The sequence below is a fragment of the Pseudomonas sp. E315 genome (assembly GCF_055406205.1).
Genome location: NZ_JBUZPJ010000005.1, coordinates 281,409 through 338,001, shown reverse-complemented (window position 1 = coordinate 338,001; position 56,593 = coordinate 281,409). Strand labels below are relative to the sequence as shown.

Below are 56,593 nucleotides of genomic sequence, written 5' to 3'. Positions count from 1 at the left end.
ATGTAGTCACCGAATACCCGTTCGCTAAAAGGCTCCAGAAAGCGGCGTTGCAGGCCATCACCCAGCGCCGGTCGTCCCAGACTTAGCGCGGTATAAATCGTCAGGCGGCGTTCAGGCAGCAGCTTGATCCGCTGATATAGCGCATTCACGAACCGATTGGCTTTACCCAGCCCTAGCGGTAAACCGAGGTGAATATGTGTGGGTAAGCGCGCCAGCACATCATCAACTGCGCACTCAATCGAACAGGACTGCACCATCTGACCCTCCAAAACCATCCGTGTATAGAGATGTGACAGAGAGTGACCGGTGTTGGTTGCAATGGCTAGGCGCGGCCTAAATCGCAGGCACAAAAAAGCCGCCCATCAGCGGCTTTTTTGGGGAAGATCGGTTTATTTCAAACCGGACATCTTCTCGATGGCGCCTTTAAGCTCGTCATCGGTACAGGTCATGCAAGTGCCTTTTGGCGGCATGGCATTGATACCGGTGATGGCCTTGGCCAGGATGCCATCAAGGCCGCCTTGGTGATCGGCGCGTTCTTTCCAGGCTGCGGTGTCACCGATTTTCGGTGCGCCCAACAGGCCAGTGCCGTGGCACGCACTGCAGTGCTTGGCAATGATGTCGTCTGCGGTCATTCCACCGCCGCCGCCTGCAGAGGCTGCAACGTCCATTCCTACGCACTCTTGGCCTTGAATACAGACTTTGCCGACAGGCTCAAGACGTTTTGCGATGTCATCATTAGTCGCCGCCTGAGCGTTGACTGCCCAAAGGGCCAATACGGCTGCTGGTACGGCCAGCATTTTCATAATTAGGTTCACGCGTACACCCTCAATGGTGGCTAGTCACGCCCACAACCACGGTTTCGCGGGCGGGCGAAAGTATAACGGTTACCCCGCCACTCTGAAACAACCCTAAAGTCAAAGGGGTCATCGATGTGGCGAAAAATAGCTTCGGGCATCGCTGCGACATGCGCAGGGCGCCTCTTTTCTTAGAAATTTGCCGGAGTAGCTGCGCTGATTAGTCGCGCTGCGACCTCGAACGGGTTACGAAAACGATGGGGTTTTGAGCTTTCAAAATAATAGCTGTCCCCGGCTTCGAGCACGAAGGTCTCAAGACCTACGGTCAATTCCAGGCGGCCTTCAACCAAAATTCCGGTTTCTTCGCCTTCATGGGTCAGCATTTCGTCCCCGGTGTCGGCACCCGGTGGGTAAATCTCATTGAGGAACGCGATGGCCCGGCTAGGGTGCGCTTTGCCAACCAGCTTCATGGTCACGGCACCATCGGAAATGTCGATTAGCTCATTGGCTTTGTAGACGATCTGTGTCGGTTTTTCCTGAAGGATCTCTTCGGAAAAAAATTCGACCATAGACATCGGAATGCCACTTAACACTTTTCGCAATGAGCTGATCGAAGGGCTTACGCTGTTTTTTTCGATCATCGAAATGGTGCTATTGGTGACGCCCGCACGCTTGGCGAGTTCACGCTGTGACAGGCCTTTCAGTTTGCGGATGGATTGCAGTCGTTCACCGACGTCCAATGCGGGAGCCTCCTAGGGATCAGATTCAGGTCGAATTGCCGCCATCATGGCGATAGCGTTCAGTATTTACAACACTTCGACTTCAATCCGCAGTACCCATTTGGCCCCGCGCATTGCCCGCTACCCACTAGCTCCCGGAATAGAGGCGTGGCACGCGTTTGAGGTTACAAAAAATCTGGTAAGGAATGGTTTCAGCTTTTGCCGCAACTTCACTGGCGAGGATGTTTTTGCCCCACAACTCGACAGTAGAACCCAAGCCCGCTTGCGGCACGTCGGTGAGGTCGATGCACAGCATGTCCATCGACACGCGGCCCAATAACTGGCTACGTTGACCGGCCACCAACACGGGTGTGCCCGTGGGCGCCTGACGGGGGTAGCCGTCGGCATAACCCATCGCGACCACGCCAATACGCATGGGTTTTGGGGTAATGAATTTGGCGCCATAACCGACCGGCTCACCAGCAGGCAATTCGCGGACGCAAATCACTTTGGACTCAAGCGTCATCACCGGCTGCAAGCGTGAGGCCAGTGTCTGGGCTTCTTCAAACGGGGTGGTTCCGTAGAGCATCAGGCCAGGGCGAACCCAATCGCTGGGCATGGTTGGCCAGCCCAGAACCGACGGCGAATTGCGCAAGCTGACTTCGGCAGACATATCCACGCGAGCCGCTTCAAACACAGCGAACTGTTCTTCACTACGGGTGCAACCCAGCTCATCGGCGCGGGCGAAGTGGCTCATCAGTACGATTTTTGACACGTTGGCGCTGGCTTGCAGGCGCTGATAAGCGGCTTTGTAGTCGCTCGGGTGCAAGCCGACGCGGTGCATGCCGCTGTCGAGTTTTAGCCACACGTGGATCGGTCTAGCCAGTTTGGCGTGTTCGATTGCGTCGAGCTGCCACAGCGAATGCACCACGCACCAAAAGTCGTGTTCGACGATCAGCGGCAGTTCATCGGCTTCAAAAAAACCTTCAAGCAGCAGAATGGGTGCGCCAATACCGGCCGCGCGTAACTCCAATGCTTCTTCAATACAGGCAACGGCAAAGCCATCGGCTTGGGCCTCAAGGGCTTGGGCGCAACGTACCGCGCCATGACCGTAAGCATCGGCCTTGATCACGGCGAGGGCTTTGGCCCCCGTCACTTCGCGGGCCAGTTGGTAGTTATGACGCAGGGCTTGAAGATCGATCAGGGCACGGGCTGGGCGCATGGCGGCGGGCTTCTAACGGCTGTTTAATAAAAAACCGGCGCTAACCTGCGGTATTAACCACGTGCAGCGCCGTAAGAGGGAGTGTTTCAGGAGCAGAAATTTTACGGCAGTGCCGCGACAACCGACAGCTCGACCAGGATTTCTGGCTCGCACAGCTTGGCTTCAACGGTGGCGCGGGCTGGGGCGACACCTTTTGGCAGCCACGCATCCCACACGCTGTTCATGCCCGCAAAGTCAGCATCAATGTCTTTGAGGTAGATGGTCACCGACAGGATTCGGCTTTTGTCCGTACCCGCCAGATCCAGCAAATGCTCAATGTTGGCCAGCGTTTCACGGGTTTGCTGCTCAACCCCAGCGTTCATGTCGTCGCCGACTTGCCCGGACAGGTAAACAGTGCCGTTATGGGCAACGATTTGGCTCATGCGTTCATTGGTGAGCTGGCGCTGGATTGCCATGTTTTGCAGTCTCCTGGTGGTTGCCGTAACGGGAAATATCAAGGCCTTCGGCGCTGATTTGTGGGTTCTTTTTAGCCATCACGTCAGCGAGGAAGCGACCGGAGCCGCAGGCCATGGTCCAGCCAAGCGTGCCATGACCGGTGTTTAGGAACAGATTTTTGAAGGGCGTAGCACCAACAATAGGCGTGCCGTCCGGCGTCGTTGGGCGCAAGCCCGTCCAGAAGCTGGCTTGGCTCAAATCACCGCCCTGAGGATAAAGGTCGTTGACGATCATCTCTAGGGTTTCGCGCCGACGCGGGTTCAGCGACAGGTCAAAACCGGCTATTTCAGCCATGCCGCCGACGCGGATACGGTTGTCGAAGCGGGTGATCGCGACCTTGTAGGTCTCATCCAGAATGGTCGAGGTAGGCGCCATGTTCGGGTTGGTGATCGGGATGGTCAGCGAGTAACCCTTCAGCGGGTAAACCGGGGCCTTGATGCCCAGCGGCTTAAGCATTTGCGGAGAGTAGCTGCCCAATGCCAGCACGTAGCGATCAGCGGTTTCGAGCTTGCCATCGATCATCACGCCATTGATGCGATCACCGGCGAAGTCCAATTGCTGAATGTCTTGGCCGAAGCGGAACTCAACGCCCAGGTTTTTGGCCATTTCAGCCAAGCGGGTGGTGAACATCTGGCAGTCACCCGTTTGGTCGTTCGGTAAGCGCAACGCACCAGCCAGAATGTCAGTGACGTTGGCCAGCGCAGGCTCAACGCGGGCAATGCCAGCGCGATCCAGCAGCTCAAATGGCACGCCAGACTCTTTCAGCACGGCGATGTCTTTGGCGGCGCCATCCAGCTGGGCTTGGGTGCGGAACAGTTGCGTAGTGCCGAGGTTGCGAGCCTCGTAGGCAATACCTGTTTCGGCGCGCAGTTCGTCGAGGCAGTCACGGCTGTACTCAGACAGACGCACCATGCGCTCTTTGTTCACGGCATAGCGGCTGGCGGTGCAGTTGCGCAGCATCTGCGCCATCCACAGGTATTGGTCGATATTGGTGGTGGCTTTGATGGCCAAAGGCGCGTGGCGCTCAAGCAACCATTTGATGGCCTTGAGTGGCACGCCCGGCGCAGCCCACGGGGAGGCGTAGCCTGGGGACACTTGGCCCGCGTTGGCAAAACTGGTTTCCATTGCAACGGCTGGCTGACGGTCTACAACGACCACTTCGAAACCGGCTCGGGCCAGATAATAGGCGCTGGCAGTACCAATAACGCCGCCACCCAATACCATAACTCGCATATTTATATCCCTCATCGCGGCCAGCCGCAGACGTTTATTGTTCAAAGCGAAGATGGGCGCAGTATATGAACCATTGGCTAGTGGTATTCACTGTATAAGCGGCTATATTTGGCGACAATTCTCGGCAAAAACGCTTTTCACGGAGGAGAATCTCCTATGCGTACGAATCACCAAACAAAGCGTGAATTGGACAAGATTGATCGCAACATTTTGCGCATCTTGCAGGCGGATGGCCGCATCTCGTTTACCGAGTTGGGCGATAAGGTTGGGCTGTCGACCACGCCCTGCACCGAGCGCGTACGCCGTCTGGAACGTGAAGGGATCATCATGGGCTACAACGCCCGGCTAAACCCGCAACACTTGCAGGGCAGCTTATTGGTTTTTGTCGAGATCAGCCTGGACTATAAGTCGGGGGACACCTTTGATGAGTTCCGCCGTGCCGTGCTCAAACTGCCCCATGTGCTGGAGTGCCATTTGGTGTCGGGGGATTTTGACTACTTGGTGAAAGCGCGGATTTCCGAGATGGCGTCTTACCGCAAATTGCTGGGCGATATCTTGCTCAAACTGCCCCACGTGCGCGAATCCAAAAGCTACATCGTGATGGAAGAAGTGAAAGAAAGCCTGTGCCTGCCGATTGCCGATTGAACTCTTCATTGATGCCCAAGCGTCCTTAGGCAGCTCACGCAGCAGATGTGTGACGTTTTAAACCAACACCTGCCGCGTACTGGCGATGTATTCGTGCACCAGCTTTTCGGCGCTGGGGTGGATCATGTCCACAGGGCGGCGGCCATTGGGGCATGGCAAGGTCGGCGTGGTGCCGAACAAGCGGCAGATCAGCGGGCGTTCTTCGTACACCGTGCAGCCGTTTGGCCCTAGGTGTACACAGTTCAGTTCGTCCATTGCGGCTTCTTGCTCGGCAGCTGTTTTGCGCGGCAGGCGGGCCATTTCTTCAGAGGAGGTGGTCACAGGCCCACAGCAGTCATGGCAACCCGGTACGCAGTCAAACGATGGGATTTGCTGCCGAAGAAAGCGGATTTTGTGACTGTTGCAGCTCATCTAAGGCTTACCAGATTTGAAAAGGCCAAAGAGTCTGCCTGAAAAGCCTCGCTCTAGACAGCGCCGCCCGGCTGTTCTTGCCCCGTGGGAATGGCGCGGCTTATGCTCCGTCAAATTTTCCAAACACACATCATCAGGATTACGCACATGAACGCCTCTGTTCAGCGCAGCCAGCACACTGCTTCTTATTACGCCGCCAGCAGCCTGCCGCAGCCCGACCATCCGGTGTTGCAAGGTGAGTGGGTGGCCGATGTGTGCGTGGTGGGCGGAGGCTTTTCTGGGCTCAACACTGCGCTGGAGTTAGCTGAGCGCGGGATGAGCGTGGTGTTGCTTGAAGCACACAAGATCGGCTGGGGCGCCAGTGGTCGTAATGGCGGGCAACTGATCCGTGGTGTGGGTCATGGGCTTGAGCAGTTCGAAGGCATCATTGGCAAAGACGGCGTGCGCCAAATGAAGCTGATGGGGCTCGAAGCGGTTGAAATCGTTCGCCAGCGTGTAGAGCATTTCAACATCGACTGCGACCTGACTTGGGGCTACTGCGACTTGGCGAACAAGCCCCGCGACCTTGAAGGCTTTGCTGAAGAAGCCGACGAGCTGCGCGGGTTAGGTTATCGCCATGAAACCCGCCTGCTGCAAGCCAATGAAGTGCGCAGTGTGGTGGGTTCGGATCGTTATGTGGGTGGTTTTGTTGACATGGGCTCGGGCCATTTACACCCGCTTAACCTGGCGCTGGGCGAAGCAGCGGCTGCGGCGCAACTGGGCGTGAAGCTGTTTGAGCACTCGGCCGTGACTCGCATTGATTACGGCCCTGAGGTGCGGGTTCATACGGCTCAGGGCTCGGTACGCGCCAAAAGCCTGGTGCTGGGTTGCAACGCTTATCTCAAAGACCTAAACCCGCAACTCAGTGGCAAAGTGCTGCCTGCGGGCAGTTACATCATTGCCACTGAGCCGTTAAGCGCAGCTCAGGCTCACGCATTGCTGCCACAAAACATGGCGGTGTGTGATCAGCGTGTGGCGCTGGACTACTACCGGCTTTCAGCGGATCGACGTTTGTTGTTTGGCGGTGCCTGCCATTATTCGGGGCGTGACCCGCAGGATATTGCGGCTTACATGCGCCCCAAAATGCTGGACGTATTCCCGCACCTTAAAGACGTAAAAATTGATTATCAGTGGGGCGGGATGATTGGCATCGGCGCCAATCGCTTGCCACAAATCGGTCGCCTGCCTGACCAGCCCAACGTGTATTACGCCCAGGCCTACTCAGGGCACGGGGTCAACGCCACGCACTTGGCCGGCAAGTTGTTGGCCGAAGCCATCAGTGGCCAGCACAGCGATGGGTTTGACCTGTTCGCCAAAGTGCCGCACATCACCTTCCCGGGCGGCAAATACCTGCGCTCGCCATTGCTGGCGCTGGGGATGCTGTGGCATCGGCTTAAAGAGCTGCGTTGACCGCGGAGCTGGCGTGTTATGGGTGTTTCTCATGAGCGCCAAAACGGTTTGCAGCCTTCACGTTGAGCCATTTCGTGGCTTAAGCCCACGTCCCGTAGTTGCTGCGCATCCAAATTGAGCAAGGTGCGGCGAGTGCGGGCACGGTGCCAGAAAAGGCGCCAGCGGCTAAGGCCCGCCGGAGTGCTCTCGACCCGCACGGCCTCGTGCTCGGCCAGCAATTGCGGGCTGTGCAGCGTCAGGCGTACATCGCTCAAACCATTCATGGTGCGGCTCCTTTTGACTCGATTGCTATGAGTCAGCATGATGGCCTTGCACTTAAAACCATGACAGATTCAGCAAAGTGTTTTTACTTCCATACAGATGGGGCTTTTTAGCCGCTGAATCACAGGTTTTTGCCTCATCTGTGCTGGTCTCCCCTTCGAGAATTGCGCCATGACCCTTTATGTCAACCTCGCCGATTTGTTGGGCTCACGTATTGAGCAGGGGTTTTATCGCCCCGGCGACCGCTTGCCCTCGGTACGAGCACTCAGCGCAGAACATGGTGTGAGCCTGAGCACGGTGCAGTTGGCGTATCGCTTGCTGGAGGACAACGGCTTGGCGTCGCCTCGGCCAAAGTCCGGCTACTTTGTGCCGCTGGAGCGTGAGTTACCCGCGTTACCGGGCATGGGCAAACCGGCCCAGCGGCCCGTAGAAATTTCGCAGTGGGAACAAGTGCTGGAGCTGGTGCGCTCGGTTCCGCAAAAGGATGTGATTCAGTTGGGGCGTGGCATGCCAGACGTCACCACGCCCACCATCAAGCCGCTGTTGCGCAGCTTGGCGCAAATCAGTCGGCGACAAGATTTGCCCGGCCTGTATTACGACAATGTGTATGGAGTGCTTAGCCTGCGTGAGCAGTTGGCGCGCTTGCTGCTCGACTCGGGGTGTCAGCTTGGCCCGGATGAACTGGTGATTACCACCGGCTGCCATGAAGCGCTGTCGTGCAGCATTCGAGCGGTGTGTGAGCCGGGCGACATCGTGGCGGTTGATTCGCCGAGTTTTCATGGCGCCATGCAAACCCTTAAAGGGCTGGGCATGAAGGCGCTAGAGATCCCCACTGACCCGCTTACCGGAATCAGCCTCGAGGCACTGGAGTTAGCGCTAGAGCAATGGCCGATCAAGGCGATTCAGCTAACGCCCAGTTGCAACAATCCGCTGGGCTACATCATGCCCGAAGCCCGTAAACGGGCACTCGTTTCCCTTGCGCAGCGCTTTGATGTGGCGATTATTGAAGACGATGTGTATGGCGAGCTGGCCTACACTTATCCTCGTCCGCGCACCATTAAGTCGTTTGACGACGATGGCCGGGTGTTGTTGTGCAGTTCATTTTCTAAAACATTGGCCCCCGGCTTGCGCATTGGCTGGGTTGCGCCGGGCCGGTATCTGGAGCGGGTGCTGCACATGAAATACATCAGCACCGGCTCGACGGCGCCGCAGCCGCAACTGGCGATTGCCGACTTTCTAAAAAATGGTCACTTCGAACCCCATTTGCGCAAGATGCGCACGCAATATCAGCGTAATCGCGACGTGATGCTGGGGTGGGTGAGCCGCTACTTTCCTGCGGGCACTCGCGCCAGTCGGCCGCAAGGCAGCTTTATGTTGTGGCTTGAGCTGCCCGAAGGCTTTGATAGCCTGCGGCTCAATCGCGAGCTATTACAACAAGGGGTGCAGATTGCAGTCGGCAGCATCTTTTCGGCGTCGGGCAAATACCGAAATTGCCTGCGCATGAACTACGCGGCCAAGCCCACGAGTGAAATCGAAGAGGCTGTACGCAAGGTGGGCGCGACGGCCAGCAAGCTGTTGGCACAACACGTTTGATCATTCCTTTGACCGCTGACCCGAGGCGCCACGCGTTGAAATCACTCTGTGCCCTGTTGTTGACGGTGTTGTTGGGAGGCTGTGCCACTTTGGACGTACCCCGTGAACCGAGCCAGGCCATGCCTGCGGCCGAATCAGCCTTTGGTCGCTCGATTCAGGCTCAGGCCGCGCCCTATCAAGGGCGCTCGGGGTTTCGCTTATTGCCCAACAGCGGTGAGGCATTCAGGGCGCGGGCGGAGTTGATTCGCAACGCACAAAGCAGCCTCGATTTGCAGTACTACATCGTTCACGACGGCTTGAGCACGCGCATGCTGATGGACGAGCTGCTCAAGGCGGCGGATCGCGGTGTGCGCGTGCGGATTTTGCTCGACGATACTGCCAGCGATGGGCTGGACGATCTGTTGGCCACCCTCGTCGCCCACCCCAATATTCAGATTCGTTTATTCAACCCGTTGCAACTGGGGCGCAGCACGGGCGTGACCCGAGCGATGGGGCGTTTGTTTAACCTGTCGCGCCAACACCGGCGCATGCACAACAAGCTGTGGCTGGCGGACAACAGCGTGGCGATTGTGGGTGGGCGTAATTTGGGGGATGAGTATTTTGATGCCCAGCCCGACCTGAATTTCACTGACATCGACCTGCTGAGCGTCGGGCCGGTGGCAGAGCAGCTGGGACACAGTTTCGATCAATACTGGAACAGCGCTTTGAGCCAGCCGATTGGCGATTTTGTGTCTACACGCTTGTCCGAGCGGGAGCTGGCCAAGGCGCGCAAGACGTTAGAGGACTCACTCAAGCTGGCGCAGCGGCGTAATAACGCGCTGTACCAGCAACTAGCCTCCTACGAGACTAACCCGCAGTTGGATGTGTGGCGTCAGGAGCTGATCTGGGCGTGGAATCAGGCCTTGTGGGACGCGCCGAGCAAGGTGTTGGCCAAAGATGAGCCCGACCCGCATTTGCTGCTGACGACCCAACTGGCGCAGGATCTATCCAGCGTCAGCAAAGAATTGATTCTGATCTCGGCCTACTTTGTGCCGGGCGAAACGGGTTTGGTGTATTTGACGGGCCGTTCTGACGCCGGGGTAGATGTACGTTTATTGACCAATTCTTTGGAAGCGACCGATGTGCCTGCTGTTCACGGCGGGTATGCGCCCTACCGTAAAGCGCTGCTGGAGCACGGGGTGAAACTCTATGAGTTGCGCCGTCAGCCGGGCACAGGCAGTGGCAGCGGGCCGCATTTGTTCAAGCACGGGATGAGCACTGACTCAAGCTTGCACAGCAAGGCCATGATCTTCGACCAGCAGAAGTCGTTTATTGGTTCGTTCAATTTTGACCCCCGTTCAGGGCTGTGGAACACCGAGGTCGGGGTGTTGGTCGACAGCCCGCAATTGGCCGCTGAAGCCCGAAAATTGGCGCTACAAGGCATGGCTCCCACGTTGAGTTATCAGCCGAAACTGCAACAGGGCAAGATCGTTTGGCAGACCGAAGACAATGGGCAGTTGCACACCTTGACGCGCGAGCCGGGTAATTGGTGGCGTCGGCTGAATGCGTGGTTCAGCAAAAACGTTGGGCTGGAAAAGATGTTGTAAGTCAGTTGCCACACCGCAGCCTTGGGCGGCGTACAAGATTCAGGTTGTTGCTTGCTCGGCCCCAAACGCGCCTTGGCGTGACACCAAAATCACCAATCCCAAGGCCCCGGCGGCCATGAACAGCGGCAACGCATGGCCGCTGATCCACTGGCTGCCCGCGCCTGCAGCCAAAGGCCCGATCAGGCAGCCAATGCCCCACAACTGTGCGACGTGAGCATTGGCTCGCACCAGCGCGTCATCACGGTAACGTTCGCCAATCAGAATCAACGACAGGGTGAACAGCCCGCCTGCGCTGGCCCCGAAAATGACCCACAGCGGCCAGATCAATAGCGTGTCCAGCAGCAGTGGCACGGCCAGACTCGACAGCATCAGTGCCACCGCACAACCGGTGAACAGCGAGCGGCGTGACAGCCGGTCGGCTAACGCGCCAATCGGCAGTTGCAACAAGGCGTCGCCCACCACCACCGTGCTGACCATAGCCAGCGCAATGTCTGCGGTAAAGCCTTGGCGTAAGCAGTAGATGGGCAGCAGGGTCAGAATCATCGCCTCAAAAGCTGCAAACAGCGCAACTGCCCACGCGATAGCGGGCAGGCCTTTGCAGAACCCCAGCAGGTCTTTGAATGTCACGCTGCAAGCTTCGGTCGTGGGTGCGCCATCGCGGCCCATGAGCAGCAGCGGTGCAAGGGTCAGCAAACCTACGCCGATCCAAAAGCCGTAGTCGCCTTCTGAGCCCACTAAGCCTAATAGCAGTGGCCCGGACAATTGGCTCAGCGCATAAGCGCAGCCGTATAGCGCAACTAAACGCCCGCGCCATTGCTCGACTACCAGTTGGTTGATCCAGCTTTCACCGAGAATAAAAATCACGGTGAGCACCACCCCGATCAGCAGCCGCAGCGCAAGCCATACGGGGTAGCTGGGCAAAATTGCCAGCAAGCCGATAGACAGCGCGCCCGCCCAGAGGCACAGGCGCATCAGGCCAGGCGTGCCAAAACGTGCCGCGAGTTTGCTGGCGATACTGGCGCCGACCAACACGCCAATGGCTGGCATTGCGGCCATTACACCAATCGCGAACCCGCCATAGCCCCAGCTTTCGAGGCGAAACGACACCAACGGCATGCTCACGCCCAGCGCCAGCCCCACGCTGAGAACGGAAGCCAGCACGGCGAAATAAGTCGCCCAACGCATGTTCATGCTCCTGTGGATAACTCGTCTATGGAGGGCATAAAGCGCATAGCAGTTGACCCGTAGAACGAGGCTGCGTCCGGGAGCGAAGCTGGCGTAAAGCCAAGCGACGCGGTGCCTCGGTGGCACCGCGCATTCAGGTTTTACGATCGCTTGGCTCCCGAACGCAGCCTTCGGCAGCTGCTACGGGAAGGCGCGCAAGCGCCAGAGGGGTGTTACAGCTTGATCCAGGTGGACTTCAGCTCGGTGTATTTGTCGAAGGCGTGCAGTGATTTGTCACGGCCATTACCCGACTGCTTGAAACCACCAAATGGAGCGGTCATGTCGCCGCCATCGTACTGGTTAACCCAAACGCTGCCAGCGCGCAGCGCTTTGGCGGTCAGGTGAGCCTTGGAGATGTTGGCAGTCCAGACCGCAGCAGCCAAACCATACGGCGTGTCGTTGGCAATCTGGATCGCTTCTTCAGCGGTGTCGAACGCAATCACCGACAGGACTGGGCCAAAGATTTCTTCCTGAGCGATTTTCATGGCGTTGCTCACGCCGTCGAAAATAGTCGGCTCAACGTAAGTGCCGCCGGTTTCTTGCAGGATTTGGTTGCCGCCAGCCACCAGTTTGGCGCCTTCGGTATGGCCCGACTGGATGTACGACAGCACAGTGTTCATTTGTTGCGTGTCCACGAGTGCGCCAACCGTTGTGGCCGGGTCTAGCGGGTTGCCGGGCTTCCAGCCTTTGAGGGCTTCGATCACCAGTGGCAGGAAGGTGTCTTTGATCGAGCGCTCGACCAGCAGACGCGAACCTGCGGTGCAGACTTCGCCTTGGTTAAAGGCAATGGCGCTGGCTGCGGATTCAGCCGCTGCTTGCAAGTCGGGTGCGTCCGCAAACACGATGTTTGGGCTTTTGCCGCCAGCTTCGAGCCAGACGCGCTTCATGTTGGACTCGCCGGAGTAAATCATCAGTTGCTTGGCGATTTTGGTCGAGCCGGTAAACACCAGCGTGTCGACATCCATGTGCAGCGCCAGCGCCTTGCCGACGGTGTGGCCGTAACCCGGCAGCACGTTTAGTACGCCAGCAGGAATACCGGCTTCAACGGCCAGAGCTGCGATGCGGATGGCTGTCAGTGGCGACTTTTCGGAGGGCTTGAGGATTACCGAGTTACCGGTTGATAGCGCAGGCCCGAGTTTCCAGCAGGCCATCATCAGTGGGAAGTTCCACGGCACGATAGCGGCCACAACACCGACCGCCTCTCGGGTCACCAAACCCAACTGGTCGTGCGGGGTGGCGGCCACTTCATCGTAAATTTTGTCGATAGCTTCGCCGCTCCAGCTCAACGCGTTTGCGGCGCCGGGAACGTCGATGTTCAGGGAATCGCTGATCGGCTTGCCCATGTCCAGGGTTTCAAGCAGAGCCAGTTCCTCGGCGTTTTGCTTGAGCAGGCCTGCAAAACGGATCATGGCGGCTTTGCGTTTGGCAGGTGCCAAGCGCGACCAAACACCCGACTCAAAGGTCTTGCGCGCGTTTTCTACAGCGCGTTGGGCGTCTGCTGCGTCGCAACTGGCAACCTTGCCCAGCAAGCGGCCATCGACTGGGCTCAGACACTCGAACGTTTCATTGGAGACCGCGGCGGTGTATTCACCGTTAATGTAAGCGCGACCTTCGATCTTCAGCTGCTGGGCCCGTTGTTCCCAGTCAGCACGCGTCAGGGTGGTCATTCGAGTGTCTTCCTCTCTTATTGAAGTTCATGCACCACGGTTTTCACGTGATACCTCTGGAATGCTTTGCCAATCATCAAAGTGATCGGCATAAGGCATGCGCCACCCTAAACCAGTGGCCCAAGGACTTTCAATATATTTGACATCAGTGTCGCAAACGGCATGGCTTGTTCGTTTTAATAAACATAGACTTTGGCCTTTCGGGCCGCACACGCCGTCATTTCGGGGGGACAAGAACAATGAGCATCGAAACCATCGTCGACTTCAGCACTGCCAACACCCAAGCTGAGCGCTTTCGCCCGGCGGCGGAAAAAATTCTCAAGGGTGATTCTGAGCAAGTTATCCACAACCATTACAGCAGCCCTTGCGGGCAAATGGGTGCGGGTATCTGGGAGGGAGCGCCGGGGCAGTGGACTGTTAATTACACCGAGCATGAGTATTGCGAAATCATGCAGGGCGTTTCGGTTCTGCGTGACAGAGAAGGGAACGCCAAAACCCTCCGTGCGGGAGATCGCTTTGTCATCCCTGCTGGTTTTAGCGGGACATGGGAAGTGCTTGAGCAGTGTCGGAAAATTTACGTGGTGTTTGAGCAAAAGCCCTGAAAGTACTGATGTAGAGCATCCAAAGAGCCCTGCCCTCTAAGCGAGAGCAGGGCTTTTTTGCATTTGGGTTTTGCGTTTCACCACACCTTCTGCAACACCTCGATAAAGCAGTTTGGCCAACCTTGAGCCAGTCTTTGGATGTGAGGGCGGCACGGCCAAAGACTCCAAGATGAGCCCGTGTTGCCAGGCACATTAATTTATTAATTTATCTAAGCAAGGAAGCGAAATGAAAACTGCAATCAAGTTCAAAAGTGCTGCACTGGTTGGCATGGTAATGCTGGGTTTTGGTGCTCTGGAAGCTAGCGCATCGCAACCAGTTGAGGGTGTGTGCCACACCGATTTTCCGCTGACTAAAATGATGCACACGGCCACTCCTGAGTTTCTGGAAGAAATTCGTCAACTCTCGAATTCGAACGTGGTGCGTGTTTTGAAGCCAGGCCAAGTGATTACGTACGAATACAGCCAAAATCGCCTTAATGTGCATGTCGACGAAAACAACGTCATGACCAGCTACAGTTGTTTTTGATTGCTGCAATTAGGTCGGGCTGCTTAGCGGCTTAGATCTTTTTCAGGCACAAAAAAGGCCCGTATCGTGAGATACGGGCCTTTTTCGTTAAGAAGTAAAAATCAATTACTTGATTTTGGCTTCTTTGTAGATCACGTGCTTGCGAACCCGCGGATCGAATTTTTTGATTTCGATTTTGTCCGGAGTGGTGCGCTTGTTCTTATCTGTGGTGTAGAAATGGCCTGTACCAGCGCTCGACACCAAACGGATCAATTCACGCATGATTAGCTCCCTTAGATCTTGCCAGCGCGACGGATTTCGGCCAGCACGACAGTGATGCCACGCTTGTCGATGATACGCATGCCTTTAGCAGATACGCGCAGACGCACAAAACGTTTCTCTTCTTCAACCCAGAAGCGGTGATGCTGCAGGTTCGGCAGGAAACGACGACGGGTTTTGTTATTTGCGTGGGAAATGTTATTCCCAGTCACCGGACCCTTACCGGTAACTTGACAGACTCTCGACATGCCTCAGCCCTCTAAAACCACATGCCCAACCCGGCATGGGTTGGCCGCTTAATCTCTCAGTCATTTGGCGCTAGGCGCCGCGTTTCTTTAAGGGTCTTACCGGCTACACCTACAAACGAAGGAACCGGGCCCCTAGAAAAGAGCGCTGCTTTATACCAGAAAGACTAAAGAGCAACAACACGCAGTGTGATTTGTCGTAATTAATTAAGCCGGCATTCTAACGGTAAATCGCGGTAAAGCCTATGCCTGACTGGGCTCGACCGCTCGTCGTCAGGTGAAAGGTTTCAGGTGTGCTATTGGGCATTTGCGACGAGTGCCCGGCCTGATGTGGCAGTGGCTGAAGGCTGCGATCACGGCCAAAACGCTTTCATGTGAGGGTGAGACCCTACTGGCCAGTAACCTTTCTAACGTTGTTATGGGATATTTCGCGGTTGTGCAGAGCATTTAAAGTGGTCATTTGGCGATCAGAACACTAGGGTAAGGCTTTTCCAGACTGCACATGCAGATGGGCCAACGACTGCAAAGGAAACACATCATGCGCCTCGCTGCCGCCCCCTTTTTGCTCACCTTGTGTTTGAGCCCGTTAGCCCACGCGGCGAGTTTGAGTGTTTGCACCGAGGCAAGCCCCGAAGGGTTTGATGTGGTGCAGTACAACTCGCTCAGCACCACCAATGCCTCGGCAGACGTGCTGATGAATCGCCTGGTGGACTTTGACGCTAAAACCGGCAAGTTGGTGCCGAGCCTGGCGCAAAGCTGGTCAGTGTCTGCTGACGGGCTTGTGTACGAGTTCAAGCTGCGTCCCGGCGTCAAGTTTCATCACACCCCTTATTTCACGCCAACGCGTGAGTTGAATGCCGATGATGTGCGATTTAGCTTTGAGCGCATGCTCGACCCGGCCAACCCGTGGCATAAGGTTGCCCAAAGCGGCTTTCCTCATGCGCAGTCGTTGCAACTGCCGCAGTTGATCAAAACCATCGAAACCCCGGACTCGCAGACGGTGCGCTTTACCCTGGCGCACCCGGACTCAACGTTTTTGCCTGCGTTGAGCATGGGGTTCGCATCGATTTATTCCGCCGAATATGCAGACAAGCTGCTTAAAGCGGGCACGCCTGAACAGATGAACAGCCAGCCCATTGGCACCGGGCCTTTTGTGTTCGGGCGTTTTCAGAAGGATGCAGTGGTGCGTTACAAGGCCAATCCGGATTACTTCTCCGGCAAGCCAGAGGTCGATAACCTGATTTTTGCCATCACCCCCGATGCCAACGTTCGTTTGCAGAAGTTACGGCGCAATGAGTGTCAGATCGCACTTTCGCCCAAGCCGTTGGATGTCGACGCTGCGACTAAAGACCCTGCATTAAAGGTCGAACAAACGCCGGCCTTTATGACCGCTTTCGTGGCCATTAATAGCCAGCATCCGCCATTGGACAAGCCAGAGGTGCGTCAGGCGATCAATTTGGCGTTCGATAAAGCGACCTACCTCAAGGCGGTGTTTGAAAACAGTGCGCAGCCAGCGAACGGTATTTATCCGGCGACCACATGGAGCTTTGCCAAAAACCTGCCTGATTACGCCCATGATCCGCAAAAGGCTCGGGAGTTGTTGGATAAGGCTGGGCTGAAGGAGGGTTTCAAAACCACGATTTGGACTCGACCGACAGGCAGTGTGTTGAACCCCAATCCGAGCTTGGGCGCACAGCTGTTGCAGGCAGATCTGGCGCAGGTCGGTATTAAGGCTGACATTCGAGTCATCGAATGGGGCGAACTGATCCGTCGAGCGAAGGCGGGTGAGCATGACTTGCTGTTTATGGGCTGGGCGGGCGACAACGGTGACCCGGACAACTTCCTGACCCCGCAGTTTTCGTGTGCAGCGGTGAAGTCGGGGACCAACTTTGCGCGTTATTGCGATAAAGCGCTGGATACCCTGATTAGTGAAGGCAAAGTCGTTAGTGATCAGGATAAGCGCAGCGCGTTATACCAAAAGGCCCAAGCTCTGATTCAGCAGCAAGCGTTGTGGTTGCCGCTGGCGCATCCAACGGCCTACGCACTAACGCGTAAAAACGTTCAGGGTTATCAGGTGAGTCCATTTGGTCGTCAGGACTTTTCGACAGTCAGCGTTAAGCCCTGAGCCTTACATCCAGCCATATTCGACCATCGACAATGGCTCTCCATCACCCACGATGAAGTGATCGAGCACCCGCACTTCTACCAGATCCAGCGCCTCTTTCAGGCGTTGGGTCAGCGTGCGGTCGGCCTCGCTGGGTTCGGGGATGCCTGATGGGTGGTTATGGCAGAAGATCACCGCTGCCGCGTTATGGCGCAGGGCGCGCTTGACCACTTGGCGCGGGTAAACGCTGGCGCTGTCGATTGAGCCTCTAAACAACGGAGGGGTATTTTCTAATAAACTACATCGAGAACCTACCCGGAGCCGTCATCATGTCCAAGGCATACGCCTACGTCCGTTGGTCAACCGCCGAACAAGGCGAAGAAGGCCGAGACAGCCACAGCCGTCAGATCACACCGCTGCAAGCATTCACAGAGACCACAGGCGTCCCGGTGGTCGAAACAGTCATAGACAAGGGTGTAAGTGCGTTCCGAGGTGCAAACGCTCGCACAGGCCAGCTTAAAGGCTTGTTGGACAGAGTAGAGAACGGAGAGATCGGGCAAGGCGATTACATCATTGTTGAATCCATCGACCGACTAACCCGGCAGAAACTCACGGATTCCGTTGATCTTATCCAGTCGATCCTAAAAAAAGGCGTCAGGCTCCACACCGTCTTCGATGACAAGACCTATTCCTATGACGATCCTAGCCGCGATCTCGAAACGCTGATCCTTGTGGGTGTCATCGCCAAGCGAGCACACGAGGAAAGCGACACCAAGAGCAAACGCCTCAAATCTTCATGGCTTAAAAAACGAGACGCCGCCGAAACGACCATCATCCGTAAACAATGCCCCTACGGCTTTCGTTACGACGAAAAAACCCAAGCCTTCGCAATCGTAGAAGACGAAGCCCAAGAAATTCGCCAAATTTTCGACCAACTCAAACATATGGGAATATTGGAAAGCATCAAACGGGTCAACCAGTATTCAAAACGTCGATGGACCAGAAAGCACATTGACGAACTTATCAAAAGTAAAAGCCCCATCGGCGTTTTGTGCCTCAGAAGACGTAACGAAGATGGAACAAAGTCATTTGACCGTTATGTACCCGGCTACTTTCCAAAACTAATAGAGGAAAGCGAATTCGATGCAGCCGTTACGGCCATTAAAAACCGCTTTAATGAGAGAAAAAACGGCAGAAGGTCACCAAACAGCTACAATATTTTCAGGCACTGTATACAGTGCGAAGAACACAAGGTAGGGATGTTGTTCAACCTTCAAGGACTAGGAGCAGAAAAAAAACGTTACGCCTACCTTGTTTGTTCTAACAAAGCCGAACGGGTATGCGAGTGCGATAACCGCATTCGATTTGAACTTGTTTTTGGTACGCTTCTCGCCTTCGTCAAAAGATTATCCGAAAATCGTTATATTGACGAAAGAACAGATAAGAAGCGAAAAGACTTTACTTGGTTCAGCCAAGAGCAGTACAAGCAAATGGACACCGTAAACGACGCATTTAGTCGCTTCTTTTCCGTTCGTGATACTTCGGCACCAAAAGAAGAGATTAGGGCCAAAAAAGCCAAGCTAACGACAGAGAAATCCACATTGGAGATGTTAGAAGCTTCGCTTGCCCAGTTCGACGGCATGATCCCTCAAACATTTATCAGGCGTGTGGCCGATAGCGAAGCACGGATTACAGTCCTAGAAAGCGAAATCCAGAGCCTTGAAGGCTCATTAGCTATTGAAGCGGAAACGCTCGAAATCACCACCTACGAAGACATATTAGACCTTTACGAAACAGAAGAAGGCCGATTAAAACTCAATACATTTTTTATCAGCCGAGGAATTATCTTCGACGTCCAAATCAACAAAGAAAGTAACACGGTAGGAATAACCGTCCGCATCAAAGGCGAAGAAGATTTTAAACTTTACACCTACCAAACTTTTACCCAAAAAAACCCATTAATGCCGTTCGGAATCCCAGACCTTTCCCATATCATCAAGTAGACAAAAGCCCCTCTAAAATCCAGTATCTTGGAGGGGGTTACACATTAAACATCGTGACGTTACACATAAAGAAAAGCTCCAACCCACCAGAATAGCTTTTGATTTTCTTAAAAATCACCATCTTCTTTCACAAATCACATCGCATAATGCACTCCCCTGCACACGCCTCATGTATATACACGCATACGCTTGCGTCTTTAGTTATCAATATATAGATAACAACAATAAAGATTACTACACCGCACATACACACACGCAAGCACAAACAGCCTACAAACTTGATCAAAATTTAATCTATGGTAAATTACAAATAAGGGTAATAAGCGAAGCGATATGAAGCATTTATCAACCCTTTGGTTACAACTTCACACTTTTGCTTCGCAAAAGATGAGAAGTGGTAACGCCGGGCCAAAGGGTGCCCCTTTGGATACCCAAGAGCAAAGCAAAAGCATCTCGCTGAAATTTAGGAGTAAAAAACAACCACTACTGAGGGTTAAATGAGTAATGAAATCAAAAACACAACCATGTTATATAAGAGACTTAACTTTTCAGTCTCTACAATTAAAAAACTAGGCAAATCCTTAAAGCATTCTTTGCGTGTTCACAGCAAAGAAGAAAAGAAAATACAATGGGACGAAGACCTATCCCATAGCAACATATTTATAGTCAATGGTAAGCCTGTACCAATGAATGAAGCATCTGCCTTGTCATTCATTAAAGACACGCTAACGCCTTTTCATCTGGTCAATAGAAGCAAAGAGCAGAGAAAAGAAGACGTAGAAACCAAAGGCAAATATAAATACAAAATCAAGAAAATTATTAAAGATGAGGCAGACCAACCCATAGCCGCCTACCTTGACGAACTTATCGACCGTAGCGATTACATCGACGGCGAACAGGTCAAAGAAGATTTTGAAGCCTTCGAGGTCAGCAGGAAGGCCCAGAAGCTCAAAAGCGTCCAAAACTACATAGACCTACACAACACTATCACCCAAGCAGAAAAACCGCTGGATGGCCGTAAAACAGTTATCCAAGAGGCTTTCTTTAAATTCCCCATGCACAACCAAGTAGACCTACCGGCTGAATTTTACGTTTCGGCAATTCAGGACTTCTACGCCAAATATTTTCCCGATTATAACGTCCTATTGACGGTTTACCACGGCGATGAATTAGAGGGAGGTAAAAAGAAGGTTGGCGACCACCCTCATATTTTTATTGACTGTAAAAACAAAAGCACAGGTGAATATGACCTGACAGAACAGCAAGCGGTGCTTGCCAATAAAGTCATTAAACATGTTGAATTTTTCAAGAGTTACACGCCTGTAAACACCAAGCAACAGACATATCAGGAGAGTCAAATAATAGGCGAAGCGTTGCAGGAGCTATTTTACAAACACATCAATAAAAAATTCAAAACTGAAAATATTCCACTTGTAGCTAATAGATTGGAACAGACCCAAGAAAACCTTGAAATTAGAAAGAAAATCAGGCTTGAAAGTAAGAAAGCCAAAGAAGATAGGGCATTTAACCTTTATACAATGCGACAAGAGCAACTTGAAGATACAGAAAATAAACTTGAGGAAGTCACACTAGAAGTCGAGAACAAGCAACAAACAAAAGGCACGATTGACCAAGAAATACGCCAAGACCAACAAATCAGCCTTAATTTAAAAATGAAGATTGAAAAGGCCGAAACACATTGGAGCAAAAGGCTCGCCCAGTTTGACAGCAAAATCAAAGAAAACACCACAACCCTTAGCACCCTCACGCAAAAACGAATAGATATTCAGCAAGACATTACACAGCTACAAAATAAAAAAGTAGAGTTAGGGAAAAACTTCAAAACAGAAAAAGATAAATTACAAAAAAATCTAAATGATTTAAAAGAAAAAGTGACAGCAGAATCGACAAAGCACAAAAGAATTAAGCAGGCCATAACGATACTTGACGAAAAACTAGAACCACTAATCCATAAATTTGACGTGAAGGTGGATAAGGTACTCCACGCCAAACGAATGCACGAGGACACCGAAACCCTTTATATTGAAATGAAGGAGAACATCTTTCAGACTGCTAAATACATGGGAAAAGAAAAACGACACGACTACCTATGGTCTGTTAAAGAGCAGCTTGAAGAGAAAGGACTAGATCCTGATATGGTTAATTTTGGCTTTAAAGAAAAGGTTCAGCTATTCATATCCGATAAATTCACCAACACCCAAATAATAGAATTTGATAAGCAGGAGGCCATAGATGCAAAGGCAGCGAGAACCAGAAGAAACTTATACAAGAACAAATAAAAAGCCCCATTACAGGGCTTTTTTCTTAGTAAGTGAGAAGCAGTCGGTCGGTAACTAAGTGATCTTCTAAACTCTTACCATCCATTTGAAAGCGTTTAAGCATCGAGCGGCCAACGTTGATAAATACTTCTTGCTCGAACAAGCCGTCAGGAACATCCACATCACATAGCTTCTTTCCCGAAAACTTTGTTCCATCAATACTCAACGCAACATAAACACCACGACGCTTACACTCATCTATTTTGTCGAGCAAGCGACTGAGAGAGAAAGATTGGGCACCATATAAAATTGCTTGACTATCAACATAAGGAGGGTCGCAATAAATCAAATCACCTTGTTTTGCTTTATCCATCGACTCTTCAAAATCACATAAGAAAAATTCAACGCCTTTTGTTCTCTCGCTCCACAAATCAACCCTATGAGAAAACTTTTCAGGCGGCATAGGATTATGTGCCCCGCAAGGGGTAGACATAAAACCGTCTTTTTTCCGAAACCTCACAACCCCGCCATAGCAGGAGCGAAGGATAAAAACCAGATCAGCACCATTAGGAGATGCATTATAAGAATCCAAAACCTTCTTATATGCTTCTTTTTTCCCTAGTATAGCGACTAGCTCATGGCGTTCCTGATACCATCTTTTAAGCGACTCTTTATCCTTATGCAACGCGGTCCATATCTCTACAAGTGGGGGAAACACGTCACTTGCTATCGCTTTGTTTGGACTTAAGGTACCGAGGACGCCCCCACTCCCCAAAAACGGTTCGAAATATGTACCGTAATGTTGAGGGAAATAACTAATAATATCTTCAGCTTGTTTTTGCTTATTTCCTACCCATTTTAGTAGTTGGCTTTTAAAAGCTTGGGTTTTTAGAGAAGGAGGTTTTACGGCCTCTATCTCAAAAAAATCTCTCTGTATTTGCCCCAATGCGACGCCCTCCAACCTGATCAATATTCTGATTTTGAATATCGTACCAGATATTTTATATTCGGTAAATGGCCAAAATGCATAGATATCACTTAATTCTTCGCCAATATCGTCTTGAGTCGGGACTTACTCAAGCACAACTTGCTGAACGAATCAATGAAACACAATCGTTTGTGAGTAAATACGAAAGTGGCGAGCAGCGATTAGATTTATATGAGCTAGAAAAAATTTGCGATGCCATTGGGGTGCCGTTGATGGACTTTATAGGGAAGTATCTTGAAAGCTGATATCCGTTTTCTAAGCCAATCCAGAGAATTTTGGGCTAATGTTCGCACCATTAGTCAGGGAGTCGGTTATACAGACAAAGGTACGAAAACCATTCTGATACCAAACCGACAACAGCTTCACAAAGCTTTCGACAAGCTTGACTTGTCACTCGCACACATTGAAGACACCCACGGAAACCTCACCCAGTTTGGTAACGTGCTAATCGACTATTTTACTTACCGCTCTGAAATCCTGAACAATGTTGTTCGTCTCAATTTGATGAACAAAGACGAAGCGGAAGAAGTCTTCAATCAACTTCATGATCAATTGCGACCTACTTGCCCGCTACCTTTTAACAAGCAGAAGGCCGAAAAGAAAAATTACGCCTTTCTTACCGGCATGGTTAATATGCTGGTGGACGCTAATATCGGCTCGTACTCTTGCGACTACGACCCAAGAAGCTTAACCACAGTTACCCACAATCGTATGCCACTAAGAACTCTATCACGTAGGGTTGACGGTGCTTTTCCGGCTGTAATCAATCCCATCGCAATATGGGAAATCAAAGAATATTATTACACTACTACTTTCGGCAGCCGTGTTGCTGACGGCGTGTATGAGTCTCTATTAGACGGCATGGAACTCACAGAACTAGAACAAGCAGGACATCAAAAAATTCATCATATGTTAGTAGTTGATGACTACTTCACTTGGTGGGAGTGCGGCCGCTCGTACCTGTGCAGAATCATAGATATGCTGCATATGGGGTATATTGATGAAGTGATTTTTGGCCGCGAAGTTGTTCACAGGCTTCCGGTTCTTGTCAACGAATGGAAACAACAGCTTTCAGCACGCCCAAGCTCTATTTAACCAAATTTTAAAGATAAAAAAGCCCGCTTAATCGCGGGCTTTTTATCATCCAAGTTTGACAAACCTCGAAAGTATGGCAACTTGAAAGGAGCAGAAAAAGAAAACCACCCGGCAAGGTGGCTAAGGATACTACAATAAAATTTTAAAAACTTTAATCAACACACTCATTTAATCATCAAAAAGTTTATTGTCAAGTCACTCCCCAAGGTTTTCTTTTTCTAAAACTAATAGAAGAGGAATATATGGGATGCATAAAACTATTTGAGGACTACTTACCAAGAAGACCTTACCACACTGATGATTTAACCAGTGGCTTAAAAATCAACAAAAAAGAAAAAGCAAAACTTGCAAGACTTATACAGCCGAACGGCCCTACGCATAGATATTGGATGGTGTTTGACTTAGATAGGTCTGATGCCGGTATGCACTGGGACACCGTAGGGGCACCAGCTCCGAACCTAATAGCTCGAAATCCGGCTAATGGGCACGCCCATTTACTCTACTTGCTACAAACCCCTGTCCGAACTGCTATGGACGGCAAAACAGCCCCTTTACGCTACGCTGCGGCCATCGAGGCAGGATTGCGTAACCGTCTAGGAGCAGACAGCGGTTACAGCGGGTTGATCTGTAAGAACCCCATAAATCCCCACTGGATGACCTACCAATGGCAGGCCGATCCATACACCTTGGACGACCTAGCCGACTACATCGATTTAACCCCGGAAAAGGCCAAACAGAAGCCTGTAGAGGATTACGGCTTGGGTCGCAACTGTATGCTTTTCGATGAGTTAAGAGCGTGGGCATATAAAGCGATTCGCCAAGGCTGGCCCGACTACGACCAATGGTTAAACGCTTGCCTTGATAGAGCCACAGGCTACAACATCAACTTTTCTACACCGCTGGATATGTCTGAGGTTAAGCACACAGCAAAGAGTGTAGCGAAGTGGACGCATAGAAACTTTAACCGTGGAACCTTTGACGATTATGTCGCTAGAACTCACACAAGCGAAATCCAGAGTTTTAGAGGTAAGCAAAAGGGTAAGACCAAGAGAGAGCGAGGCATTATCTTGCTGGAAGCAGGGGCGTCTATTCGACAAGTCATGAAGGAGTTAAATGTAAGCAGAGCAACAGCATACAACTGGAGGGTAAATCCATAACATTATAATCTGTCTAAAAGCCTATATCAGATAATAGCACCCGGTGAGGGTGTTTCTTCTTTCCACCCCCTCCCCCTTCCCTCCCATCCGAACCACATACCTACACCTAAGACCTATAAGCCGACAGCCATAGAACGCACGGAAAGGGTCAAAATCGGCTTGTATTTGCTCGATTGATACGAAGGCACCACAAAGTTAAACGACCCACTTAAAACACGTAATTGCGTGCCCAACCCTATCCAACAGCTTACTATGCTTCGGAGATATATCCCCCAACCTATATGTATTATATATAATACATATCAACTTTCTTTCCTGATGAAAATTTCACACTTTTATCGTTCATCAAATTCGGCGAATGATATCCACTGAGCGAATGAGCCCATATATCCAGAAAGCGTCGTGGACCAATAAGAAAAAACGAGCCATTTTGAAAATACAATTTCTTTAAAAACACGCATTAAAAAACTCACAAACTAATATCATATTTTTGATAATTCATTATTTTCAACCATCAAATTATGGCTTGCAAACAGCAAAATACCTTGTCAATAGCAAAATGAAAATAAATATAAAGTCTAACCTTAATCGTTAAATAGGGTTCAACAGTAAGTAAATCACTTAGTTGATTTTTGCCACAAAGCAGAACAAAAAACGACACCGCAAAAACTCAAAAATCGCTCTCAAATGAATTTCACAAAAAACGCAGGGTATTGGTCACCTTAAAAATTGAAAAAAATGAAAATATCGGATTTCTTACATATTATATCCCCGAAGCAATTTGTAGGTTCGGAGATATAACCTTGAAGCATTGACTTATCAAAAACCTATGGTAATTGTATTGTAACAACATAGGAGTTCTAATATGAACAAGGCGGAATATGCAGGAAAAATAGGTGGGTTAGTTGGTGGATTCAAAAGAAGAGAGCGTCAATCGTTCTTGGTTAATTTTTTAAAAATCTTAGAGATGGAAGAATATCCAAATTTAAAATTGACTTCATGCCTTGCAAAAAAACTTATAGCTGAGTTTTCAGGCTACAAATCAATATCAAACGATGTTTTAGTAAGGGAGTTCGGAACACCGGGAAACAAGACAAAAAAGCCAAACCTCAACGAAACCGTGCGTATATTGACCGAGCGACATAGGGAAACGTATAAACATCTTTGGGGGGCAGCAAAAATCAAGATTGATGCAGACGCAGACGAATACAAACAACGCAAAATAGAAGAAATTAAAAATAACTAACTATTTATAGTACGGTTTTATGCTTTATATATTTCTATCCTCAAAACCAAAATTGTGCTTTGCGGATAGCGGCCCTCCTGCCGTTTAAGCTAAGCAATCATAGGTTCAAAGATATATCCCCGAACCATTATCTACGCCACCCAAGCACACCCCGGACGAGTCCGGCCCCCAAAGCCACGGGTACAAGTCCCCGCACCTTTGGTGACCTCGATCAAAATTATTAGAAAATGCTAGACCGCTGAATAGCACTTCAAAGGTCAGCATTCGGTGCTTTGAGTCCATAAACAGGCAGCCGAAAACTTCGTGTGGCTCGTGGCGCAACAAGGCTTTTAGGTAATCACGAACCGCCTGCGGGCTTTCAAGGGCTGAGTCGCGGCGCAGACGCTCGGCCAAGTGCCGCCGGGCCATTTCCAGTACCGCCTGTAGCTGACTGAACTTGGCTGGGCCGAGCCCCAATTGTTGGCTGAAGGTTTTTAGGTCGGCTTCCAGCAAGGCTCTTAAACTGCCAAATTCGTTGAGCAAATGCCGGGCAAGATCTACGGCACTTTTGCCCGAAACCCCGGTACGCAGGAAGATCGCCAGCAGTTCAGCGTCAGAAAGACTGCCCGATCCATGCTCTAAAAGTTTCTCTCGCGGTCGTTCGGCCGCAGGCCAATTTTTGATACTCATAACACCTCCTTGTGTGGGCGCTAAAGGCGCTGTGTTATCTTAGCCCATCATTTTTGCGTGGCATTTGGCCCTATTGCGCGCAGCCATCATCGAACTAAAAGGCAGGCCTATGCAGCGGCTGTATCGAAAACGCATTGTTTTAGGCGTCGGCGGCGGCATTGCTGCTTACAAGAGTGCAGAGCTGGTTCGCCGCCTGCTCGATCAAGGTGCTGAAGTGCGTGTTGTGATGACGCGCGGCGGCAGCGAATTCATTACCCCGCTGACCATGCAAGCGTTGTCGGGGCACCCGGTTCATCTGGACTTGCTCGACCCTGCGGCAGAAGCTGCGATGGGGCATATCGAGTTGGCCAAGTGGGCCGATCTGGTGCTGATTGCCCCCGCCACGGCTGACCTGATTGCGCGTTTGGCCCAAGGCCTTGCCAATGATTTGTTAACCACGCTGGTGCTGGCGACTGATGCGACCGTGGCAATCGCCCCGGCCATGAATCAGGCCATGTGGCGTGACCCTGCCACGCAAGCTAATACTCAGCTCCTGCAAAGCCGTGGTCTACGTGTGTTTGGCCCTGCTTCTGGCAGTCAGGCCTGTGGTGACGTGGGTTTTGGACGAATGCTTGAAGCCGATGACTTGGTGCAGTGTGCTGCCGAGTGTTTCCAGCGCAATGCGCTGACCGGCAAACACGTGCTGATCACGGCGGGACCGACTCAGGAAAACATCGACCCAGTGCGTTACATCACCAACCACAGCTCCGGGAAAATGGGCTTTGCTCTGGCCGAAGCCGCGGTTGAAGCCGGTGCTCGCGTCACACTGATTACGGGCCCAGTGCATTTGCCTACGCCGGATCGGGTCACGCGTATCGATGTTGTCAGTGCGCGCGATATGCTCGCAGCGTGTGAAGCGGCGATCCCGTGTGATGTGTTTATCGCCTCTGCTGCTGTAGCGGATTACCGCCCTGAAGTGGTTGCCCCGCAAAAACTCAAGAAAGACCCTACGAGTGGCGACGGTCTGTTGCTGCAAATGGTGCGTAATCCAGACATTCTGGCCACCATCGCTTCGCGCCCTGACCGCCCGTTTAGTGTCGGCTTTGCTGCCGAGACCGAGCACTTGCTCGATTACGCCGCACGTAAGCTCAAAGACAAAAACCTCGATTTGATTGTTGCCAATGACGTGGCGAACCCCAGCATTGGTTTCAACAGTGAGGAAAACGCGGTCAGCGTGATTGACCGTGAGCTGCACGCTACTCAGTTTGCCCAGACCAGCAAGGGCAAGATTGCTCGCCAGTTGGTCACTTTTATCGCCGAACGTCTGAACCAGGTTTAACTCGTATGCACGCTTTGCAAGCCAAAATCCTTGATCCACGCATTGGTAACGAATTCCCGCTGCCGCAGTACGCCACGCCCGGTTCTGCCGGCCTTGACCTGCGCGCCATGCTTAAACAAGACACGATTCTGGAGCCAGGCCAAACCCTGCTGATTCCAACTGGGCTGTCGGTTTACATCGGCGATCCGGGCCTTGCCGCGTTGATCCTGCCGCGCTCCGGGCTGGGCCACAAACACGGCATCGTGCTGGGCAATCTGGTCGGTTTGATCGACTCCGATTATCAGGGCGAGCTGATGGTGTCGTGCTGGAACCGCGGGCAAACTGCGTTCAACATTGCCGTTGGCGAGCGCATTGCTCAATTGGTGTTGGTGCCTGTGGTGCAAGCGCATTTTGAGCTGGTTGAAGAGTTTGATGAAAGTCAGCGTGGTGCAGGAGGTTTCGGCCATTCCGGCACGCTTTGATTCTGCTGTGACAGGTCAGGCGCCCAGCCTGACCTGAACCGGTCGCGTGGTAATTCAGGATGAAGCTCGCGCAAAAATTGTTAGCACTTTCGTCGCCTAAATCGCTGGCGGCCCTCTGCCATATGCGCCGTGATGCCAATTGGCCTTGCGAACTCTCGTCTCAAAACACCGTCCAAACCTCCAGTTTGTATTCGACAACATGCCATTGCGCGCCGTCTGCGCTTCGTGTGGTCAGGTCGATGTTTGCGTGTCTGGCAGTCAGTACGCAGCCCAAAATTCTTTGAAAGTGGAGTACCCCCGTAATGAGCAGTACAGCCTCGGTTGCGCCGCAGTTTCCTGACAGTATTTTCCGTGCTTACGACATTCGTGGGGTGGTGCCAGAAACATTGACCGCTGAAACCGCTTACTGGGTTGGCCGCGCCATTGGCTCTGAAAGCCTGGCCAAGGGCGAGCCCAATGTGTCGGTGGGGCGTGACGGGCGTTTGTCTGGCCCTGAGCTGGTTGAGCGCTTGATTCAGGGTGTCGCTGACAGTGGCTGCCATGTCAGTGACGTGGGGTTGGTGCCGACTCCGGCGCTGTATTACGCGGCAAATGTGCTGGCAGGCAAGTCGGGGGTGATGCTCACGGGCAGCCACAACCCGTCTAACTACAACGGCTTCAAAATCGTGATCGCTGGCGACACGTTGGCCAACGAGCAAATTCAAGCGTTGCACACGCGGCTCAAAACCAATGACCTGACTCGCGGTGAAGGCAGTATTGCGCGGGTTGAAATTTTGGAGCGTTACTTCTCGCAGATTGCGGGTGATATCAAGTTGGCGAAGCGGCTCAAGGTGGTAGTTGACTGCGGCAACGGCGCTGCGGGCGTGATCGCGCCACAACTGATCGAAGCCTTGAATTGCGAAGTTATCCCGCTGTTCTGTGAAGTGGATGGCAACTTTCCTAATCATCATCCCGATCCGGGTAAGCCTGAGAACCTCGTGGATTTGATCGCCAAGGTCAAAGAAGTGAAGGCGGACTTGGGGCTGGCCTTTGATGGTGATGGTGATCGTGTGGGCGTTGTTACCAACACCGGTACGATGGTGTTCCCGGATCGCTTGCTGATGCTGTTCGCTCAGGATGTGCTGGTACGCAATCCGGCCGCCGAGATCATCTTTGATGTGAAATGCACACGCCGCCTAACGCCGTTGATCAAGGAGTATGGGGGTCGCCCTCTGATGTGGAAAACGGGGCATTCGTTAATTAAGAAGAAGATGAAAGAAACCGGCGCCTTGCTGGCCGGTGAAATGAGCGGGCACATCTTTTTTAAAGAGCGTTGGTTCGGCTTTGATGACGGTATTTACAGCGCTGCACGTTTGCTGGAGATCCTGAGCAAGCAGCAATCGACAGCTGAAGAGCTGTTTGAGACCTTCCCGAACGATATTTCTACGCCTGAGATCAATATCGATGTGACGGATGAGAGCAAATTCAGCATCATTGACGCCTTGCACGACGCCCAATGGGGTGAGGCCGCTGAGCTGACGTCCATTGATGGTGTTCGGGTCGACTACCCCCACGGTTGGGGCCTGGTTCGCGCATCCAACACCACGCCGGTGCTGGTGCTGCGATTTGAGGCGGATACTGAGGCTGAACTGCAACGCATTAAGGATGTTTTTCACGCTCAGTTGAAGCGTGTGGCACCTGATCTCCAACTACCGTTTTGATCGACTTGTTCTACCGGAGCCCTGAATGACCCTCGAACGTGATGCCGCCTCCAACGTCGCCAAGGTTTTGTCCGAAGCGCTGCCCTATATTCGCCGCTACGTCGGCAAGACGCTGGTGATCAAGTACGGCGGCAACGCCATGGAGAACGATGATCTGAAAACCGGTTTTGCCCGTGACATCGTGTTGATGAAAGCCGTGGGGATCAACCCGGTGGTGGTTCACGGTGGCGGGCCGCAAATCGGTGATTTGCTCAAGCGGTTGTCTATCGAGAGCCATTTTATCGACGGTATGCGCGTGACAGACTCGCAAACTATGGATGTGGTTGAGATGGTGCTGGGTGGGCACGTCAACAAAGAGATCGTGAACCTGATCAACCGTCATGGTGGCAGTGCGATTGGTCTGACCGGTAAAGACGCTACGTTGATCCGTGCCAAGAAGATGGTGGTAACCCGTCAAACGCCTGAAATGACGAGCCCGGAGATCATTGATTTTGGTCACGTAGGTGAAGTGGTCGGGATCAACACCGACCTGCTGCACATGCTGACCAAGGGCGATTTTATCCCGGTGATCGCACCGATTGGTGTGGGTGAAAACGGCGAGTCTTACAACATTAACGCCGACTTGGTGGCGGGCAAGGTCGCTGAAGCGTTGAAGGCTGAGAAGCTGATGCTGCTGACCAATATCGCTGGCCTGATGGATAAGGAAGGTCACGTGTTGACCGGCCTTACCACGGCACAAGTGGACGACCTGATTGCTGACGGCACGATTTACGGCGGTATGCTGCCTAAAATCCGCTGCGCGCTGGAGGCTGTGCAAGGCGGTGTGACCACCGCTCACATTGTTGACGGGCGAGTACCGAATGCGGTGTTGCTGGAGATCTTCACGGACACCGGTGTGGGTACGCTGATTACCAACAGCAAGCCTGCCTGAGGCGAGCTGCAAAAAAAGACCCCGCTCGAGTTTTCGTGCGGGGTCTTTTTTAGCGGTTTTTCAGGTGCGGGTTAGATCCCGTACTGCGCCCGATAAGCTTCAACGGCCGGCAGGTACTGTTTAAGCGCGTCATCATCAGCCAAAAATTGCAGTACTTGGTTCAGCGACACAATGCTGACCACTGGAATGCCGAAGTCGCGCTCGACTTCTTGAATGGCCGATAGCTCGCCGTTGCCACGCTCTTGACGGTTCAAGGCAATCAACACGCCCGCCGCTTTGGCGCCTTGGGCTTGAATGATTTGCATGACTTCACGGATGGCAGTGCCAGCGGTGATTACGTCGTCGATGATCAAGATATCGCCTTCCAGCGGCGAGCCGACCAGGCTGCCCCCTTCGCCGTGGGCTTTGGCTTCTTTGCGGTTGAAGCACCACGGCACGTCACGTTCGTGGTGTTCAGCCAGCGCCACAGCAGTGGTAGCGGCCAAAGGAATACCTTTGTAGGCCGGGCCAAAGAGCACGTCGAAGGGAATACCGCTGTCAACGATGGCGGCTGCGTAAAAGCGCCCCAGTTGAGCCAGCGCGGAGCCGGTGTTGAACAGGCCGGCATTGAAGAAGTAAGGACTGGTACGCCCGGACTTCAGGGTGAACTCACCGAAGCGCAAAACGCCGCGATCGATGGCAAAACGGATGAAGTCGCGCTGATACGCTTGCATGGAAAAGGCCCCAGATGCCACGGATTTAGCTAATTAGTAAGACGGCGTGTATCATACACGCACGTGATTTTTGGGGCCATTTATGCGGATCATCAGTGTGAACGTTAATGGTATTCAGACGGCAGTCGAGCGCGGTTTGCTCAGTTGGCTGCAAGCTCAGAATGCCGACGTTATCTGCCTGCAGGACACCCGCGCCTCCGCCTTTGAACTGGACGATCCAGCCTACCAGCTGGATGGCTACTTTCTTTATGCCTGCGAAGCTGAAGTCCCTGCCCAAGGCGGTGTGGCTTTGTACTCGCGGTTGCAACCGAAGGCAGTCATCACTGGGCTTGGCTTCGAGACGGCCGATCGCTACGGGCGCTACCTGCAAGCCGATTTCGATAAGGTCAGCATCGCGACCTTGCTGCTCCCTTCGGGGCAAAACGGCGATGAAGACTTGAATCAAAAGTTCAAGCTAATGGATGACTTTGCACGCTACCTGGATAAGCAGCGTCGCAAGCGTCGTGAGTACATCTACTGCGGCTCGCTGTATGTGGCGCAGCAGAAGCTCGACATTAAAAACTGGCGTGACAGCCAGCAATCTCCCGGCTTCTTGGCGCCTGAGCGGGCCTGGCTGGATGAGATTGTCGGCAACATGGGCTATGTCGATGCCCTGCGTGAAGTCAGTCGTGAAGGCGATCAGTACAGCTGGTGGCCGGACAACGAACAGGCCGAGATGCTCAATCTTGGCTGGCGTTTCGACTATCAGTTGCTGACACCGGGCTTGCGTCGTTTTGTACGCAGTGCACGTTTGCCGCGTCAGCCGCGTTTTTCGCAACATGCACCATTGATCGTGGACTACGACTGGACACTGACCATCTAAGTGTCTTTTCGCCGTTATAAAAATGCCCGTATCGAAAGATACGGGCATTTTTTTGTCGCTAATAAACGCAGCAGTGGCGGGTTACTTGATGGGGCGCCATGTGAAGGGGTAGCGATACGCCACCCCGTCGTTGGCCTTGACGCCTGCAATAACCACCAGCACCACAGCGCCGATCAGCACCAGGCCCAGCAAGGCGAAGCCGATCAGGATAAACATCAGCACATAGCAAATTGCCGAGGCAATCGCCACGGTGATCTGGAAGTTCAGCGCTTCTTTGCCCTGATCATCAACGAAAGGATCGCTCTCGCGCTTCATCTGCCAAAGGATCAGCGGGCCGATCAAACTGCCAAACGGAAACCACATTCCCAGGAACGCCGAAAAGTGACAGAACATGGCCCATTGACGAGCTTCGCGGCTCGGCCCGGGTTTTGAAAGGTCCAACTCACTCATGGCGTTCTCCAGGTTGTAAGCGATGGTTCAGCAATCAGTCGGCCAATGCGGCTTGTTGCAGGGCAAAGATTTCGGTCATGCCTTTTTGTGCCAGAGCGAGCATGGCGTTCAGCTCTTCAGGCTGGAACGGTGCGCCTTCGGCGGTGCCCTGTACTTCAATGAAACCACCGGTGCTGGTCATGACCACGTTCAGGTCAGTTTCGGCTGCCGAGTCTTCAGGGTAGTCGAGATCAAGCACAGGCTCGCCTTGGTAAATACCCACCGACACGGCCGCGATCATTTGCTTGATCGGGTCGCCGCCTTTGAGGCCGCCGCGCTTTTTGATGACTTTAAGGGCATCAACCAGCGCAACCATTGCGCCGGTAATCGATGCAGTACGGGTGCCGCCATCAGCCTGAATTACATCGCAGTCGACGTACAGGGTGATGTCGCCCAGCTTGGACATGTCCAGGGCTGCGCGAAGGGAGCGGCCGATCAAGCGTTGGATCTCCAGCGTACGGCCGCCTTGCTTGCCACGGCTGGCCTCTCGCTGGTTACGATCACCGGTGGCGCGTGGCAGCATGCCGTATTCGGCAGTCAGCCAGCCTTGGCCCTGACCCTTAAGGAAGCGTGGGACGCCATTTTCGACGCTGACGGTGCAGATGACTTTGGTGTCACCGAACTCGACCAGTACAGAACCCTCTGCGTGTTTGGTGTAGTTGCGGGTGATGCGGATCGAGCGTAGCTGATCGGCAACGCGACCACTTGGACGTTTCATGTGGGATACCTGTACGGGACGGAAAACTGCCGAGCATTATAAAGGCCGCAGCCCAACAGGACACGTCTAAAAACATTTCACGTCTGTAGTCGCTGGCGCAGGGTGCGAAAAGGGTCGGCGGATCTTCTGGGGTGGCGTTGCGGCGTAATCCATCGCAGCCTCCGGCAGTGACTACAAATTGATAGGCATGTTTACGACAGACGCCGTTTGGGCGCGCCCGCGCACTGCGTTACAATCCGCCGCCTTATAGCCGTCAGGCTTCATCCATTAAATCGCGAGGTACCTTCCATGGTGCATAGCATGACCGCCTTTGCTCGCGTGGAAAGCGCTGGCACTCAGGGCACCCTGAGCTGGGAGCTGCGTTCGGTCAACAGCCGCTACCTGGAGCCGCACCTACGTCTGCCTGAATCCTTTCGTGACCTCGAAGGTGCTGTGCGTGAAGCGCTGCGTCAGGGTATTTCACGAGGCAAGCTGGAATGCACCTTGCGCTTTACCGAAGAAACCACGGGCAAGCCGTTGCAGGTTGATCGCGAACGCGCTGCGCAATTGGTTGCGGCGGCCGAAACCATTGCAGGCTTGATCAAGCAACCCGCGGCCCTTAACCCGCTGGAAGTGCTGGCTTGGCCAGGTGTTCTGGTGGCAGACGCGGCTGACCCTCAAGCGCTGAACAATCAGGCGTTATCGCTGTTCAAGCAGGGTCTGCAAGAGTTGAAAAATGGCCGCGAACGCGAAGGCGCGGAGCTGGCGCGTTTGATCAGCGAACGTTTGACCTCCATTGAGAGTGACGTCGACACCTTGCGCGAGCTGGTGCCGCAGATGCTCGCCACCCAGCGTCAAAAGGTACTTGATCGCTTTGCTGACATGAAAGCCGAGCTTGATCCGCAGCGTCTTGAGCAAGAAATGGTGATGCTGGCGCAGAAAAGCGACGTAGCTGAAGAGCTTGATCGCTTGAGCACCCACATTCTTGAGGTGCGCCGCGTACTCAAATCGGGTGGTGCGGCAGGTCGGCGTCTCGACTTTTTGATGCAAGAGCTTAATCGTGAGGCCAATACCTTGGGCTCTAAAGCTTTCGATCCTCGCAGCACTCAAGCAGCGGTCAACCTCAAAGTGTTGATCGAGCAGATGCGCGAACAAGTACAGAATATTGAGTAAGGCTCTCCCTGACATGACCCACAGTACTGGCATTCTTTACATCATTTCGGCCCCGTCGGGCGCAGGCAAGACCAGTCTGGTCAAGGCTTTGACTGACGCGCAGCCGCAGATCCGTGTTTCGGTTTCGCACACCACCCGCGCCATGCGCGCGGGTGAGGTAGACGGCGTGAACTATCATTTTGTCGAGCGTGAAGAGTTCGTGAAAATGATCGAACACGGCGACTTTCTGGAGCGCGCCGAAGTATTTGGCAATCTCTACGGTACTTCGCAAAGCCATTTGCAGCAGACGCTGGATGAAGGTCATGACCTGATTCTGGAAATCGACTGGCAAGGCGCCGAGCAAGTACGCAAATTGATGCCGCAAGCACGTTCGATTTTCATCCTGCCGCCGAGCCAGGAAGCATTGCGTCAGCGTCTGGATAATCGCGGGCAGGACAGCGATGAAATTATTGACGGCCGTATGCGCGAAGCTGTGAGTGAAATGAGTCACTACGTCGACTATGACTACCTGATCATTAACGACGATTTTGCCCATGCACTGGATGATTTGAAGGCGATTTTCCGTGCCAATCAGCTCCAGCAAAAGCGCCAACAGCAGCGTTTTGGCAAATTACTGGCTGAATTACTGGGTTAAAGGGGGCTTCCCAAAAACCCTGTAAGGGCTTTACATTGGCGCTTACAGGGGTTTTTGGGGCGGTGCTTGAAAAATCAGCGCTTCCCTAATGGCTGGTGATTTTTTAAACTGTTGAGTCCGCTCGCCCATCCGGGCAGCGCGCATATTGCATTTGCTACGAGGAAGACCATGGCCCGCGTAACCGTTGAAGACTGTCTAGAACACGTGGATAACCGCTTTGAGCTGGTCATGCTGTCTACCAAGCGTGCCCGTCAACTGGCTACCGGCGGTAAAGAGCCTCTGGTCCAGTGGGAAAACGACAAGCCTACCGTTGTTGCCCTGCGTGAAATCGCTGAAGGCCTGATGAGCTACGAGTTTATCGCCAACGCTGAAATCGTCGAAGACGAACCGCTGTTCGCAGCGTTCGAGGACGAGTCCAACGAGGCTAACTAAGCCTATGCCCGGTCGACGTAGCACGGCGCAGGGTCAACAGTTTTGGCAGGAGGCTCCCTCATGCCGAGCATAGACGCCCTCGCCGATCGCTTGTCGGCTTACCTCGGCCCGGACCAAGTCAACTTGGTCCGCCGAGCGTACTTCTACGCAGAACAAGCCCACGACGGCCAACGCCGACGTAGCGGCGAACCGTATGTCACGCATCCGCTGGCAGTCGCGAATATCCTTGCCGAAATGCATATGGACCATCAAAGCCTGATGGCGGCCATGCTGCATGACGTGATCGAAGACACTGGCATTGCCAAAGAAGCACTTGTCGCGCAATTTGGCGAGACGGTGGCTGAACTGGTTGATGGGGTCAGCAAGCTGACTCAGATGAACTTCGAGACCAAGGCTGAAGCTCAAGCTGAAAACTTCCAGAAGATGGCCATGGCCATGGCGCGTGATATCCGCGTGATTTTGGTCAAGTTGGCAGACCGTCTGCACAACATGCGCACCCTCGAAGTACTGTCTGGCGAAAAACGCCGACGGATTGCCAAGGAAACCTTGGAAATCTATGCACCCATCGCCAATCGGCTGGGTATGCACAGTATTCGTATCGAATTCGAAGACCTGGGTTTCAAAGCGATGTACCCGATGCGTTCCGCACGCATCTATCAGGCCGTTAAACGCGCCCGGGGCAATCGCAAGGAAATCGTCAACAAAATTGAAGAATCGCTCAGCCACTGTTTGGCCATTGATGGCATTCAGGGCGAAGTCAGCGGTCGTCAAAAGCATATCTACGGCATCTACAAGAAGATGCGCGGCAAGCGTCGAGCGTTTAACGAAATCATGGACGTTTACGCGTTCCGGATCATCGTCGATAAAGTCGATACTTGCTACCGCGTATTAGGAGCTGTACATAATTTGTACAAGCCCCTGCCGGGACGTTTCAAAGACTACATCGCCATTCCAAAAGCCAACGGCTATCAGTCGCTGCATACCACGCTGTTTGGCATGCACGGCGTACCGATCGAAATTCAGATCCGTACCCGTGAAATGGAAGAAATGGCCAACAACGGCATCGCCGCACACTGGTTGTACAAGTCCAGTGGCGACGAGCAGCATCAAGGCACCCATGCCCGCGCACGGCAGTGGGTCAAAGGCGTGCTGGAGATGCAGCAGCGCGCAGGTAACTCCCTCGAATTTATCGAAAGTGTGAAGATCGACCTGTTCCCGGACGAGGTCTACGTGTTCACGCCTAAAGGTCGGATCATGGAGCTGCCCAAAGGCTCCACGGCGGTCGACTTTGCTTACGCGGTACACACCGACGTGGGTAACAGCTGCATTGCATGCCGAATCAATCGCCGTCTCGCGCCGCTGTCCGAGCCATTGCAAAGTGGCTCCACGGTCGAGATCGTCAGCGCCCCTGGTGCCCGCCCTAACCCGGCCTGGCTCAACTTTGTGGTCACCGGCAAGGCTCGTACGCATATCCGTCACGCCCTCAAATTGCAGCGTCGTTCTGAGTCGATCAACTTGGGCGAGCGCTTGCTGAACAAGGTGCTTAACGGGTTTAACAGCGCACTGGACAAAATTCCGGCGGAACGTGTGCAGGCAATGCTTCACGAATACCGCCTGGAGCAAATCGAAGATCTGCTCGAAGACATTGGCTTGGGTAACCGCATGGCCTACGTGGTGGCACGGCGCTTGTTGGGTGAAGGCGAACAACTGCCAAGCCCCGAAGGCCCACTGGCGATTCGCGGTACAGAAGGTTTGGTGCTCAGTTATGCCAAATGCTGTACGCCGATCCCGGGGGACCCGATTGTGGGGCACCTGTCTGCGGGCAAAGGCATGGTTGTGCACTTGGACAACTGCCGCAACATCAGTGAAATCCGTCACAACCCCGAAAAGTGCATTCAGCTTTCGTGGGCCAAGGACGTTACCGGCGAATTCAACGTCGAGTTGCGCGTCGAACTGGAACACCAGCGTGGCCTCATTGCCCTGCTGGCCAGTAGTGTCAACGCCGCCGATGGCAATATCGAAAAAATCAGCATGGATGAGCGCGATGGTCGTATCAGCGTGATCCAACTGGTCGTCAGTGTGCACGACCGAGTGCACCTGGCTCGCGTGATCAAAAAGCTGCGCGCCCTCACCGGGGTTATTCGCATCACTCGCATGCGTGCGTAGTCCGCCCACCTAGCCCGGCTATTACAAGGAGTCATTCATGACCAAGACAGTTATCACCAGCGACAAGGCACCTGCTGCTATCGGTACTTACTCTCAGGCGATCAAAGCTGGCAATACCGTCTACATGTCCGGTCAGATCCCGCTGGACCCAAAAACCATGGAGCTGGTTGAAGGCTTTGAAGCCCAGACCGTACAGGTTTTCGAAAACCTGAAGTCGGTCGCTGAAGCCGCCGGTGGTTCGTTCAAGGACATCGTTAAGCTGAACATCTTCCTGACTGACCTGAGCCACTTCGCCAAGGTTAACGAAATCATGGGCAAGTATTTCGAGCAGCCATACCCAGCTCGCGCCGCTATTGGCGTTGCCGCTCTGCCAAAGGGCTCGCAGGTTGAGATGGACGCCATTCTGGTACTTGAGTAACACCCCTCGGCGCAGCGTTTTCATGCTGCGCCAACCCCCCCGCTTTAAAAGGATTCCACTATGCGCAAAGCGCTAGCCTTGTCACTGCTCGCCGTTTTTTTGGGTGGCTGTGCCAGCGAACCCGCCAACCGCGATATCAGTGGTGTCTGGATAAACCAAGCTGCAATTGATGCTGCTGCCAAGGGCGGCAACCTGCGCGAAGCCTTATTGGCTTATGGGCCGAACTTTGAATGGGACATTGACGCCAAGGCGGCACAAGCCAACTACACCAATGGTTTTGAGCGTATTGAAGGCAAGCTTGAGCCTGAAAAGGATGGCACCTGGACGGTCGATTTTTACGGCAGTTCCGCCACAGCGTTGAGCCTTGATGGTGATGAGCTGGTGCAATCGGCTTCAGATTCTGAGCCTCAACAACCGTTTGTACGCTCTCGCCTGAGCGTGGGCAGCGATGCTCCTCTTGGTACGCGTTTTGAAACGGCCCTCAAGACGGCTTATTTAGGTGGGCAATGGCGCGTAGCCAGTGGTGTGGGCCAAGGTAATACAGTCAAATTCTTGCCTGATGGGCGCATTGAAGGCCTGCCCGGCGCGGATGTTTACGCTCTCTGTCTGGCAGGAGACTGCGCCTCGATGAGTGGCGAATACGACAGTCTTTGGCTACAGCAAGGCGAGACCGGGGCTGCCCATATCTTTGAGCGCAACGGTAAACAGCTTGAGATTTTTCAGGCGCTCGACTCAGCCCAGCCTGATGAAATGCCCCAGTTCTACCCCGGCAAACGTGAGTGGGTACTGGAGAAGCAGTAGTCGCTGCCGGCGGTCGCGACTACAAAATGCAGAATTGCGCCTACGCGCTGCCTGCCAAAATCGCGGCGTAGCCTTCACGGTAACTTGGGTAGCGCGGCTGCCAGCCCAACGCTTTGGCGCGTGCGTTGCTGCAGCGTTTGCTGCCCGCCCGGCGCACGCTGGCCTCATCTGACCATTCAGTAATACCCAAGCGCTCGCGAAGCCAGTCCACAAGTTCGGCCAAGGGCACGGGCGCGTCATCGACGCCGATGTAACAGTCGTCCAGTGCTTTGCCTTGCAGATCAGCCTTGAGCAAGAAAGCCAGCAGCCCGCCTGCATCGTCGGCATGGATGCGGTTGCCGTAAAGCGGCGGGTCAATGGCGACGCGATAGCCTTTTCGCACTTGCCCCAGCAGCCACTCGCGCCCCGGCCCATAGATGCCCGTTAAACGCACAACGCTGGCAGGAATGCCGCTGTTAAGTGCCACCTGCTCGGCTTCGAGCATGATCCGGCCTGAATAGCGTGAGGCTTGGGCGGGTGATGTTTCGTCTACCCATTCACCGTCCTTCTGACCATAAACCCCGCTGCTGGAGACAAATAACAGCCGTTTAGGTTGCTGGTTATGCAGCTTCAGCCAGCTCAGCGTGTGCGTAAGTCCATCTATATAAGCTGCCTTATAGCCCGCCTCGTCGTGTTCCGTTGCGGCGGCGCTGTACACCAGATAGTCGATGTTCTCTGTGGGCCACAGAGCGGGGCACTGGGTATTGAAAAGATCGCCGGCCACGCCAATGACGCCAGACGGCAATTGATCAATGGAGCGCCGCAGGCCATAGACCTTCCAGTCGTTATCGAGCAACTGAGTGGCGAGACGGCTCCCGACATCGCCACAACCCGCGATCAAAACAGAGGGTTTGGACATCTCAAAACTCCTGATTAAAAGTGACAAAACAACACGAATGGACACGACTAAGGTAGTGAATTCTGAAAAAAACAGATGCTATTGCTTTTGTTAACAAGAATTACTTGCAATAATCACGCATCATTTTCCTACGGTCTTACACCTCTTGTAGGGCAAACCTTCTACTTTCCTCAGGTCCGGCTAGCATGACACGCAATCATTCCACCGCTTCGCCAACCAAGCCTTTTAGCCCTGCACGCATTTGGCGTGGGGTTGCGGCGCTGATGTTTAGCCTGTTACTGGCGCCTGCCGCAGTATTTGCTGACGAGCCTGTTGCTGCTCCAGCGGCTCAGTCGGCTGCGGTCGCCGAGGCCCCAGTGGCGGCACCTGCTCCAGTTGCAACGCCAGGCGCTACTGATCCTGAGCAAGCCGAAGGTGCAGTAGCCCCCGCTGACGATGCGCCGCAAATCATTGCCGAAGAAGACAACAGCCTGGGCATGGCCCACGACCTGTCGCCTTGGGGCATGTATAAGAACGCTGACATCATCGTCAAAATCGTGATGATCGGTCTGGCTATCGCTTCGATCATTACCTGGACCATCTGGATTGCCAAAGGTTTTGAAGTGCTGGGTGCCAAGCGCCGCCTGCGCGCCGAAATCGCCAGCCTGAAAAAAGCCCGCACGCTTAAAGAAGCTAGCGAATCAGCGACCAAAGAAGGCACGCTGGCACACTTGCTGGTACAAGATGCGCTCGAAGAGATGCGATTGTCGGCTAATAGTCGCGAAAAAGAAGGCATCAAAGAGCGCGTCAGCTTCCGTCTTGAGCGTTTGGTTGCGGCCTGTGGTCGTAACATGAGCAGCGGCACAGGCGTGTTGGCTACCATCGGTTCTACAGCACCGTTCGTCGGTCTGTTCGGTACCGTGTGGGGCATCATGAACAGCTTTATCGGTATCGCTAAAACTCAAACCACCAACTTGGCTGTTGTCGCGCCGGGTATTGCTGAAGCTCTGTTGGCGACGGCTTTGGGTCTGGTGGCTGCGATCCCTGCGGTTGTGATTTACAACGTCTTCGCCCGCTCGATCACCGGCTACAAAGCTCAGGTGGCTGATGCTTCGGCAGAAGTGTTGCTGCTGGTCAGCCGTGACCTCGATCACCTGCCGCCCGAGCGTAGCTCGCAACCGCACATGGTGAAAGTGGGGTAATCGGCCATGGGCCTGCATTTAAAAGAAGGCGATGACGATCTCGCCGAGAATCACGAAATTAACGTCACCCCCTTTATTGATGTGATGTTGGTGTTGTTGATCATCTTCATGGTGGCGGCACCGCTGGCCACTGTGGATATCAAGGTTGACCTGCCAGCTTCGACCGCCAAACCGGCGCCTCGCCCTGAGAAACCTGTGTTCCTCAGCGTCAAGGCCGATCAACGTCTGTACTTGGGCGAAGAGCCGGTGACTGTTGAAGCGTTGGGCCCAACTCTGGACGCCCGGACTCACAACAACAAAGACACGACGATCTTCTTCCAGGCTGACAAAGGCGTGGACTACGGTGACTTGATGAGCGTGATGGATGCACTGCGCGCAGCCGGTTACTTGAAGGTGGGTCTGGTCGGACTTGAGACGGCAGCCAAGAAATGAGCATGACGCGCCCAAAGATGACGCGTTACGCCGTCAGCTTGGCCGCGGTGTTGGGCATTCATGCAGTGGCGGTAATCCTTGCCCTGCAATGGTCCAACCCGCGGGCGGTTGAGCTTCCACCCCAAGCGATGATGGTTGATCTGGCGCCGCTGCCAGCACCCCCACCGCCTGCGCCGCCGAAAGTGGTGACACCACCACAACCGCCGACGCCTGTGGAAGAACTGCCGATTCCCAAGCTGGCCGAAGCGCCCAAGCCGAAGATCTCTGTGCCTAAGCCGGTTAAACCCAAGCAAAAGCCTCAGCCGCCCAAGCCTGTGGAAAAACCCGACCCGGTCAAAGAGAAGCCTTCAGAAGAAAAACCGAGCGACGCGACGCCAACCAAGACGTCGAACGACAAGTCGGCCGCCCCGGCTCCAGGCCCGTCCGCCCAACAACTGGCGGCTAAAGCCAGCTGGGAAGGTGCTTTGCTGGCTCACCTGGGCAAGTACAAGAAGTACCCGGCGGCTGCTCAGTCGCGAGGCAAGGAAGGTCTGAACCGTCTGCGCTTTGTGGTGGATGCTGAAGGCAAGGTGCTGTCTTACGAGCTGGTTGGGCGTTCTGGCAACGCGGATCTAGACCGGGCCACCCTGGAAATGATTCGTCGGGCACAGCCATTGCCCAAGCCACCGGCCGACATGCTGACCAATGGCAGCATCGAAATCGTGGCCCCCTTCGTTTATTCCATCGATAAACGTCGGCGTTAACACCACAAAGGGCACCTTAGGGTGCCCTTTGTGCATCTGGCGTTCAGATAAAAACGACACAGACATTGATTGGCGACTGTAGCTGTGTGGGCAATGTCTGATAACGTGCGTCTATCGATTGCAGCCGTTATGCTTTGGCCCGCAACCTCATGGACGCCCGCTATGACTCTTACAGAACTGCGTTACATCGTTACCCTTGCCCAAGAACAGCACTTCGGCCACGCGGCTGAGCGTTGTCATGTCAGCCAACCGACCTTGTCGGTGGGCGTCAAAAAACTGGAAGACGAACTCGGTGTGCTCATTTTTGAGCGCAGCAAAAGCGCCGTGCGTCTCACGCCTGTGGGCGAAGGTATTGTTGCCCAGGCTCAAAAGGTCCTTGAGCAGGCCCAAGGCATTCGTGAGTTGGCGCAGGCTGGCAAAAACCAGCTTACCGCCCCGCTCAAAGTGGGGGCGATTTACACCGTTGGGCCGTATTTGTTCCCGCACCTGATTCCGCAACTGCATCGCGTTGCCCCGCAAATGCCGTTGTATATCGAAGAGAACTTCACCCACATCCTGCGCGACAAACTGCGTAACGGGGAACTGGACGCGATCATCATCGCCCTGCCGTTCCACGAAGCGGATGTGCTGACGTTGCCGCTCTACGATGAGCCGTTCTACGTGCTGATGCCGAGCGAGCACCCGTGGACCAAAAAGGAAACCATCGACGCGGGCTTGCTCAACGACAAGAGCTTGCTGTTGTTGGGCGAAGGCCACTGTTTCCGCGATCAAGTGCTTGAAGCCTGCCCAACGTTGACCAAAGGCAATGATGGCGCCAAGCACACCACGGTTGAGTCCAGCTCACTGGAAACCATCCGCCACATGGTTGCGTCGGGGCTGGGTATTTCTATCCTGCCGTTGTCGGCTGTCGACAGTCACCACTACGCCCCAGGCGTGTTGGCGGTACGACCACTGACGCCGCCTGTGCCGTTTCGCACCGTCGCCATTGCCTGGCGTGCAAGCTTCCCGCGGCCAAAAGCGATTGAAATCCTCGCTGACTCGATCCGTCTGTGCTCGGTGGCCAAACCACCGGCTGCTACCTAAGTGCCGCCATGACCGAGTTGTCGAACGTGTCGGTCACCGCGCTTAAGGGCGTGGGCGATGCGATGGCTGAAAAACTGGCCAAAGTCGGGCTGGAAACAGTGCAAGACGTGCTGTTTCATTTGCCGCTGCGTTATCAGGACCGTACGCGTGTAGTGCCGATTGGTGCCTTGCGCCCCGGTCAGGACGCAGTGGTCGAAGGCCGGGTGATTGGCACTGATGTCGTGATGGGCAAGCGTCGCAGCTTGCTGGTACGCATCAACGATGGCACCGGAGGCTTAAGCCTGCGTTTCTATCATTTCAGTAACGCGCAAAAGGAAAGCCTCAAGCGTGGCACTGAAGTGCGTTGTTATGGCGAAGCGCGACCCGGCGCCTCCGGGCTTGAGATCTACCACCCGGAATACCGCGCCATTACGGGTGATGAGCCGCCGCCGGTCGACACGACGCTGACGCCGATTTATCCGACTACCGAAGGCCTGACTCAGCAACGCCTGCGTCAACTCAGCCAACAAAGCCTTGCCTTGCTTGGCCCGCGTAGCTTGCCTGACTGGTTGCCCCCAGAGCTGGCCAAAGACTATCAACTGGCACCGCTGGATGAAGCGATCCGCTACCTGCATCAGCCGCCTGCAGATGCTGATGTTGAAGAGCTTGCCTTGGGCCATCACTGGGCTCAGCACCGTTTGGCCTTTGAAGAGCTGCTGACCCATCAGTTATCGCAACAACGTTTGCGCGAAAGCCTGCGCTCGCAGCGCGCCCCGGCGTTGCCCAAGGCCAATAAACTGCCCGCGCAATTTCTCGCGAATTTGGGTTTCTCTCCCACAGGCGCTCAGGTGCGGGTGGGCAACGAAGTGGCTTACGACCTGAGCCAGCCTGAACCCATGTTGCGCTTGATTCAGGGCGACGTGGGGGCGGGCAAGACGGTGGTTGCCGCTTTGGCCGCCCTACAGGCGTTGGAGGCTGGCTATCAGGTTGCGTTGATGGCACCGACTGAAATCCTTGCCGAACAGCACTTCATCAGCTTCAAGCGCTGGCTGGAGCCGCTTGGGATTGAAGTGGCGTGGTTGGCGGGCAAGCTCAAAGGCAAGGCGCGGGTAACGGCGCTAGAGCAAATTGCCAGCGGCGCGCCGATGGTCGTCGGCACCCACGCCTTGTTTCAGGATCAAGTGCAGTTCAAGAACCTGGCACTGGTGATCATCGACGAGCAGCACCGCTTTGGGGTGCAGCAACGCTTGGCGTTGCGTAACAAAGGCGTGGGCGGCGTCATGTGCCCGCATCAGTTGATCATGACCGCCACACCGATCCCTAGAACCTTGGCCATGAGTGCTTACGCCGACCTCGACACGTCGATCCTCGATGAACTGCCGCCCGGGCGTACGCCTGTGAACACGGTGCTGGTGGTTGATACGCGGCGAATTGAAGTGATTGAGCGAGTGCGCGCGGCTTGCGCCGAAGGGCGGCAGGCGTACTGGGTGTGTACGCTGATTGAAGAATCTGAAGAGATGACCTGTCAGGCCGCCGAGACGACATTTGAAGACCTTTCCAGTGCCTTGGGCGAGTTGCGTGTAGGGCTGATTCACGGCCGCATGAAAGCCGCAGAAAAAGCCGCCGTCATGGCGCAGTTCAAGGCGGGCGAATTGCAATTGCTGGTCGCGACCACGGTGATTGAAGTGGGCGTTGACGTCCCGAACGCCAGCTTGATGATTATCGAAAACCCCGAACGGCTGGGCTTGTCTCAATTGCACCAATTGCGCGGTCGCGTGGGGCGAGGCAGTGCGGTCAGTCATTGCGTGCTGCTGTATCACCCGCCGCTGTCGCAAGTGGGGCGCCAGCGGTTGGGCATCATGCGCGAAACCAACGATGGTTTTGTGATCGCTGAAAAAGACCTCGAACTTCGTGGCCCCGGCGAGATGCTGGGCACTCGGCAAACAGGCCTGCTGCAATTCAAGGTCGCCGACCTGATGCGCGATGCCGATTTGCTGCCTGCTGTGCGCGACGCGGCATTGGCGCTGCTTGAGCGTTGGCCGACCCATGTCAGCCCGTTACTTGATCGTTGGTTGCGTCACGGTCAGCAGTACGGGCAGGTCTAAAAGATCATTCAGTAAATAGGTCTGCGGCCGATTAACTGCATGATTATCAAATTTGAGCTGTAAGAATCGGATACAAACCATGACAGAAGTTGCCAGCGCTCCAACCGTCCCGAACACGCCATCCGTTATTCGGAAGTTGCTCGGTGAGTTGGCAATCCCGTATCGCGAAGTGTATGACCATCCCGGGCTTAACCCTGCCCGCAAGGTGCAAGCCGCCTTGCTGGATGACTCTGTCGGCGCGTTGATGGTGCTGTTTCCACAAAGCCATCTGCTGGACCTTAATCGCCTCACTGAGTTGATCGGGCGCCGTATGACGGCCGTGGCCCCGGATCGGCTTGAGCGCATGCTGGGCAACCATAGCCTGAGCCTGCTGCCGGGCTTGCCGCCGCTCACCAGCTCGCCGTGCCTGTACGAAGAGCAGCTGCTGCAAGAGCCTTTGCTGTTGATCAGCGCGGGTGAACCCGGCCTGCTGCTGGAGATCGCGCAGGAAGACTTCAAAGGCATGCTCACCAAAGCCAGCGCTGGTCGATTTGGCGAGCCGTTGAGTGCGATCAAGCCGAGCCTTGATCAATTGGACGCCAATGGCGAAGCCATCACTCAAGCGGTGCATGAGTTCACCGCCCGGCGTATTCAGCAGCGGCTGGAAGCCACTATCGAGATTCCGCCGCTGGCCGAAACGGCCCGCAAGATCATCAAGCTGCGAGTTGATCCTAACGCCACGATTGATGACATCACCGGCGTTGTTGAGACTGATCCGGCGCTGGCGGCGCAAGTCATGAGCTGGGCCGCGTCGCCGTACTACGCTGCTCCGGGCAAAATTCGCTCTGTTGAAGACGCCATTGTGCGTGTGCTGGGTTTTGACCTGGTGATCAATCTGGCGCTGGGTTTGGCGCTGGGTAAAACCTTAAGCCTGCCCAAAGACCACCCGCAATCGAGCACGCCTTACTGGCAGCAATCGATCTACACCGCCGCAGTGATTGAAGGTTTAACCCGTGCCATGCCGCGGGCCGAACGCCCTGAAACGGGTCTGACGTACTTGGCAGGCTTGCTTCACAACTTTGGTTACTTGCTGCTGGCGCACGTGTTTCCGCCGCATTTCTCGCTGATTTGTCGTCACCTCGAAGTCAATCCGCACGTCACCCACAGCGTGGTCGAACAGCATTTGTTGGGCATCACCCGCGAGCAAATGGGCGCTTGGTTGATGAGCTATTGGGACATGCCAGATGAGCTGGCCACGGCGCTACGTTTTCAGCATGACTCGCAATACGCAGGGGATGCCGCGCAATACCCGAACCTTGTGTGTGTGGCGGTCGGTTTGTTGCGCAGCCGAGGGATTGGTCATGGGCCTTATGAGCCACTGCCGGATGAGGTGTTTGAGCGCCTTGGCGTGACTCGCGAAAAGGCAGAAGACGTGGTCACAAAAGTGCTCGACGCAGAAGTGTTGTTGCGAGAGCTGGCGGCACAGTTTGGTCAGGCGTAACGCTCAATAACCTCAAAAGCCTCTGCCTCGCCCCGTAAAGGGTCGCGCCAGAGGCTTTTGCGAAGCAGCGATCAATAAGGTTTGATGGCTGCCGGGTTCATCATGCGGGTCAAGCCAAGGTTTTTCAGGGCCAATTGCAGGGTGCTGCGAATGACCTGCGGGTTGTCGATGGTCATCACTTCAGCCAGCAGCTCTTTAGCGCGGCTCAGGTTGACCTGACGCAGCATCCATTTCACTTTTGGCAAGTTGGTGGCGTTCATCGACAAGCTGTCAAAGCCCATCGCCATCAGCAAGATCGCCGCCGCCGGGTCACCTGCCATTTCGCCGCAAATACTCACCGGCTTGCCTTCGGCGTGGGCGTCGCGCACCACTGATTGCAGCGCTTGCAGCACCGCCGGGTGCAGGTAATCGTACAAGTCGGCAACCCGTGGGTTGTTGCGGTCTACGGCCAGCAAGTATTGGGTCAGGTCGTTGGAACCCACCGACAGGAAGTCCACTTGGCGGGCCAGCTCTTTGGTTTGGTACACCGCCGCCGGGATTTCGATCATCACGCCAATCGGCGGCATCGGCACGTCAGTGCCTTCGTCACGCACCTCGCCCCATGCACGGTGCAGCAGGTGCAGGGCTTCTTCGAGTTCGTGTGTGCCGGAAATCATCGGCAGCAAAATACGCAGGTTGTTCAGGCCTTCGCTGGCCTTGAGCATGGCCCGGGCCTGAACCAGAAAGATTTCCGGGTGGTCGAGGGTAACGCGGATCCCGCGCCAGCCAAGGAACGGGTTGTCTTCTTTGATCGGGAAGTACGACAGTGACTTGTCGCCGCCAATGTCCAGGCTGCGCATGGTCACTGGTTGGGGATGGAAGGCGGCGAGTTGCTCGCGATAAATCGCCAACTGCTCCTTTTCGCTCGGAAAGCGCTGGTTGATCATGAACGGCACTTCGGTGCGGTACAGACCTACGCCTTCTGCGCCGCGCTGTTGCGCACGCGCCACATCGGCCAGCAAACCGGTGTTCACCCACAGCGGCATGCGATGCCCGTCCGGAGTGATGCACGGCAGCTCGCGCAGGGCATCAAGGCCCTCAGACAGCTGACGCTCTTCTTCGACCACTTCCGCGTATTGCTTGCGCAGCACGTCGCTGGGGTTGGTGTAGACCTCGCCGTGGTAGCCATCGACGATCATCTGAATGCCGTCGACTTTGGAATACGGCAGGTCAACCAGGCCCATCACCGTTGGAATACCCATCGCACGGGCCAAAATGGCCACGTGAGAGTTACCCGAACCCAGTACCGACACCAACCCCACGAGCTTGCCTTCTGGCACTTCGCCGAGCATGGTCGCGGTCAGTTCTTCACTGACCAAAATGGTGTTGTCGGGATAGACCATGGTTTGCTGACGATCGTGCTGCAAGTAAGCCAGCAGGCGCCGGCCCAGATCGCGCACATCGGAGGCCCGCTCACGCAGGTAGTCATCGTCCATCAACTCAAAGCGATTGACGTGATCGGACACCACCTGACGCAGCGCGCCCTGCGCCCACTGGCCGGTTTTGATCACATTTTTGACTTCGCTGCCTAACGATGCGTCATCGAGCATCATCAGGTACACGTCGAACAGCGCTTGCTCTTCGGGGCGCAGCTGGGTAGCGAGCTTTTTTGATACCGCGCGCATGTCGTTGCGCACGCCTTCAAGGGCGGTTTTGAACAGCGCAATCTCGGCGGGGATATCAGCGATGGTTTTATCAGGCACCACGTCCAGATCAGCCGGTGGCAGCATGACCACCGCTGTGCCTACAGCCGCCCCCGGCGAGCCCGGCACGCCAACAAACTTGGCCTCCTGGATGCCTTTACCCTGACGGCCTAGGCCGCGAATTGACCCCGTGGCCTCGGCATGGGCAATAACCCCGGCCAATTGCGCGCTCATGGTGACCAGGAAGGCTTCTTCGCCCTCATCAAACTGACGGCGTTCTTTTTGCTGAATGACCAGCACCCCAACCACGCGGCGGTGGTGGATGATCGGCGCGCCGAGGAAAGAGGCATAGCGTTCTTCGCCGGTTTCGGCAAAGTAGCGATAGCGCGGGTGATCGGCGGCGTTTTCGAGGTTCAGAGGCTCTTCACGGGTGCCCACAAGACCCACAAGGCCTTCGTTGGGCGCCATGCTGACTTTGCCGATTGAGCGCTTGTTCAAGCCCTCAGTGGCCATCAGCACAAAACGGTTGGTCTCTGGATCAAGCAAATAGACTGAACAGACCTGGCTGCCCATCGCCTCTTTGACGCGCAACACAATAATCCCCAACGCCGCCTTGAGATCCTTGGCGGCGTTAACTTCCTGGACGATCTTGCGCAGCGTATTGAGCATGGCTCGGGGTCGAACTCCGTGTCAGGTGCGCGTTAATAGGCGCGGGGCAAGCTCTTTGAGAGCGCGACGGTAGACCTCGCGCTTGAATGTCACCACCTGGCCCAACGGATACCAATAACTGACCCAGCGCCAGCCATCGAACTCCGGTTTACCGGTTAAATCCATGCGCACCCGCTGCTCGTTAGAGATCAGGCGCAACAAAAACCACTTTTGTTTCTGGCCGATACACAGCGGTTGGCTGTGGGTACGAACCAAACGTTGCGGCAAACGATAGCGCAACCAGCCTCGCGTACAGGCGAGTATTTCTACATCTTCGCGTTCAAGGCCAACTTCTTCGTTCAGCTCACGGTACAAGGCGTCTTCCGGCGTTTCATCAGGGTTAATACCACCCTGTGGAAACTGCCACGCGTCTTGATTGATACGGCGAGCCCAAAGTACCTGACCAGCATCATTTGTCAGAATAATCCCGACATTAGGACGGAAACCATCGGGGTCGATCACGGCCACAACCTCGCAAACGCATGTCGCCGCATTGTTCCACAAAGGTTGTTAAAGCAGCAACGCGCCTTCCTGCCTTTGTGCAGTCTTATGAAAAGACCGTATTCTTGTTGGCTTTCAACCGACAGCTCAGCGGGTAATTGCAATGCGTCTGGCTTTATTCGACTTGGACAACACCCTTTTAGGCGGCGACAGCGACCACGCATGGGGCGACTACCTGTGCGAACGCGGCATTCTTGATGGTGCAGCCTACAAGGCGCGCAACGACGCGTTTTATCAGGACTATCTGGCAGGCACGCTCGATAACGCGGCGTACCTTAATTTCAGCATGGAAATTTTTGGCCGTCATGACATGGCTCAACTTGACGAGTGGCACCGCGATTTTATGCGCGATTGCGTCGAGCCGATCGTGCTGCCTAAAGCACTCGCCCTGTTGGCCCAGCACCGTGAGGCCGGCGACACGCTGGTCATCATCACCGCCACCAACCGTGTTGTAACTGCCCCGATTGCCAAACGCTTGGGCGTGGAACACCTGATTGCCACTGAGTGCGAAATCGTCGATGGCCGCTACACCGGCCGCAGCACCGACGTGCCGTGCTTTCGCGAAGGCAAGGTCACACGCCTGACGCGCTGGCTCGAAGAGACGGGTTATACCTTGGCGGGCAGCTATTTTTACAGCGATTCGATGAACGATTTGCCGCTGCTGGAGCAGGTGACGCACCCAGTAGCAGTTGACCCTGATCCGAACCTGCTGGCTGAAGCTCAAAAGCGCGGCTGGAAAGTAATGTCATTGCGCGACTAACTAACCACGCATTAGTAGGAGCTGGTGCAGGCTGCGATCTTTTGATCGTTTAAAAATCGCAGCCTGCGACAGCTCCAACGTGGTTTCTAAACCGGTTTGGCGCCCATCAGCCCAGCAATGGCGATAAAGCAAACAGCACAAACTATGGCCAATGCCAGCGTAAAGCGCGGGTGCTTGGCCACACGTCCTAATCGCAGGCGATTAAGCCGCACCACCAGCCACAGCCAACTCAGGCTGCCCAGCAGGTACAAGCCACTGCCCGCCAACAACCACAGTTGGCTCAGCGGCCAACCGGCCAAATGCACTAACCACCAGCCGCTCACTGGCAATGCCAGCAGACACAGCCCCATCAGTGCCCAAACAAAACCCCACGGCCCACGCAATGCGCCGCCCGACAGGTCTTTATCCCCCGCGCGCCAACGGCGAATCACCACAACCAGCAAAGCAATGGCACTGACGAACAACAGCAATGTTGATACGCCATGCAGCAGTTTCAGCGCTGTGAAGGTTTCCATGTCATTAATTCCTTGGCCTGTGTAATCAGCTTAGCGGCTATCAGCCAAGAAACAGCTGATAGGCCGGGTTATCACTTTCATCCCAGTACGGGTAGCCGATTTCAGCCAGTGCGGCGGGCACTAGGTGACGTTCTTCGGCAGGCACTTGTAGCCCTGCCATCACACGGCCATCTGCTGCGCCGTGGTTGCGGTAATGGAACATCGAAATATTCCAACGACCACCCAACTTGTTCAGGAAGTTAAATAGCGCGCCTGGGCGCTCCGGGAATTCAAAACGAAATAGCAACTCATCGCTCACCTTGGCGGCATGCCCGCCCACCATGTGTCGGATGTGCAGTTTGGCCAATTCGTTATCGGTCAGGTCAACCACCGGAAACCCTTGCTCGGTCAGACTGGCCAGTAAGGCGCTGCGCGGGTCGTTCACAGGATGAGTCTGCACGCCGACAAAAATGTGTGCTTCGCTGCCGGTGTGATAGCGGTAGTTGAACTCAGTGATCTGGCGCTTGCCCACCGCTTCGCAGAACGCCTTGAAGCTGCCTGCCACCTCTGGAATGGTTACGGCAATAATGGCTTCGCGGCCTTCACCCAGCTCTGCGCGTTCAGCCACATGGCGCAAACGGTCAAAATTCACGTTAGCCCCGGACTCAATCGCGACCAGTGTTTGGCCACTGACGCCGCGTTGTTCAACATACTTTTTGATCCCGGCCACACCCAATGCCCCAGCAGGCTCAGTGATTGAGCGGGTGTCGTCGAAAATGTCTTTGATCGCCGCGCAAATTTCATCGGTGCTGACCGTGATGACTTCATCGACATAGTCTTTGCAGATATCAAACGTGTGCTGGCCAATCTGCGCCACGGCTACACCGTCGGCGAAAATCCCTACGGTTGGTAGCACTACGCGTTCGCCCGCCGCCATCGCGGCTTGCAGGCAATTGGAGTCGTCGGGTTCAACGCCAATAATCTTGATGTCCGGGCGCAAGTACTTCACATACGCTGCAATCCCGGCGATCAGCCCGCCACCGCCCACCGGCACAAAAATAGCGTCCAGCGGTGTTGGGTGCTGGCGCAGAATTTCCATCGCCACGGTGCCCTGCCCGGCAATGACATTTGGGTCATCAAAAGGGTGAACGTAAACGAAGCCTTCTTGATCGACCAGTTTGAGCGAGTAAGCCAGCGCCTCGGGGAACGAGTCGCCGTGCAGCACCACAATGCCGCCGCGAGAGCGCACGCCTTCGATCTTGATCTCTGGCGTGGTTTTGGGCATGACGATGGTGGCTTTGACGCCCAACACTTTGGCCGCCAAGGCCAAGCCCTGCGCATGGTTACCCGCCGACGCGGTCACGACACCACACGCGCGCTCAGCATCAGTCAACTGCGTGAGGGTGTTGTAAGCGCCCCGAATCTTGAACGAAAACACCGGCTGCAAATCTTCGCGCTTGAGCAAAATATGGTTGCCCAGGCGAGCAGAAAGCTGATTGGCAGCTTGCAGTGGGGTTTCTACGGCAACGTCATAAACGCGCGAGGTGAGGATCTTCTTGACGTACTGTTCAAGCATCGGAAAGCTTCACTGGGCGAGTAAGTAGGGACCCAGGAGTCTACCCCAGCGTTTACGCGGGCGACCACACGAAGCCCAAGGTTTTTTGTGGGGCCGCGCCGCGTTGCGCCAATCTGTTGTTTATCGCGCAGGCACCAAATGCAACGTGCTGCGTGTGTTGAGCTGCACTTCGGTTTCTCCAAAATGCGCAGGGTCGTAGCCGCCGTCGATATAGGTGTGGGCCTGATCGCGGTAATGCTTGTCAAAAGGTACGCCGCTTTGCCCTACCGGATTGATGGTCAGGCTGTGGGTGGGGTCGGCAAAGTCGATCAAGCGCCGGGTGGACGGGCCGTAGTTGACGGGCCAAGGTGCCGGGCCGAGTTTGGCGGACAGATTGTTCGGCACTTCGTGGCTACCGGGCGCGGCAAACGGGCCGACATTAAACAGCCAGTCCAGCGGCTTTTGCCGCCCCAGCGGATGCTCGTGGGTCAGTGTGTGAGCACGGCCCCACTGCCATTGCGTAGGGTCATCCCCCAGCGTGACCTTGAGCTGAGCGATGCTGTTTTGCCAAGCGACTTTGACTGTCTCGGTGCGACCCTCTTTGGCCAGCGTGTGACGATTGTCCCACCACACAGAGTTGGGGGTTGCAGCGAGCCTAGGCAGTGCGCTGTCGACCACGCGCGTACTCAGCAGCAGGTCAAAAAACGCATCCCCCAACTCGTCGTGCATGGCGGCGTCGGCCAGGCTGAACAAGAACTGGTTGAACAGCGTGGCGCTGGTTGAGTCCAGCGGATAATCACCTTTCCACTGCGCCAATTGCTCAACCAGATTCAACTCGCTCGGGTCACTGACCACGTTGCGCAGCACTGGCAGCAGCGGCTTGAGCACGCGTTGCCCGTAATCGGTGGTTGTGCCCAGTTGCAGGGCTTGGCTGTTTTTGAGGTTCCATTTCACCCGGGTGTCGCTCAGTTGACGATTGAGCTGTTGGCCACGATCGGCAAGGTTGTAGTAACCGGGGATCTCAATGCCTGTGGGTGATATCGGCTGAAAGTTGGCTGACACGATGTAACCGCGCGCCGGGTTTTGTTCCTGCGGGTTGGCGCTGAACGGGTAAAACCCGATTTTGTCTGCTTGCGCCGTACTGCCGTCCAGAATGAACGCCGGGTTAACCCCCGCTGGGCGTTTGGGCAACTGTGCGGCGGCCCACCAGCCAATGTCTCCCTTGGCGTTGGCCCACACCAAATTCAGCCCTGGCGCGTGAATGTAAGTGGCCGCCGTGCGTGCTTTTTTCAGGGTGTTGGCCCGGTTGAGCTGATAGAAGCCTTCGAGAATCGGGTTTTTGCTTTCCAAAAAGCCCCACCACATGGCAATGGGTGCATTGCCCGCCACTGCGCCGACCACGTCATTAACGATTGGCCCGTGGGGCGATTGGCGCAAAGTGAAGCTGACCGGGGGCTGGCCTTTGACCTCGATGTATTGCTCGCTGCTGCTCATGTCGACCCATTGGCCGTGATACCAAACCTGATTCGGGTTTTTGGGGTTGGTCTTTTCGGCAATCAAATCCAGATCGTCGTTCTGGAACATAGTCAGGCTCCAGCCAAAGTCGCGGTTATTGCCCAAAAACGCGAAAGGCACCAACGCTTGGTGGTAGCCGTACAGTTCAAAGTCGGGGGCCGACAGCTGCGCTTCGTACCACACCGAAGGCGTCGAAAAACGAATATGCGGGTCGCCCGCCAACAGTGGCTTGCCGCTTTGCGTGCGTTTGCCCGACACCACCCACGCATTGCTGCCCTCAAACTGCGGCAAACCTGCCTGACTCAAAGCTTGATCACTCAGTTGGGCCAGCGCCCCCAAGGTTTTCCAGTCGCTGGCTGCCAGCGCCGGAGGCAAGGCGCCTTTAGGTTGCCAATCGAGATCGAACACCTTGAGGTAGTCGCTGCCCAACTGGTCGCGCACATAGGTCAACAGCGGTTCGGTACGAAAGGCTGCTGCAAAACTGTAGGCCATGTAGCCGGCGACACTGATGGTGTCTTCGGGGGTGAATGGCCGAGGGGTGATCCCCAGCAGGTCGAACTCCACAGGTTTGGCGTGGGTCGCTTGGTATTGGTTAATCCCGTCCAGATAGGCTTGTAGCGCTAGAAACGCGGGTGATTGCTGATCCAGCTCGGTCAAGTAGCTGGCGGCTCGATCGCGAATGCGCAGGCTACGAAACAGCTTGTCGGTGTCCACAAGCTTGGGGCCTAGCACTTCGGCCAATTCGCCACGGGCCAGGCGGCGCATGATTTCCATTTGAAACAGCCGATCTTGCGCCTGCACATAGCCAAGGGCGCGATACACGTCAGCCTGATTGCCAGCACGAATGTGCGGCACGCCGCGCTCGTCATAACGCACGGTTACGGGTTCTTGCAGCGTATTTAACGCAACCTGCCCTTGGCGGGTGGGCAACTTGCTGTACACGTACCACGCCCCTGCACCAGCAACGGTAGCCACGACAATGGCAATGACGGTCAGGCTGCGTTTCATCAGAGAACTCCTTGTTCTATAAACCGCCAGTGACGTTAGCTCACTGTGCAGTTGGGTCTGGCTGCCACGGGCAATAACAGCCCACCGCCATGGTGTGGGTGGCCTTTACGGGACGGTTATTGCTCAACGCTTGCAAAATAGGCTCGATAAAGCTGTTGCTGGCATTGCAGGTGGCACCTTCGCTGTAGGGGCCGAAATAAGCCAGTTGCCCGTTGCGATCCCAAATGGCCACCGCCGGGCTGGCGCTCAGGTGATCGGCGCCGGGTAAGGTCGTCAACGGCTTGATGGCACTCATGGTGGCGGGCAGTTGGCCTTGGGTGCCGGGCTTGCGCACAGAGTAGAAGGCCACGCCCTGCGGCACGTAAGTGGCCAGCAGTTCGGTGAGGTGTTGTTGGTTGCCGACATTGCACGGGCAGGCCGGGTCCCAGAAATGCACCACGCGAATGGGGCCGGGGCCAGACAGCTCGGCAGGCAGGCTCAATACATCACCTGCAAACAGTGCAGTTTGATCGCTGAAAGCACGAATATAACGCCCCTGAAACCAGTCGTAAGCCGCCCACAACCCTACCGCACAGATCAGCGTAAATAAGCAGGCAAGCAGTGTTTTTAACGTGGGCAAAGGCATACAAATAGGTCCTCGAAGGTCGCGTAGCTTGCCATGCTTGACCTGACAGATGAATATCGGCGGTCTATAAAGCCTGTTTTGCGCCCATGCGCCCTGTTTGGAAGCCCTTATGCCCGCCCCGTTTTCCCCTGATTCCTTGCGCGCCAGTTTGCAGCCGTTGGCCGCAGGTCAGCCGTTATCGAGTGAAGGGCTGGCCTACCAGTATTTTTACGGACTGGATTTCCCCAATCGCCCCGCGCCCTTCAGGCGCCAACTGGGGCGTTTTAGTGCGGGCGGTTACGAATTGGTCAGCCAAGTGTGGTGGCCCCAAGCTTCGCCCGTGGCAACGTTGTTTGTGATTCATGGCTTTTACGACCACATGGGCCTGTACCGGCACATCATCGAGTGGGGGCTCAATCACGGGTTTGTGGTGATCGCCTGCGATCTGCCGGGGCACGGGTTGTCCAGTGGCGAGCGGGCCAGTATTGATGACTTCGCGCAGTATCAAGAGGCGCTGCAAGGCTTGTTCATCGAGGCGCAATCACTCCAGTTGCCGCACCCTTGGCACCTGTGCGGGCAAAGTACGGGAGGCGCGGTTG

The 56,593-nt window shown here is 54.6% G+C and carries 54 protein-coding genes and 3 pseudogenes (2 of these 57 only partly in view); 32 read left to right on the top strand and 25 right to left on the bottom strand.

From position 1 onward, the window contains the following. The 6 genes from ACZRJQ_RS10525 to dadA all read right to left on the bottom strand — a co-directional run. Positions 1-257: the 5' portion of an acetyl-CoA hydrolase/transferase C-terminal domain-containing protein gene (locus ACZRJQ_RS10525; protein WP_463978286.1), read on the bottom strand. The gene continues 1,666 nt to the left of window position 1, outside the view; only the first 257 of its 1,923 coding nucleotides appear in the window; the start codon lies at positions 255-257; the stop codon falls past the left edge of the window. Positions 258-389: 132 nt separating this feature from the next. Beyond that, positions 390-803 (bottom strand): c-type cytochrome, encoded by a 414-nt coding sequence (locus ACZRJQ_RS10520; RefSeq protein ID WP_463978302.1) that lies wholly within the window; start codon positions 801-803, stop codon positions 390-392. Between the two features lie 182 nt (positions 804-985). Next, on the bottom strand, positions 986-1,534 hold the full coding sequence (locus ACZRJQ_RS10515) for a cupin domain-containing protein (protein ID WP_463978285.1): 549 nt from the start codon (positions 1,532-1,534) through the stop codon (positions 986-988). A 127-nt stretch (positions 1,535-1,661) separates the two neighbouring features. Next, positions 1,662-2,735 (bottom strand): alanine racemase, encoded by a 1,074-nt coding sequence (alr, locus tag ACZRJQ_RS10510; RefSeq protein ID WP_463978284.1) that lies wholly within the window; start codon positions 2,733-2,735, stop codon positions 1,662-1,664. A gap of 101 nt (positions 2,736-2,836) precedes the next feature. Further along, complete coding sequence (locus tag ACZRJQ_RS10505) at positions 2,837-3,190, bottom strand: RidA family protein (RefSeq protein WP_463978283.1); 354 nt, start codon at positions 3,188-3,190, stop codon at positions 2,837-2,839. After that, positions 3,162-4,463, bottom strand: coding sequence for a D-amino acid dehydrogenase (gene dadA / locus ACZRJQ_RS10500; protein ID WP_463978282.1), 1,302 nt, complete (start codon positions 4,461-4,463; stop codon positions 3,162-3,164). The genes ACZRJQ_RS10505 and dadA overlap by 29 nt, the downstream gene beginning before the upstream one ends. A gap of 156 nt (positions 4,464-4,619) precedes the next feature. Here dadA and ACZRJQ_RS10495 point away from each other — a divergent pair, with 156 nt between their 5' ends. Beyond that, positions 4,620-5,108 carry an Lrp/AsnC ligand binding domain-containing protein gene (locus ACZRJQ_RS10495; RefSeq protein WP_122786194.1) on the top strand — a complete coding sequence of 163 codons (489 nt, stop codon included), beginning with the start codon at positions 4,620-4,622 and terminating at the stop codon, positions 5,106-5,108. A gap of 57 nt (positions 5,109-5,165) precedes the next feature. On the opposite strand, the gene ACZRJQ_RS10490 is transcribed toward ACZRJQ_RS10495, so the two are convergent. Beyond that, complete coding sequence (locus tag ACZRJQ_RS10490) at positions 5,166-5,519, bottom strand: YkgJ family cysteine cluster protein (protein ID WP_463978281.1); 354 nt, start codon at positions 5,517-5,519, stop codon at positions 5,166-5,168. A gap of 147 nt (positions 5,520-5,666) precedes the next feature. Here ACZRJQ_RS10490 and ACZRJQ_RS10485 point away from each other — a divergent pair, with 147 nt between their 5' ends. Next, a complete protein-coding gene (locus ACZRJQ_RS10485; protein WP_463978280.1) occupies positions 5,667-6,968 on the top strand; it encodes an NAD(P)/FAD-dependent oxidoreductase in 1,302 nt (433 codons plus the stop codon). 29 nt (positions 6,969-6,997) lie between these two features. Here ACZRJQ_RS10485 and ACZRJQ_RS10480 read toward each other — a convergent pair whose 3' ends face one another. Beyond that, positions 6,998-7,231, bottom strand: a complete 234-nt coding sequence (locus ACZRJQ_RS10480; RefSeq protein ID WP_463978279.1) for a DUF1127 domain-containing protein — start codon at positions 7,229-7,231, stop codon at positions 6,998-7,000. A gap of 169 nt (positions 7,232-7,400) precedes the next feature. Here ACZRJQ_RS10480 and ACZRJQ_RS10475 point away from each other — a divergent pair, with 169 nt between their 5' ends. Both ACZRJQ_RS10475 and ACZRJQ_RS10470 read left to right on the top strand, forming a co-directional pair. Further along, the gene (locus ACZRJQ_RS10475) at positions 7,401-8,822 is read left to right on the top strand and encodes an aminotransferase-like domain-containing protein (protein ID WP_463978278.1); all 1,422 of its coding nucleotides are present in this window, start codon (positions 7,401-7,403) and stop codon (positions 8,820-8,822) included. 119 nt (positions 8,823-8,941) lie between these two features. Beyond that, positions 8,942-10,408: a phospholipase D family protein gene (locus tag ACZRJQ_RS10470; protein ID WP_463978301.1), complete on the top strand. Its 1,467-nt coding sequence runs from the start codon at positions 8,942-8,944 to the stop codon at positions 10,406-10,408. A 39-nt stretch (positions 10,409-10,447) separates the two neighbouring features. Here the strand turns inward: ACZRJQ_RS10470 and ACZRJQ_RS10465 are convergent, their stop codons facing one another. Next, positions 10,448-11,593 carry an MFS transporter gene (locus ACZRJQ_RS10465; RefSeq protein WP_463978277.1) on the bottom strand — a complete coding sequence of 382 codons (1,146 nt, stop codon included), beginning with the start codon at positions 11,591-11,593 and terminating at the stop codon, positions 10,448-10,450. Positions 11,594-11,805: 212 nt separating this feature from the next. Next, positions 11,806-13,299, bottom strand: a complete 1,494-nt coding sequence (locus tag ACZRJQ_RS10460; protein ID WP_463978276.1) for an aldehyde dehydrogenase — start codon at positions 13,297-13,299, stop codon at positions 11,806-11,808. A gap of 239 nt (positions 13,300-13,538) precedes the next feature. Here ACZRJQ_RS10460 and ACZRJQ_RS10455 point away from each other — a divergent pair, with 239 nt between their 5' ends. Both ACZRJQ_RS10455 and ACZRJQ_RS10450 read left to right on the top strand, forming a co-directional pair. After that, entirely contained in the window at positions 13,539-13,901 is a 363-nt protein-coding gene (locus ACZRJQ_RS10455) for a cupin domain-containing protein (RefSeq protein WP_463978275.1), read from the top strand. Positions 13,902-14,127: 226 nt separating this feature from the next. After that, positions 14,128-14,427, top strand: a complete 300-nt coding sequence (locus ACZRJQ_RS10450) for an I78 family peptidase inhibitor (RefSeq protein WP_463978274.1) — start codon at positions 14,128-14,130, stop codon at positions 14,425-14,427. 105 nt (positions 14,428-14,532) lie between these two features. Here ACZRJQ_RS10450 and rpmG read toward each other — a convergent pair whose 3' ends face one another. Further along, positions 14,533-14,688 carry a 50S ribosomal protein L33 gene (gene rpmG, locus ACZRJQ_RS10445; protein WP_003437824.1) on the bottom strand — a complete coding sequence of 52 codons (156 nt, stop codon included), beginning with the start codon at positions 14,686-14,688 and terminating at the stop codon, positions 14,533-14,535. An 11-nt stretch (positions 14,689-14,699) separates the two neighbouring features. After that, the gene (rpmB, locus tag ACZRJQ_RS10440; RefSeq protein WP_019410280.1) at positions 14,700-14,933 is read right to left on the bottom strand and encodes a 50S ribosomal protein L28; all 234 of its coding nucleotides are present in this window, start codon (positions 14,931-14,933) and stop codon (positions 14,700-14,702) included. 535 nt (positions 14,934-15,468) lie between these two features. On the opposite strand from rpmB, the gene ACZRJQ_RS10435 reads away from it, so the two are divergent. Beyond that, on the top strand, positions 15,469-17,055 hold the full coding sequence (locus ACZRJQ_RS10435; protein ID WP_463978273.1) for an ABC transporter substrate-binding protein: 1,587 nt from the start codon (positions 15,469-15,471) through the stop codon (positions 17,053-17,055). 3 nt (positions 17,056-17,058) lie between these two features. Here the strand turns inward: ACZRJQ_RS10435 and ACZRJQ_RS10430 are convergent. After that, positions 17,059-17,310: pseudogene (locus tag ACZRJQ_RS10430) on the bottom strand (JAB domain-containing protein); the annotation flags it as partial. A gap of 53 nt (positions 17,311-17,363) precedes the next feature. On the opposite strand from ACZRJQ_RS10430, the gene ACZRJQ_RS10425 reads away from it, so the two are divergent. Together ACZRJQ_RS10425 and ACZRJQ_RS10420 are read left to right on the top strand one after the other, a co-directional pair. Beyond that, positions 17,364-19,037, top strand: coding sequence for a recombinase family protein (locus ACZRJQ_RS10425; protein WP_463978272.1), 1,674 nt, complete (start codon positions 17,364-17,366; stop codon positions 19,035-19,037). A 497-nt stretch (positions 19,038-19,534) separates the two neighbouring features. Further along, positions 19,535-21,337 carry a hypothetical protein gene (locus ACZRJQ_RS10420; RefSeq protein ID WP_463978271.1) on the top strand — a complete coding sequence of 601 codons (1,803 nt, stop codon included), beginning with the start codon at positions 19,535-19,537 and terminating at the stop codon, positions 21,335-21,337. 25 nt (positions 21,338-21,362) lie between these two features. On the opposite strand, the gene ACZRJQ_RS10415 is transcribed toward ACZRJQ_RS10420, so the two are convergent. Next, complete coding sequence (locus tag ACZRJQ_RS10415; protein ID WP_463978270.1) at positions 21,363-22,262, bottom strand: DNA adenine methylase; 900 nt, start codon at positions 22,260-22,262, stop codon at positions 21,363-21,365. A gap of 68 nt (positions 22,263-22,330) precedes the next feature. On the opposite strand from ACZRJQ_RS10415, the gene ACZRJQ_RS10410 reads away from it, so the two are divergent. From ACZRJQ_RS10410 to ACZRJQ_RS10395, 4 genes are all read left to right on the top strand, one after another. After that, complete coding sequence (locus ACZRJQ_RS10410; RefSeq protein ID WP_094989867.1) at positions 22,331-22,549, top strand: helix-turn-helix domain-containing protein; 219 nt, start codon at positions 22,331-22,333, stop codon at positions 22,547-22,549. After that, complete coding sequence (locus ACZRJQ_RS10405; protein ID WP_463978269.1) at positions 22,539-23,399, top strand: DUF7687 domain-containing protein; 861 nt, start codon at positions 22,539-22,541, stop codon at positions 23,397-23,399. Before ACZRJQ_RS10410 ends, ACZRJQ_RS10405 begins: the two co-directional genes overlap by 11 nt. 242 nt (positions 23,400-23,641) lie before the next feature. Further along, complete coding sequence (locus tag ACZRJQ_RS10400; protein WP_463978268.1) at positions 23,642-24,556, top strand: replication initiation protein; 915 nt, start codon at positions 23,642-23,644, stop codon at positions 24,554-24,556. Between the two features lie 865 nt (positions 24,557-25,421). Beyond that, a complete protein-coding gene (locus ACZRJQ_RS10395) occupies positions 25,422-25,802 on the top strand; it encodes a hypothetical protein (RefSeq protein WP_463978267.1) in 381 nt (126 codons plus the stop codon). Positions 25,803-26,036: 234 nt separating this feature from the next. Here ACZRJQ_RS10395 and ACZRJQ_RS10390 read toward each other — a convergent pair. Then, a pseudogene (locus tag ACZRJQ_RS10390) lies at positions 26,037-26,471 on the bottom strand (UPF0758 domain-containing protein); the annotation flags it as partial. A 109-nt stretch (positions 26,472-26,580) separates the two neighbouring features. Between ACZRJQ_RS10390 and coaBC the strand changes: the two are divergent. The 4 genes and pseudogenes from coaBC (at position 26,581) to argB (ending at position 30,881) form a co-directional block, all read left to right on the top strand. After that, positions 26,581-27,789, top strand: coding sequence for a bifunctional phosphopantothenoylcysteine decarboxylase/phosphopantothenate--cysteine ligase CoaBC (coaBC, locus tag ACZRJQ_RS10385; RefSeq protein WP_463978266.1), 1,209 nt, complete (start codon positions 26,581-26,583; stop codon positions 27,787-27,789). Positions 27,790-27,794: 5 nt separating this feature from the next. Continuing rightward, positions 27,795-28,250 (top strand): dUTP diphosphatase, encoded by a 456-nt coding sequence (dut, locus tag ACZRJQ_RS10380; RefSeq protein WP_463978265.1) that lies wholly within the window; start codon positions 27,795-27,797, stop codon positions 28,248-28,250. Between the two features lie 293 nt (positions 28,251-28,543). Then, positions 28,544-29,950: pseudogene (locus ACZRJQ_RS10375) on the top strand (phosphomannomutase/phosphoglucomutase); the annotation flags it as partial. 25 nt (positions 29,951-29,975) lie between these two features. Beyond that, complete coding sequence (argB, locus tag ACZRJQ_RS10370) at positions 29,976-30,881, top strand: acetylglutamate kinase (RefSeq protein WP_463978264.1); 906 nt, start codon at positions 29,976-29,978, stop codon at positions 30,879-30,881. A gap of 71 nt (positions 30,882-30,952) precedes the next feature. Here the strand turns inward: argB and pyrE are convergent, their stop codons facing one another. Next, entirely contained in the window at positions 30,953-31,594 is a 642-nt protein-coding gene (pyrE, locus tag ACZRJQ_RS10365; protein ID WP_463978263.1) for an orotate phosphoribosyltransferase, read from the bottom strand. Between the two features lie 82 nt (positions 31,595-31,676). Between pyrE and ACZRJQ_RS10360 the strand changes: the two genes are divergently transcribed. Then, on the top strand, positions 31,677-32,456 hold the full coding sequence (locus ACZRJQ_RS10360) for an exodeoxyribonuclease III (RefSeq protein ID WP_463978262.1): 780 nt from the start codon (positions 31,677-31,679) through the stop codon (positions 32,454-32,456). 81 nt (positions 32,457-32,537) lie between these two features. Here the strand turns inward: ACZRJQ_RS10360 and ACZRJQ_RS10355 are convergent, their stop codons facing one another. Both ACZRJQ_RS10355 and rph read right to left on the bottom strand, forming a co-directional pair. Continuing rightward, complete coding sequence (locus ACZRJQ_RS10355; protein ID WP_463978261.1) at positions 32,538-32,906, bottom strand: DUF4870 domain-containing protein; 369 nt, start codon at positions 32,904-32,906, stop codon at positions 32,538-32,540. 34 nt (positions 32,907-32,940) lie between these two features. After that, complete coding sequence (gene rph, locus ACZRJQ_RS10350) at positions 32,941-33,663, bottom strand: ribonuclease PH (RefSeq protein WP_463978260.1); 723 nt, start codon at positions 33,661-33,663, stop codon at positions 32,941-32,943. A 288-nt stretch (positions 33,664-33,951) separates the two neighbouring features. Between rph and ACZRJQ_RS10345 the strand changes: the two genes are divergently transcribed. The 6 genes from ACZRJQ_RS10345 (at position 33,952) to ACZRJQ_RS10320 (ending at position 39,266) form a co-directional block, all read left to right on the top strand. Then, the gene (locus ACZRJQ_RS10345; protein WP_463978259.1) at positions 33,952-34,815 is read left to right on the top strand and encodes a YicC/YloC family endoribonuclease; all 864 of its coding nucleotides are present in this window, start codon (positions 33,952-33,954) and stop codon (positions 34,813-34,815) included. Between the two features lie 13 nt (positions 34,816-34,828). Then, positions 34,829-35,449, top strand: coding sequence for a guanylate kinase (gene gmk, locus ACZRJQ_RS10340; protein ID WP_463978258.1), 621 nt, complete (start codon positions 34,829-34,831; stop codon positions 35,447-35,449). 168 nt (positions 35,450-35,617) lie between these two features. Next, positions 35,618-35,881, top strand: coding sequence for a DNA-directed RNA polymerase subunit omega (gene rpoZ, locus ACZRJQ_RS10335; RefSeq protein WP_016782707.1), 264 nt, complete (start codon positions 35,618-35,620; stop codon positions 35,879-35,881). A 60-nt stretch (positions 35,882-35,941) separates the two neighbouring features. Next, positions 35,942-38,047 carry a bifunctional GTP diphosphokinase/guanosine-3',5'-bis pyrophosphate 3'-pyrophosphohydrolase gene (spoT, locus tag ACZRJQ_RS10330; protein ID WP_463978257.1) on the top strand — a complete coding sequence of 702 codons (2,106 nt, stop codon included), beginning with the start codon at positions 35,942-35,944 and terminating at the stop codon, positions 38,045-38,047. Positions 38,048-38,084: 37 nt separating this feature from the next. Next, the gene (locus ACZRJQ_RS10325; RefSeq protein WP_463978256.1) at positions 38,085-38,465 is read left to right on the top strand and encodes a RidA family protein; all 381 of its coding nucleotides are present in this window, start codon (positions 38,085-38,087) and stop codon (positions 38,463-38,465) included. 60 nt (positions 38,466-38,525) lie between these two features. Continuing rightward, complete coding sequence (locus tag ACZRJQ_RS10320) at positions 38,526-39,266, top strand: hypothetical protein (protein ID WP_463978255.1); 741 nt, start codon at positions 38,526-38,528, stop codon at positions 39,264-39,266. 40 nt (positions 39,267-39,306) lie between these two features. On the opposite strand, the gene ACZRJQ_RS10315 is transcribed toward ACZRJQ_RS10320, so the two are convergent. Further along, complete coding sequence (locus tag ACZRJQ_RS10315) at positions 39,307-40,164, bottom strand: SDR family oxidoreductase (RefSeq protein WP_463978254.1); 858 nt, start codon at positions 40,162-40,164, stop codon at positions 39,307-39,309. 185 nt (positions 40,165-40,349) lie between these two features. Here ACZRJQ_RS10315 and exbB point away from each other — a divergent pair, with 185 nt between their 5' ends. From exbB to ACZRJQ_RS10285, 6 genes are all read left to right on the top strand, one after another. Continuing rightward, positions 40,350-41,345 carry a tonB-system energizer ExbB gene (exbB, locus tag ACZRJQ_RS10310; RefSeq protein WP_463978253.1) on the top strand — a complete coding sequence of 332 codons (996 nt, stop codon included), beginning with the start codon at positions 40,350-40,352 and terminating at the stop codon, positions 41,343-41,345. Between the two features lie 6 nt (positions 41,346-41,351). Continuing rightward, entirely contained in the window at positions 41,352-41,777 is a 426-nt protein-coding gene (gene exbD / locus ACZRJQ_RS10305) for a TonB system transport protein ExbD (RefSeq protein ID WP_019828186.1), read from the top strand. Further along, on the top strand, positions 41,774-42,520 hold the full coding sequence (locus tag ACZRJQ_RS10300; protein ID WP_463978252.1) for a TonB family protein: 747 nt from the start codon (positions 41,774-41,776) through the stop codon (positions 42,518-42,520). Before exbD ends, ACZRJQ_RS10300 begins: the two co-directional genes overlap by 4 nt. 162 nt (positions 42,521-42,682) lie before the next feature. Then, positions 42,683-43,603, top strand: a complete 921-nt coding sequence (locus ACZRJQ_RS10295; protein ID WP_463978251.1) for a LysR substrate-binding domain-containing protein — start codon at positions 42,683-42,685, stop codon at positions 43,601-43,603. Positions 43,604-43,611: 8 nt separating this feature from the next. Further along, a complete protein-coding gene (gene recG, locus ACZRJQ_RS10290) occupies positions 43,612-45,687 on the top strand; it encodes an ATP-dependent DNA helicase RecG (RefSeq protein ID WP_463978250.1) in 2,076 nt (691 codons plus the stop codon). 79 nt (positions 45,688-45,766) lie between these two features. After that, a complete protein-coding gene (locus ACZRJQ_RS10285; protein WP_463978249.1) occupies positions 45,767-47,167 on the top strand; it encodes an aminoacyl-tRNA deacylase and HDOD domain-containing protein in 1,401 nt (466 codons plus the stop codon). Positions 47,168-47,238: 71 nt separating this feature from the next. Here ACZRJQ_RS10285 and ptsP read toward each other — a convergent pair whose 3' ends face one another. Together ptsP and ACZRJQ_RS10275 are read right to left on the bottom strand one after the other, a co-directional pair. Then, entirely contained in the window at positions 47,239-49,518 is a 2,280-nt protein-coding gene (ptsP, locus tag ACZRJQ_RS10280) for a phosphoenolpyruvate--protein phosphotransferase (protein ID WP_463978248.1), read from the bottom strand. Positions 49,519-49,539: 21 nt separating this feature from the next. After that, positions 49,540-50,019: an RNA pyrophosphohydrolase gene (locus tag ACZRJQ_RS10275; RefSeq protein WP_463978247.1), complete on the bottom strand. Its 480-nt coding sequence runs from the start codon at positions 50,017-50,019 to the stop codon at positions 49,540-49,542. A 142-nt stretch (positions 50,020-50,161) separates the two neighbouring features. Between ACZRJQ_RS10275 and ACZRJQ_RS10270 the strand changes: the two genes are divergently transcribed. Then, positions 50,162-50,818 (top strand): histidinol-phosphatase, encoded by a 657-nt coding sequence (locus ACZRJQ_RS10270; RefSeq protein WP_463978246.1) that lies wholly within the window; start codon positions 50,162-50,164, stop codon positions 50,816-50,818. Between the two features lie 86 nt (positions 50,819-50,904). Here the strand turns inward: ACZRJQ_RS10270 and ACZRJQ_RS10265 are convergent, their stop codons facing one another. The 4 genes from ACZRJQ_RS10265 to ACZRJQ_RS10250 all read right to left on the bottom strand — a co-directional run bounded on the left by ACZRJQ_RS10265 (position 50,905) and on the right by ACZRJQ_RS10250 (position 56,015). Then, a complete protein-coding gene (locus tag ACZRJQ_RS10265; protein ID WP_463978245.1) occupies positions 50,905-51,333 on the bottom strand; it encodes a DUF2269 family protein in 429 nt (142 codons plus the stop codon). A 40-nt stretch (positions 51,334-51,373) separates the two neighbouring features. Next, entirely contained in the window at positions 51,374-52,888 is a 1,515-nt protein-coding gene (ilvA, locus tag ACZRJQ_RS10260; protein ID WP_463978244.1) for a threonine ammonia-lyase, biosynthetic, read from the bottom strand. 120 nt (positions 52,889-53,008) lie between these two features. Continuing rightward, positions 53,009-55,390 (bottom strand): penicillin acylase family protein, encoded by a 2,382-nt coding sequence (locus tag ACZRJQ_RS10255; protein WP_463978243.1) that lies wholly within the window; start codon positions 55,388-55,390, stop codon positions 53,009-53,011. A gap of 40 nt (positions 55,391-55,430) precedes the next feature. Then, entirely contained in the window at positions 55,431-56,015 is a 585-nt protein-coding gene (locus ACZRJQ_RS10250) for a DUF6436 domain-containing protein (protein ID WP_463978242.1), read from the bottom strand. A gap of 109 nt (positions 56,016-56,124) precedes the next feature. Between ACZRJQ_RS10250 and bipL the strand changes: the two genes are divergently transcribed. After that, positions 56,125-56,593, top strand: partial view of a phospholipase BipL gene (gene bipL, locus ACZRJQ_RS10245; protein WP_463978241.1) — the beginning only. It continues 473 nt past the right edge of the window; 469 of the gene's 942 nt are visible here — the first part of the coding sequence; the start codon lies at positions 56,125-56,127; its stop codon lies off the right edge, out of view.

Bases quoted from the DNA above. Each gene is read 5' to 3' on its own strand.
- ACZRJQ_RS10520 (WP_463978302.1), bottom strand. From the start codon at position 803: ATGAAAATGCTGGCCGTACCAGCAGCCGTATTGGCCCTTTGGGCAGTC.
- alr (WP_463978284.1), bottom strand. From the start codon at position 2,735: ATGCGCCCAGCCCGTGCCCTGATCGATCTTCAAGCCCTGCGTCATAAC.
- ACZRJQ_RS10505 (WP_463978283.1), bottom strand. From the start codon at position 3,190: ATGGCAATCCAGCGCCAGCTCACCAATGAACGCATGAGCCAAATCGTT.
- dadA (WP_463978282.1), bottom strand. From the start codon at position 4,463: ATGCGAGTTATGGTATTGGGTGGCGGCGTTATTGGTACTGCCAGCGCC.
- ACZRJQ_RS10495 (WP_122786194.1), top strand. From the start codon at position 4,620: ATGCGTACGAATCACCAAACAAAGCGTGAATTGGACAAGATTGATCGC.
- ACZRJQ_RS10490 (WP_463978281.1), bottom strand. From the start codon at position 5,519: ATGAGCTGCAACAGTCACAAAATCCGCTTTCTTCGGCAGCAAATCCCA.
- ACZRJQ_RS10485 (WP_463978280.1), top strand. From the start codon at position 5,667: ATGAACGCCTCTGTTCAGCGCAGCCAGCACACTGCTTCTTATTACGCC.
- ACZRJQ_RS10480 (WP_463978279.1), bottom strand. From the start codon at position 7,231: ATGAATGGTTTGAGCGATGTACGCCTGACGCTGCACAGCCCGCAATTG.
- ACZRJQ_RS10475 (WP_463978278.1), top strand. From the start codon at position 7,401: ATGACCCTTTATGTCAACCTCGCCGATTTGTTGGGCTCACGTATTGAG.
- ACZRJQ_RS10470 (WP_463978301.1), top strand. From the start codon at position 8,942: ATGCCTGCGGCCGAATCAGCCTTTGGTCGCTCGATTCAGGCTCAGGCC.
- ACZRJQ_RS10465 (WP_463978277.1), bottom strand. From the start codon at position 11,593: ATGCGTTGGGCGACTTATTTCGCCGTGCTGGCTTCCGTTCTCAGCGTG.
- ACZRJQ_RS10460 (WP_463978276.1), bottom strand. From the start codon at position 13,299: ATGACCACCCTGACGCGTGCTGACTGGGAACAACGGGCCCAGCAGCTG.
- ACZRJQ_RS10455 (WP_463978275.1), top strand. From the start codon at position 13,539: ATGAGCATCGAAACCATCGTCGACTTCAGCACTGCCAACACCCAAGCT.
- ACZRJQ_RS10450 (WP_463978274.1), top strand. From the start codon at position 14,128: ATGAAAACTGCAATCAAGTTCAAAAGTGCTGCACTGGTTGGCATGGTA.
- rpmG (WP_003437824.1), bottom strand. From the start codon at position 14,688: ATGCGTGAATTGATCCGTTTGGTGTCGAGCGCTGGTACAGGCCATTTC.
- rpmB (WP_019410280.1), bottom strand. From the start codon at position 14,933: ATGTCGAGAGTCTGTCAAGTTACCGGTAAGGGTCCGGTGACTGGGAAT.
- ACZRJQ_RS10435 (WP_463978273.1), top strand. From the start codon at position 15,469: ATGCGCCTCGCTGCCGCCCCCTTTTTGCTCACCTTGTGTTTGAGCCCG.
- ACZRJQ_RS10425 (WP_463978272.1), top strand. From the start codon at position 17,364: ATGTCCAAGGCATACGCCTACGTCCGTTGGTCAACCGCCGAACAAGGC.
- ACZRJQ_RS10420 (WP_463978271.1), top strand. From the start codon at position 19,535: ATGAGTAATGAAATCAAAAACACAACCATGTTATATAAGAGACTTAAC.
- ACZRJQ_RS10410 (WP_094989867.1), top strand. From the start codon at position 22,331: ATGGCCAAAATGCATAGATATCACTTAATTCTTCGCCAATATCGTCTT.
- ACZRJQ_RS10400 (WP_463978268.1), top strand. From the start codon at position 23,642: ATGGGATGCATAAAACTATTTGAGGACTACTTACCAAGAAGACCTTAC.
- ACZRJQ_RS10395 (WP_463978267.1), top strand. From the start codon at position 25,422: ATGAACAAGGCGGAATATGCAGGAAAAATAGGTGGGTTAGTTGGTGGA.
- coaBC (WP_463978266.1), top strand. From the start codon at position 26,581: ATGCAGCGGCTGTATCGAAAACGCATTGTTTTAGGCGTCGGCGGCGGC.
- dut (WP_463978265.1), top strand. From the start codon at position 27,795: ATGCACGCTTTGCAAGCCAAAATCCTTGATCCACGCATTGGTAACGAA.
- argB (WP_463978264.1), top strand. From the start codon at position 29,976: ATGACCCTCGAACGTGATGCCGCCTCCAACGTCGCCAAGGTTTTGTCC.
- pyrE (WP_463978263.1), bottom strand. From the start codon at position 31,594: ATGCAAGCGTATCAGCGCGACTTCATCCGTTTTGCCATCGATCGCGGC.
- ACZRJQ_RS10360 (WP_463978262.1), top strand. From the start codon at position 31,677: ATGCGGATCATCAGTGTGAACGTTAATGGTATTCAGACGGCAGTCGAG.
- ACZRJQ_RS10355 (WP_463978261.1), bottom strand. From the start codon at position 32,906: ATGAGTGAGTTGGACCTTTCAAAACCCGGGCCGAGCCGCGAAGCTCGT.
- rph (WP_463978260.1), bottom strand. From the start codon at position 33,663: ATGAAACGTCCAAGTGGTCGCGTTGCCGATCAGCTACGCTCGATCCGC.
- ACZRJQ_RS10345 (WP_463978259.1), top strand. From the start codon at position 33,952: ATGGTGCATAGCATGACCGCCTTTGCTCGCGTGGAAAGCGCTGGCACT.
- gmk (WP_463978258.1), top strand. From the start codon at position 34,829: ATGACCCACAGTACTGGCATTCTTTACATCATTTCGGCCCCGTCGGGC.
- rpoZ (WP_016782707.1), top strand. From the start codon at position 35,618: ATGGCCCGCGTAACCGTTGAAGACTGTCTAGAACACGTGGATAACCGC.
- spoT (WP_463978257.1), top strand. From the start codon at position 35,942: ATGCCGAGCATAGACGCCCTCGCCGATCGCTTGTCGGCTTACCTCGGC.
- ACZRJQ_RS10325 (WP_463978256.1), top strand. From the start codon at position 38,085: ATGACCAAGACAGTTATCACCAGCGACAAGGCACCTGCTGCTATCGGT.
- ACZRJQ_RS10320 (WP_463978255.1), top strand. From the start codon at position 38,526: ATGCGCAAAGCGCTAGCCTTGTCACTGCTCGCCGTTTTTTTGGGTGGC.
- ACZRJQ_RS10315 (WP_463978254.1), bottom strand. From the start codon at position 40,164: ATGTCCAAACCCTCTGTTTTGATCGCGGGTTGTGGCGATGTCGGGAGC.
- exbB (WP_463978253.1), top strand. From the start codon at position 40,350: ATGACACGCAATCATTCCACCGCTTCGCCAACCAAGCCTTTTAGCCCT.
- exbD (WP_019828186.1), top strand. From the start codon at position 41,352: ATGGGCCTGCATTTAAAAGAAGGCGATGACGATCTCGCCGAGAATCAC.
- ACZRJQ_RS10300 (WP_463978252.1), top strand. From the start codon at position 41,774: ATGAGCATGACGCGCCCAAAGATGACGCGTTACGCCGTCAGCTTGGCC.
- ACZRJQ_RS10295 (WP_463978251.1), top strand. From the start codon at position 42,683: ATGACTCTTACAGAACTGCGTTACATCGTTACCCTTGCCCAAGAACAG.
- recG (WP_463978250.1), top strand. From the start codon at position 43,612: ATGACCGAGTTGTCGAACGTGTCGGTCACCGCGCTTAAGGGCGTGGGC.
- ACZRJQ_RS10285 (WP_463978249.1), top strand. From the start codon at position 45,767: ATGACAGAAGTTGCCAGCGCTCCAACCGTCCCGAACACGCCATCCGTT.
- ptsP (WP_463978248.1), bottom strand. From the start codon at position 49,518: ATGCTCAATACGCTGCGCAAGATCGTCCAGGAAGTTAACGCCGCCAAG.
- ACZRJQ_RS10270 (WP_463978246.1), top strand. From the start codon at position 50,162: ATGCGTCTGGCTTTATTCGACTTGGACAACACCCTTTTAGGCGGCGAC.
- ACZRJQ_RS10265 (WP_463978245.1), bottom strand. From the start codon at position 51,333: ATGGAAACCTTCACAGCGCTGAAACTGCTGCATGGCGTATCAACATTG.
- ilvA (WP_463978244.1), bottom strand. From the start codon at position 52,888: ATGCTTGAACAGTACGTCAAGAAGATCCTCACCTCGCGCGTTTATGAC.
- ACZRJQ_RS10255 (WP_463978243.1), bottom strand. From the start codon at position 55,390: ATGAAACGCAGCCTGACCGTCATTGCCATTGTCGTGGCTACCGTTGCT.
- ACZRJQ_RS10250 (WP_463978242.1), bottom strand. From the start codon at position 56,015: ATGCCTTTGCCCACGTTAAAAACACTGCTTGCCTGCTTATTTACGCTG.